Here is a 57,059-nt window from a genome sequence, read left to right as displayed (position 1 = left end):
GGGCAGCCGTCCCGCATACCGAGATCGATACGGCGCCTTCCGACGACCCTGCCTTCACCGAGGCCTGGGGCAGCACGCCGCTCGGCGGCCACCCCTTCGTGCTGATCACGTACACCGGCAGCGAACCCGCCGTCCTCTGCCGCACCGAGGACGCATTGCGGGACATCGACGTGCTGTACCTGCGCGCGCCCGGCCCGCGCTACTTTTGCGGAGCCGACTCCCAGGACGGCGAAGTCACGCTCTTCTCTGAGCACTTCGCCGAGTACGACATCTCGGGCCTCACCTTCCACACACCTCAGTAGTCCCCGGTCCTCATGGGCGCACTCCCGCCCCGGACGCCACTGAACAGGCCATACTCGTCCGAGTACGAAGCGATCCGGAACACCAAGAGGGGGAGACGACGGCATGGGTGGTAAAGGCAAGAGCGACCTCGCGCTCCCGCTCAGTGATCTGGAGGACTACGGAAGCCGGTTGCGGTCCGTCAAGGACCGGATGAACCGGACGAAGAAGACCTTCGAGTCCTACAAGGACGACATCGGCGACGGCGGCGTGTACGACGCGCTCGAAGACTTCGAGTCCAACTGGGAGGACGGCCGCGAGGACATCACCCAGCAGCTGAACGCGCTGGCCGACATGTCCGACGCCGTCGTACGGGAATTCAAGAAGCTGGACGACAAGCTCGCCAAGGATGTCTCCGAGGGCGTGAAGGACAAGGGCGGCAAGGGGAAGGGCAAGGGAGAGGGCGACTAGCAGGCCGCCGCATCCCCACGCGCCGCCGGGTCAGGTGGGGTTAGGTCAGGTCAACGGTTCAGCGGTTCACTGACTGGATCTCCTGTACGGGGATCCGCTGGGTTGCGCCGAAGGAGCCGGGCGGCAGCGTGCCGCCCTCGCCCGTGCTGCTGGACCAGCTGATCTTCCAGGTGAGCGTGCCACGCAGGGCGTACGTCGCGTTCGCTCCCGGGGAGCGCATGTACGTCACGCCGCACGGCGGCACCCGGTTCGCCTTGCCTCGCGCGTAGGGCTCGCCGATGCCGCCTCCGCGCTTGGCGAGCGAGCAGCTCCCCGAGGCTGGGTAAACCTCCGCGTCAGCCGTGCCCGGCTCGATGCGCAAGGACTCCGGCTCGGCCGTCGTCGTCGCCGAGAGGCCCGTGCCGGGCAGGCTCGCGGTGACGCTGACCTTCTTGAACCTGCCCTTGTCCAGCCAGACCCAGGTGGGCAGGTTCACCGTAGACGTGCCCCTCGGGGCCATCTTGATCTCGGTTCCGGGGACGGGGAGTTCGTCGTACGCGTACTGGGCGAGGATCTCCGGCGATGCCGCCATGGGCTCCGCCGGGGTCTGTCCCTCGTCCACCCAGAAGGGTTGCCGGTCGCAGGACGTCGCCTCGGGGTCGTCCTCGCGGTTGGGGTTGATCACCGACGCCCAGAACATTCCCTCGCCCTGCTTGGAGAGGTTGTAGTTCTTGTACGGGTGGCCGTCCTTGTAGCGGTGCTCCATCGCATCGCTGATGACGTGACCGATCCCCCCGACGAGCGGAGCACTCGCCCCGAAGGCCCGCCACGCCTTGACGGTGCTCTGGATCTCCTTGGGCGAGAACGCGGGCTCGTACCAGCAGGCGGGGGGTGTCCAGGCGACGCCCACCGGGGACGGTGAGCCGGTCTCGGAGGCGTGGCCTGCGCCGCCGCCGACAACCGAGGTCCGTACGCGGGTCTCCGCGGTGATGACGCGGCCGTTCGCCCCGCCCTTCACCTTCCCACCGGAGCCCCCGCCGGTTCGATCGGCCCAGGTAGGCGGTGCGGCCTGCAACGTGATCAGCAGTGTGGCGCCGACGGCCAGCGCGACGGCTGCGGTGCGGTGACCGTTCATGGGCGGCAGGCCTTGCTGCCGCGCTCCGACACGCTCTTGGTGACCTGCCAGACGCCCTTGGCGTTCTTCCTCAGTCGGTCGTTGTAGAAGACGTAGGAATCCTTGGTGACCGGGGTGACGTTGGTCTTCTTCGTCTTGAGGTCCTTGGTGTAGCCCTTGGACTCGTCCCCGCAGTACGTGAGCCCGGCTGAACCGTCCTCGCCGAACGTGACCCGCCGATCGACGTACCGCACCGTCCCCGTCACCGTGGTGCCTTCCTCGACGAAGCCGCCGATCCATTCCACGGAGTCCAAGTAGGCCGAGCCCTTGCTGTAGAAGGCCACCGCCTTGGATCTGGGCTCCTGGTCACCGATCGCCTCGTCGACGGCACGCAAGTACTCGGCGTTGTCACGCAGCACCGCGTCCGTCCTCGCGTCACCCGTCTCCCGTGGCTCGAAGACGAGTTGGTCGCCTGCCGGGAGAGTGATCTTGGGCCGCGCGATTCCGTCGCCTGGGGCGGCGGACGCCGTGGCCGACGGTTTCTCAGTCCCTTGGTCAACGCCGGCGATCTCGTCGGGGCCCTGGGGGTCCGCACCCCCACCACACCCCACCAGCACCAGCCCACTCGCAACCGCACACACCCACGGCAGCCCCACCCACGTACGCACCCGGCCCTACCTCCTGTACCTCCCGCAAAGGGGAACAGGCGGTAAAACCCCGCGCGCCCACCGAAGGTCACCGCGAGAGCGACGACCCGCGGAGTGAAAGTCGGACGAGTCCGGTGACCCTCCGGGTGGACGCGGGCCCTTCGGGTGGACCCGGGCCCCCGGGGGACGCGGCCGGCAGCGAGCGGTGAGCCCCCGTCTCAGCCGACCTCGTTCTCCGCGATCGCGGAGCCCCGCACCGTCACATCGCCCCCGTAGAACAAACCGGTGAACACCGGGCTGTACGTCAGCTGGACCTCGACCTCGACCTGGTCCGCGTTTGCCGTCACGCAGTGCGTCGCCGCTACGTCCGCGCCGTTCATGTCCGTCGAGCGGGCGTAGGCCTGGGCTCGTGCGCCGCAGTTCTCGTAGTTGATGGGGGCGCCCTTGGCGCCTTCGTATATGCCCTCGCGGTCGACGTCCTGCGCCGCGTAACGCGCTGCCTGTTCCGCGATGTCCGCGGCCCTCTCCCGCTTGGAGATGGACAGGCCGCCGTCGATGACGAAGGCGGTGAGCGAGAGGAACACGATCGCGAAGATGATGACGGCGCCGGCGCCCGAGCCACGGTCGTCGAGGCGTTCCCTGCGGGCGGCGACCCAGCCCCGTAGACGAGGAGCGATGCTCACACCGACCTCCGGTACGGGTCGAGCGAGGAGCTGAAGCTGGCCGTCAGTGTGGTCGGCACGTCGAGACCGATCATGTCCAAGCCCCTTACCTTGCAGCTCACTTCGACCGTGAAGAAGGGATCCACCTCGGCCTCGAAGCCCGTGCTCGTCTTCCTGACGTCGACCGGGCCCGAGCAGACGTCCGCGAGGTCCGCCTCCGCGGCCGCCTTCGCCTCGGCCATCGCCGTGCCCTCGTCCTTCTGGATCGAGCCCGCGCGCGCCGCGTCCCGCGCCGCCCCGTCGATCGCCCCCCGGCCGTCGACGAGCTGGCCGAAGGCCACCAGGACCAGGATGAAGAGGATCACCACGGGAGCGAGGATGACCACCTCGATGGTCGAGAGCCCTCGGTCGTCCGTCCTTGAGGCAGCCCGTCGGCACCGCCGACCAAAGGCACGTGCCCGTGCGCCAGCCATCAGCATCAGCCGCCCCCGTTGTCCTCGACGAACCGCTCCACCGGCCCGGCCGACTGCGCGTGCACCGTCAGGTCGAGGCCGGGGAAGACCGAGGGCACGCTCGCGGTGATCTCCACTCCGACCGTGTTCGCCTTCGGCTCCATCGTCTTCACGTCGGGGCTGATCACCAACTGCGGCCCCAGCTGCTGGATGTAGGCGTCGACCACGTCACGCGCGTCACCGCGCCAGCCGCCCGGGTTCTCGTCCGCCGTCGCTCGCGCCTTGCGCGCGCCCGCCTGGGCCGCGGCCTGGGCGACATGGTCCGCGAAGAAGTACAGCGCGAACTGCACCGTCGCGAAGATCATGAAGAAGAGGACCGGAGTGAGCAGCACGAACTCGATCGCGGTCATGCCGGATTCACCGCGGGTGGAGGCTGCCTCCACCCTGCGGCGTACCCATCGCTTCACGCACCCGCGCACTCGTCCCCGCCTTCGCTCCCCGGTAACCGATCGATCAGCAGGTCTTGCCGGCGTCCGCACCCTCGATGCAGTCACCGACCTTGTCGGCTCCGCCCTTGAGCGCGGCGTTGATGATGGCGGCCACCACGCCGACGATCGCCACGACGACCGCGGAGATGATGACCCACTCGACCGCGGACGCACCGCGGTCGAGCTCGCCGGAGCGGGCACGCTCGACGCGGCCCCGCAGGAAGGTGACCAGGAAGTCGACAGCCGGGATGCCGGTACTGAAGTTCCGTCCGTTCATGGTGAGTTGTCCTCTCAGGAGTGGGGGGAGGTTGTCGGGCCGCCCCCGTCGGCCGGCCCGTCCGTCGCCGTAAAGATCACTGGACCGCTAGACCTGGAACACGCGCATCGCCGCCGGGAAGATGAGGAAGACCAGGAAGCCCGCACACAGGAGCAGCTGGGCGACGAGCATCGACTGCGACTTCTCGCCCGCGCTGCCCTCGATCTCTGCCATTTCGCGGTGCCGCATCGTCTCCGCGCGGGAGGCGAGCGACTCGCGCACCTTCGCGCCGTCGTCCGCCACCAGGGCGAGCGAGGCCGACAGGTCCTTGAGCTCTTCGATGCCCAGTTCCTCACCGAGGCTGCCGAGCGCCTGCCACTGGCTGATGCCGGTGATCCGGGCGTCTGCCAGAGCGTTCCGGATACGTTGCGTCGCCCACCCGTCCGAGATCTCCGCCGCCGCCATCAGGGCTTCGGGGAGGCCTCGGCCGCCCGCGAGGCTCATCGACACCAGGTCCAGGTAGGCGCCGATGACGCGGCGCAGGTCGCGCCGCTTGTCCGCGGCGTCCCTGCGCACCTCGAGGTCGGGCAGGAAGAAGAAGAGCGCGCCGAACATCAAGGCCAGCCAGACCGGGATGATCGGGCTGTTGCCGACACCCAGCGTCCAGATGACGGCGAAAAGGAACGGCCCGAAGAAGACACCGCCGGCCGCGAGCAGCGTCTTCGTCGCCAGGAACTTCTCCCAGCTGCGGTCAAGGACGGCCAGGTCGGCGCGGAGCGACCGCTGCTCCCAGCCCTGCTGGAGGTAGAAGTCGGCGACTCGCGTGCCCACGCGGGCCCGCACCGTCCCCAGCCGGCCCGAGTCGTCCTTGCTGTCACCGGCCGAGCGGTGCGACTCGTACGCCGCCCCCCTCGCCCGCATGGCGTCGATCCGCGCGACCGTGGCGACCGCGCTCCGCTTGGAGGGCATCAGGGCACGTACGAGGGCGTAGATGCCCAGGCCCATGATGGCGCCGATCACTATCGGCATCGTCAGGCTCATCGACGTACCCCCTCGGGATTCGCATAGCCGGGCTGGCCGGGCTGGCCGGGCTGACCGGACTGACCGGGCTGTCCGGGCTGCACCGGCTGGCCGTACGGACCGGCCGCACCTGTCAGGGGCGCCTGCTCACCCGAAGCACCCGCACCGGGCACCGCACCCGGCCCCCGCGGCCGAACGAACTGCACGCCCGGCTCGTCCCTGACCAGGAAGCGGTCCGGCGTCTCCACCGTCGACAGCTTGCGCAGCCACCAGAAGCCGAGCGCGAACAGACCGCAGACGCAGGCGAGTACGAGCTGGCCGACCGCGGTGCCGTACGGCGCGACGAAGTCGCGGTTGAAGATCGAGAGGCCGAGGACGAACGCGATCGACACCGCGACCACGATCTGCACCGAGCGCCGCGTCGAGGCGCGCTGCGACATCACGCGCTGGCGCATGTCGACCTCTTCGCGCGCCGACTTGGCGAGGGCGCCGAGGACTTGGCGCAGACCCGGACCGCGCAGCTTCGCGTTCAGGATCAGCGCCGCCACGATGATGTCCGCCGACGCGTCGTCGATCTCGTCGGCCAGTATCTGAAGGGCCTCGGGAAGCGGCGTACGCGCACGCAGTCGGTCCACCAGGGCGTCCAGGTGGGGACGGAGCACGGGCGCCGCCGCCCGTGCCGAGGCCGGGATCGCCTGTTCGAGGCCGACCGCGCCCGCGATGGTGTCGCGCAGGGACTCAGTCCAGGCGGCGAGGGCCTCGACGCGGCGCATCTGCGACCGCTCCTCCGCCGCGCCGCCGAACAGCTTGTCCCAGAAGAAGACGAGGATGCCGGACGCGATGCCCGCGACCGTCCACCGGGTGAGGAGCAGCACCACCAGGCCCACGCCGACGGCGAGCGAGCCGCGCTGACCCGCGAACCGGATGAGTTCGCTCATCCGCTCACTGGCCTTCTGCTTCTCGTGCTCGGGTTTCACCGGAAGACCGCGCAGCGCGATCGCGAGGACCGCGAGGCCTCCGCCGACCGCGATGCCGCAGCCCAGTGCGTACAGGACGGGCAGCGAGAAGAGGCCGCCCATCGAGCCGAGTCCGCCCAGAGCCGCAAGCTCGGTTGAGTTCATGTCGTGCTCACCCCCATTGCCCGGCGGGGCGGTAGCCGAAGGCGGCCAGGTCGTCCATGCAGGCGATCGGCGCGTGCGCGACGACCTGCCCGTTCGCGGCCTCCGCGAAGACCTCGCTGGACAGGACGCGGCCGTCGACGCCGTTGACCTCGCGGACCGAGGTCACCATGCGCTGGAGCTTGCCGCCGGTCTGGTAGTTGTTGCGCCGCTGGATGAAGACGACGAAGTTGACGGCTCCGGCCACGAGCATCTGGCTCGCCTCGATGGGCAAGCGCTCGGCGGCCTGGAGGGCATACGTCGAGATGCGGTTGAAGACCTCACTCGAACTGTTGGCGTGGATCGTGGAGAGCGAGCCGTCGTTGCCTTGCGACATCGCGTTCAGCATCGTCACGATCTCGTCGCCGAGTACCTCACCGACGATGACGCGGGAGGGGTTCATACGGAGCGACCGGCGCACCAGCTCCGCCATCGAGATCATGCCCTGGCCCTCGGAGTTGGGCAGGCGCTCCTCGAAGGCGACGACGTTCGGGTGCAGGTCGGCGAACTGGTCGAGGCCGAGTTCCAGAGCGCGCTCGACGGTCACCAGACGCTCGTGCGGCGGGATCTCGTTGGCGAGCGCCCTCAGCAGAGTGGTCTTTCCTGCGTTCGTCGCGCCCGCGATCATGATGTTCTTGCGGGCCCGCACCGCGCACGCCATGAAGTGCGCGACCTCGGGGGTCACCGTGCCGTTGCCCACCAGGTCCGACATGAAGACCTTGCCCATGCGGGCACGTCGGATGGAGAGCGCCGGGCGCCGCGTGACGTCCATGACGGCCGACAGACGCGAGCCGTCGGGGAGGCGGAGGTCGAGCTGCGGGTTGGCGGAGTCGAAGGGGCGCGAGGAGAGACCGGAGTACGCGCCGAGGATCTGGATGAGCTCGATGAGCTCCTCGTCGGTCTCGGCGACCGGATCGGCCTTGGTCTCGCGTCCGTTGGCGTATCCGACGAAGACCTGGTCGCACCCGTTGATGTCTATGTTCTCGACCTCGGGGTCGTCGAGCAGCGGCTGGAGCCGTCCTACGCCGAAGAGCGCCGCGTGCACGGCGGCCGCGTACTTCTCCTCGGTGTCGGCGTCCAGCGGGGTCCGCCCGGCGTTGATCTCTATCCGGGCGTACTCCTCCAGGATCTGGGCGATGACGGCGCGGGCGTACTGCCGCTCGTCCTCGCCCGACATGGGGGTGACGCCGGAGACCTGGTCAAGGCGGCGCTGCTCGGCGATGCGGTCACCGGCGTCCTGCCGGAACCGCTTGACGAGCGAGTGATCGACGGGGACGCTCATCGGCCGGCTCCGGGCGCGCCTGCTCCGTGGGTGCCGGCGCCATGACTTCCGTGGGTGCCGTGCGGGCCGCCCGCGTTCGGGTTGGCCCAGGCGGCGCCGTACTGCTGGTAGAGGTCGACGGTGACCTTGCGGGCCGAGCGGATGAGCATCGACTTGTCGAGACGCCCGCGCTTGCGCCCCGCCAACTGCTCGGCGCCCGCCGGGTCTTCGGCGAGGGTGCCGACGACGCGGGCTCCGGTCTGCGCGGCCATCAGCATGTCGTTGACCTGGTGGACGAGCTTGGCGGACGTCGAGGGGTCGGCGATCAGGAGTACGCCGATGAGCGGGGTCGCCAGCGAGGCGGCCCCACGCGATCCGCCGTGCAGCTTGGCCGCGAGGGCGGCGGCACGGTCGCGTACGCGCGCGATGGCCTCGGGCTCGGTCCGCGAGACGAGCAGCACGAGGGCCGCCTGCGGGAACAGCTCGACGGCAGGGGTGTCCCCACTGATACGGCCGCAGTCGGCGATGACGTCGGCGGGCGCGTGCGGGGAGTCGGCGAGCTGCGAGAAGGCGCGGCCGAGGGTCGGCCAGAGGCCCGCGAGCCCGGCGGCCTGCTCGGCGACACCGAGCCCGACGAGCACCTCAAGTCCGCCGCTCAACGGCTGGGTGTGATCCCAGAGTTGATCGGGGACGAGTCCACGACGGGCGGTGGCCGCGATGCTGAGCATCCCGGTGTTGGGGTTGAGCGGTCCGCCGTGCGCGGCGGCACTGCGGTAGACCAGGTCGCCGCCGGCGGGGTCGGTCTCCGCGACCAGGACGCGCCGCGGCCAGACGGCCGCCAGCGCGACGGCCGCGGTGGTGACTCCGGGAGACCCCTTGTCGGCAGCGAGAGCAATGAGCGCCATGTCTCTTCTACTCGCCTCTAGTTGCCGTTGGGAGACACTTGGACGAGAGAGACCGCACCGGCGGACGCGGCCCTGGTGACGGCTGCGGCGTCGGCGCTGTCCACCAGGAGCGTGATGCCGAGGGCACCGGTGCTCACGGTGGCGTCGCTCTTGTCCGCGACGGAGCTGACGCGGGCGGCCGAGACGATGGGCGAGTCGCTCGCGCCCGTACCGGCGGAGCCGCCGGTCCCCTTGTCGCTGGAGCTTCCTCCGGAAGCGTCGTCGCCGACCTGGTAGACGTCCACGCTGTCGCCGGCCTTCAGGCCGTCCGCGGGGTACTGCCCCTCCTTGAGGGAGACGCCGACGGCCGACTTGCCCGCGGGCAGCCCGCTCTTGCTGGAGAACATCTCGCCGACCGCGACAGCACCCTTGGGGATGGTGTTGGTGGCCTTGAGCTTCCTCAGGTCGTCGACCTGCGACCACTTCACGTAGTTGATGCTCGTGTCGTCGGCGACCATGACGGAGGTGACGTTGTCGTCACTCACCGACTCCCCCGCAGGGATCTCGGCCGTGACCTTCACGACCTCCACCCGCTCCCCCGCGCGCAGCACGAGGACGGTGGCGCCGAGGGCGCCGATGAGGATGAGCAGAACGGCCAGGGCGGCGAGTGCCGGTTTGCGCTCGCGAGGCGGCGCGGGAAGGCGCTCACCAACCGCTGGCTGAACCGGCGCGGCGGAACGGCTGTTGCCCGCCCCCGTACGCTCTTGGATCTTCACGCAACTGCTCCCCGCACGCCCAAGAAGATTCGGTCATTTTCAGACACTCGCGACTCTCTTCGCCCGCCTCGGGCGGGCTATTCAGCCCCAGGCACAGTGTCAAGTCATCGCACCGTATCAGCAGCACATAAGCCCCTCAAGGCGCGTCAGGACCGCTGCGGCCCGCGCTCCCCATCGTTATCCACGCGCAATCCGTACTCCATGGTTCCCACGCATTCCGGGATCGCGGGAGGAGAGGGGGATGTGCGTACGCGAATAATTCCCCTTTGCGCAACGGGCGCCGCGGGGCGCGGTGATGAGGAACACCAACCTGTCGGTGACCGATGAGCGGCTGATCGTTCAGCCGCACGGATGACGCCGGGAGGGGCGGGGGTGGTTCCCGGTTGGGCGGACTTCGGCCACACCTGCCCGAAGTCCACTCGCACCCGGGCCGGATGAACCCCCGCGCGCGGTACCCCGTCTCACAGTCCGGCACGCACCCTGCTGTGCCCAACGCTCAACAGCCCAATAGCTCAAGACGGAAGAGAAATTCAACCCCCATGAGACTTTCCTTCTCCCCGCACGGACGACGTACCGCACGGGCGGCGTCACGTTCACGCAAGACCATGGCGGTAACCGGCGTAGCCACGGCGGCGATTGCCATGCTGGCCACCAGCACCCCCGCCGCGCACGCGATCATCGGCGGCACCGAAGTCTCCAACGACGCCTACCCGTTCATGGCCGCCGTGATGGACAAGGGCTCCGGCAGCCCGCTGGACCGCCAGTTCTGCGGCGGCAGCCTGGTCACGGCAGACACGATCATGACGGCGGCACACTGCCTGGTGGACGACGCGGGCAAGCCCCTGAAGCCGAAGAAGCTCCAGGTGGCGGTGGGCCGCACGGTCCTCTCGAAGGCCGGCCAGGGCCAGATACGCAATGTGGCCAAGGGCGGCGTGGTGGTACACCCTCGCTACCTCAAGGGCCAGGAGGCGTACGACGTAGCGTTCATCCAGCTCAGCAAGCCGATCCGCGGGATCTCCCCGATCGCCCTCCCCACCCAGGGCACGGACGCCCTGATCCGCCCGGGTCAGAACGCAACGGTCGCGGGCTGGGGCAACACGGACACGGAACTCCCGAACACCCCGGACCGCCTCCGCGAAGTAAAGGTCCCGATCCTCTCGCACGCGGAGTGCAGGACGAGCTACGAGGAGTACGACGCAAAGGTCAACTTCTGCGCGGGAGTTGAGACGAAGGACTCCTGCCAGGGCGACAGCGGCGGCCCCATCTTCCGCAACGTCCCCGGCCGCAGGGCCCCCATTCAGGTGGGCGTAGTGTCGTACGGGGACGGGTGCGGGGCGCAGGGGGCTCCGGGTGTCTACACGTCGGTGAGCTCGTCGAAGCTGTGGAAGACGTTGGGTGAGTCGGCGGGGGGCAAGAAGGTGAAGCGGGTCATGAACCGCCGCTGAGACCACATCGAGCTCGGCCCGGTTGCAATGCCCGGGCCGAGCTTCCGCCCTCGCAGCGGGACTCTCCTAGGTGGCGCCCAGGACAACCTGGCGATACTGCCTACTAGGCCATATCGGAATCTACGACGACAACAGCGGGTGCGCGGTCACCCAGCGCACGGAAAATCACCCAGCGCTTCAAGGTCCCCAGCGGCTCTCCGGCCAATGAATTGACTCCGTACTCGACAAGGCATCCGTCGGTGTCAGGGCCAGCGGGTACGGCGAAGTCGATCCGGGCGAACTCCGTGAAGGCTTGCAAGGCAGCGGACAGCGGATCACTGACCGCGTCGGCCTGCGCTGTCAGCAGGTCACGAAATCGAGGGACGGCCTCCTCGATGGAAAGCGGGTTCGCCATCTCATCCCTTTTTCCAGCCTTACAATCGGTTGCCACGGGACAAGACGATCGACCATACGGATCCTGGCCGCATGTCACCGGGTGAGGTCTCGCCAGTCACGTACAAGTGGCTCTGAGCCTTGGGTTCCCGGAACTGTCGGAACCCCCCGGTGGAGGGCTCCTCGACCTCTTCGAGTCTTCCCCCGCGAGTCAGCAACGCCTCATGGAACAGGTCGAACGGCACGTACTCGGAGAACTCTCCATAGGCATCCGTGAGCGACTGCGGGACGACGTCTTCCAGACCGCGTGCCAAGCGGTGGATCTGAACCGAGACTGTCACAGATTCCCAGATGCCGTTACGTTTGACGAATGCCACCTCAATTAGCCCGTAATCCCTGCGCATTCGCGACCTCTGGACATCGTCCAGAAAATCCCCGCCGAGGCTCGCCTCCCAAGCCTCCGGCGATGCGCCGAGCAGAACACCAAGGACCTCGTTCCGCAACGTTGCCTCAACATAGAAATGAATGTCGGACATCAGCCGCCCTCCGCCTTGTTCATCTTCTCGAGATTCTTGATAATGAAATGCATTTCAGCTGCGCGGTTCTGACTCATTCCGAATTCACCCTTGTTCATGCTGTCACGTGCAGAGGTGGCCTTCGCAATGATGTCATCCCGCAGGGACCGGTTCGAATGAATCTCATCCAGGACCTTCTGCACCTCCCGGTCGCTAGCGGTTCCGTGCTTAAGCCTGATGGGCCGGCCACCGATCCCTCCCTTGTCGTCGGGGAAGATCTGTACCTCATTGTTCTTGATATGGATGTGCGCACCCTTGTTACCCCAGTCTTGATACGCCACCGACGCGTGGATGTTGTACGGGGCGAGGCCGAGCGGGTCAATCCATGTAGACGGGTTACTGACGTAGGAAAAGGGGTTTGGTGCGGGTTCCAGGCCGAGCGGGTCCGGGGTCAGGTAGCGGGCAGTCTCGGGGTCGTAGTGGCGGAAGTAGTTGTAGTGGAGGCCCGTCTCCGGGTCGTAGTACTGGCCGGGAAAGCGGAGGGGCGTATACGCCACCGCGTCGATGTTCCAAGCTGTCGTACCCCAGAGGGTGCTGCGTTTGCGCCAGGCGATTTCGCCTTGCTCATCGACAAGTTCGCTCGGTGCGCCAACGAGGTCGGTGACGATCGCGAAGAAGCGGGCGTCGATTTCCTCTTGTCGAGCGCCTGACGCTGTGATCCGCTCGGTCTGTGCGACGGGCTGGAGCCCGTGATGGTCCCAGGTAAGAGTGACCGGTTCCGGCAACTCAACGGCGATCGTGGTCTGTTCGCAGAGAGTCACACCGTCCCAGGTGAAGTCGACGCGTTCCAGAACGCTTTCGCCGTCTGCGGCCATACGGAGCTTGGCAGTGCGTCGGCCCAGCGGGTCATACATGTAGCGCCAGCAAGTCCCGTCGGGTGTGATGACCGAGGTGAGTCGGTCCTCCACGTCCCAGTCATAGCGCCAGGTATCCGGCTTGCGCGACAGACGAGTCTTCTGGCGGAGGGTGATGCGTCCCAAGGCGTCGTGCTCGTAGCGGACATGACCGGCTCGAGTGATATGGGTCCCTGTGTACTCGCGGGCGCCGGTGGCTTCATGACCAGGGTGCTCGACGGGCCATGAAGCGGATTGCTGGTTGCCTGCCGAGTCGTAGGCGTAGGTTTCGGTCCACTTGGCGGCGTGAACCGCGGTGACACGTCCCTCAGCGTCGAGATCGAAACGGCGCGGGCCGGACAGTTGGTCATCTATGCCTGCCAGATGGCCATCAGCACGATAGGCGTAAGCGCGGTAGAGGGAAGGGTCCTGGTCGCCATGGGCCGTTAGCTTCTGTGTGGTCAGGCGGCCCACCTCGTCGAAGGTGCCGGCCATGGTGAAGGAATCACCGAATTGGCGGGCGAGTTCACGACTGGCCGCGTCGTATTCGAAATCGACTGTACGGCCGGATACGACCAGTTGGGATATGCGTCCGGTGGCGTCGTATTTCCAGGTACTGGTCGCGCCAGACGGCGTGACACGTGCGGTGCGGCGGCCCGCTTCGTCGTAGGTGAAACAAAGTTCACGGCCATTCACCGTCTCAGACGTCACACGACCACGTCGGTCCCGGACATACGTGACCGCGCTGTCAGCACTGGCGGCCTCCACGATCTCGCCTGTCAGATCGTACGCAAACGTGGTGCACCGACCGTTCGCGTTCTTTCGGATGGTCCGGCCGAACGCGTCGCGTTCAAATGTGATGGTCTGGCCGATGGCGTTCGTCAATGAGGTCAGGCGCCCGGCCCCGTCATGGGCGTAGGTGATCTCACAGTCGTCGAAATCTGTCTCACAGGACAGGCGCCCTGCGGGATCGTAGACATAATTCCAGGTCAGGCCCTGAGGGTTGATGACCTGGGTGAGACGCAGGGAGGCGTCGTATTCGAATTCGTGGCGGGTCCCATCAGGTCCGGTGCGTGCCGACAAGGCATCGAAGTGTGTGTACTCAAACTGGGAAATCTGTCCCAGCTGGTCGGTGTGGCTGGTGCAGTTGCCCTCGCCGTCATACGCCCATGACTCCGTCGCGCCGTCGGGTGTGGTACGCCGCAGGAGGTGACTCTCCGTTGACCAGGACAGGCGGGTGGTGTGCCCCAACGCGTCGGTAAGAGCAACCGGCCTGCCCCAGGCGTCCCGCTCCCAGGAAGTGGTGCCGCCCAGCGGGTCGGCGACCTCCAGAGGCAGACCCGCCGGGTCACAACGCACCGTGGTGATGTGACCCAGCTCGTCGGTGATCGTCCGGGGGTGACCTGCCGGGTTGTACGTGGTGCTGGACGTAACGCCGACCGGATCAGAGGTGGCGGTGCAATTGCCGCGCTCGTCGTACGTGTGCCGCCAGGAAGTGCCGTCGGGCAGGTCAATGACGGTCGCGAGGTTCAGGTCGTTGTACGTGACGCGGACAACGGCACCATCGGGACGGGCCACCTCGATCGGCTGTCCCAATGCGTTGTTCACCAGCGTCGTGGTGTACCCGAGTTGATCCGTCGTTGCGACGACATGCTGGTCGGCGTCGTAAGTCGTCGTCACCGTGCCACCCAGAGGATCGACCTCGGCGACGACCAGGCTTCGGCCATCGACGGCGAAACGGGAGGTCGCTCCCTCAGCCGTGGTGAGCTCGGTGACACGGCAGCCCGGCCACGCAGCGTCGATCACGTCGTAGATGAAGGTATTGGCCAGGTGCCCGGCCGTTCCCCATTGGCCGGTGCAGCGGTCCTGTTCGTCATAGCTGTAGTGATACCGACTGTGGTTGGTGTCCTCCCAAGACGTGATACGTCCCCGCTCATCGTAGGCAAACTGCAGCGGCAGCCCTGAAGAGTTGACGGCTGCGGTGAGATGACCGGCGGTATAGCTGTATCGCTTGATCACGACGTCGGAGTCGCCCTCGCCTGCGCCGACAATACTCAGCGCAGTTACGCGCTCGTCGGTAGTGGCCAGGGCGATGTGATAGCCACCGCAGTGCCGGATCGCCTGTGGGGCGCCTTCGTCGTCGTAGTCGAAGTCGATGGTGTTGTGATTACGGTCCGAGATACGGATCAGTATCGCCACATCGTCAGCGGGCGGGGCGAAGTGGCGGCCGTGACCGGTGACCGGGTCGGTAACGAGGTAGCCACCGTCGTCCAGGCGTTCCAGTGGCCAACGCGGACCGAAGTCGGGCAGCACCGGGGTATCCGCCCCCTGCGGATGCGGATACTCGAGAAGCATGCCGTCTTCGGTAACGAACACGACACCCTGTTCGTCGATCTCCAGGCGTTGGTCGATGGTGGACGTCCAGGCGGGTCCGAACCAGCCGCCCGTTCGGTAGCCAGATGCCACACGGCGGGTGAAGACCAGTGGCAGCTTGCCAGGCAGCGTGAGGTCGGTTGCGTCCAGGAACATCTGTCCGGTGGCCACATCCACTGGGTCGCCAAGACCCTTGATCTTGGTCTTCACCCGGTTGTACGTGCCCTTCGCCCCGTTCGCGATCGCGCTCCGAGCCGATTTCAGACCCCTCAGCCCGCCCTTGAGTCCCTTCATCCCCTTGGCGAGGCCGCGGAGGGAGGTCAGTCCCTTCATGCCGGGGATGCAGTCGAGGGCGGCGAAGGCGACGTCGAGTAGGCCTGCTTCTCCGTTGGCGTATTTATGGAGGGTGTCGGCGAGGACGACCAGGGCAGCGATCAGGACGATCGCGCCGAGGATCGGGCCGCCGATGATCATGGCGATGATGCCGAGGACGGCGACGACGACTTTGCAGACGGCGACGATGGTGTCCCAGTTGTCGGTGACCCAGTCGCCGACTTCCTCCCACCACTTGCGGTTCTGGATGCCCGCGTCGGAGGCCTCTTCGAGTTTCTTCTTCGCGGTGCCCGCGGCGTCCTCGCGCATCTTGCGGGCGTCCTCGGCCATCTTCTTCGCGGCGTCGAGGTTGCTCTTGGCGGCGGAGACGTCCGACTTGGCGGTCGTCTGCGCCTTCTCGGCGGCGGTCGCGTTGCGGGTGGCGGCCTTGACCTTGTCCGGGTCGGGCTTGGGGACGTCCTTGGACTTGGAGCCGCCGTCGTCGTCCTTGTACTTGTCGGCTTCCTTGCCCGCCTTGTCCACCCAGGAGTCGGCGGAGGTGAGCCGGGTCTGGGCGCTGCTCAAGTCCCCTTGTGCTTCACGGCCCTTGACCAGGGCCTTGTCGGCGAGGGCCTGGGCGCGCTCCAGCTCCGGCCAGTACGTCGACAGGGCGTCGCCGGCCATCTCGTAGCTCTTCTTGAGCTTCTTCAGCTTGCCCGGCGCGTCCTCGAACTCCGACGTGAAGGACTCCGCGGTCTTGCCCGCCCAGGTGAGGATCGCGTCCTCGCCCGCCATCCCCTTGATGTCACGGAGGACCTTCGACACGTCGTCGGCGAAATCGTGCAGGTTCTTGGCCAGGTTGCGGACGCGGTCCGGATCTCCGGGTGTTGGATCCTTGTCCAGGTCCAGGACATGCCAATCCGCCGGACGATTCCCCGCCATGACCCGACCCCCGCCGCTTCCGCCCCACTAGTACCCGTACGCACATGCGAAGTTACTAGCTGCGTGCGGAGTACGGGAAGGCGGCAGGGCCGCAGGGTGTCAGTGCTTGAGGCCGCCTATTCCGCAAAGCGGAACGTCGAGGTCACCGCGTCGAAGATGTCGAAGAACGACTCCGCCAGGTCCAGGACCTGGCTGCTCCCCGCCACCAGGGCGACCTTGCCCTCCTGGCCCGGCACCGGGATGAAGGTCTGCATCAGTACGACGCGCATCGTGCGGTCGTCTCCGGGGACCGAGACGTCCTCGATGCCGTACGTCCGCGCCGCCATCCCCACGCCCGGGATCTCGACCGTCTTCACCTCGCGGTACGTGTCGCCCTCGCGCTTGGCCTCCCGTACGCCGAGCTGGGCCACGATCGCGGCCGGGTCCGTCGGCATCACGTCGCCGCTCGACGTGCGGGCGCCGACCAGGGAGACCGTGACCGAGCCCGTGATCGGCACATCGCCGCCGAAGCTCTCCGCCATGCAGCCGCAGTACAGGGCGCCGGACTGCCAGGCCTCCTTGGACGCCTTGCGCAGGAAGCCCTCGAAGGTGTTGCGGTGCGGCTCGAGCTCGGGGCGTTCGCGTATGCGGTCGTTGATCATCTGCCGGATGCTGGCGTCGCGCGACTCCGGGCGGACGTCGAACTCCCACCAGGTCTCCGGCACCTTGATGCTGAATCCGCCGCGGGCGATGGTCTGCGCTTCGGTGTAGCGGGCCATGCTGTTGTCCCCGTCCCCTTTTTGTTGACTCTGGCTTGCCAGCGTACGAGGCGGGACTTCAGCCCTGTACTCGGACGTGCCCCAGCGCCGGCCCGCGGGGACGCCGCCCGTTGCAGAAAAGTCCCATCGGTGACCCTTCTTCGCGGTACGCCAGTGGGGCTTTCCTGCAGTGCGACCCACCCGAGCTCGAGGGAAGGTCTCCGTCACGGCCGCGTTGAACACCCAAGGCGGAAGCGCGTGACGCCCGCGTACTCGATACGTAGGCCTGTGGCGTGTTTCCACTTGTTTGGACTGAATGTGAGTGATGCCGCACTCGGGCCACTTGCTGTACTTGTGGGCAGGGAGATGCCCGTGAGCTCCAAGTCCTTTACGCAGCGGTCGCTCGCGGTGTTCCGTGTCCCAGGCGACCTTCACGTACTTCATCTACGGAGCTTTCCATTCCGGTATTCGTGACGGGCGAGCCATTCGTCCCCGCTGCGACCGAACTGGGGGCTTTGTGCGGTCATTCACCTCACGAGACATTCACTACTCGGCTAAGTGAACCCTGGCGAAGGCATTGACCACTTCAGTACCTTCGGATGGCTTGGAGAACTGTCGCCCCACCGGGAGTCCTACGTGAACCGCAGTCGCACCCTTCCCGTCGCCGCCGTCTCGATGGCGGCTGCCGCTGCCCTGCTGCTGAGTGGATGCGGGGGTGGGGACGACAAGGACTCGGGCAAGGACAAGATCGCCGGGGCGGATGAGGGTGGCAAGAAGAGCGCGTCGCCGAGCTCGAAGAAGAGCGATGCGCCCGCGATCGACCGGCCTGAGATGAAGCTTCCGTCCGACGTCGAGATCGAGTTCGCCAAGGCCAACCTCTCGGACCCGGACCAGGCGGCTGCCGCGACCGACGCTGAGAACTTCGTCCTGTCCATCAGGCACGGAATCGTGAAGCAGGACCCGGAAGACGCGGCGTACAAGTTCTACTCGGAATACCAGGGGCCGGCCTTCAAGTACGCGAAGGACCAAATCAAGAAGAACGTAGACGCCGGTTACACGGTGACGGGTGAACAACACTTCAGCGGCACAAAGGTTGATGTGGTGAAGAAAAAGACGTCGGCTGTCGTCTCCTTCTGCAGCGACGCCACCAAGTTCTTCAGCAAGGAAGTCAAGACGGAGAAAGTGCACCGCACCAAGCCGAGCGTCACGGATTTCGCCTCCTGGGAGATCCTCATGACCGCCTCCGACAGCAACAAGGGTCTGTGGAGGGCCAAGCAGGCTCAAGTGCGAGACGGGGCTGAGGAGTGCAGGCGATGACAGTGCGAAAGCCGTTGGTTCTAGTGACTGCCGGCATATCGCTGGTACTCGCTGCCGGAGGACCGGCAGTGGCAGGAACGGAGTTCGGCGACGGGAACGTGTCGGGCAAGAAGGACGGCGACACCGTCGCCGCCGTAGCCAAGATCTCCTACACCTCCTCCGGCAACAGCAAAGGCGGCGGCCCCATAGCCTCCGTCGACACCGACTGGACGCCGCCCGCCTGCTGGTACGCGCCGGAGTGGAAGGCCACCGAGTTCCAGGAGTACCGCGAGCGCCTCTACTTCGGCGCCCGGCACGACCCCGACGCGCCGCGTGACGTTCTGGGTGACATGTCCGACCAGAACCAGGCGTACGCCAAGGACGGCTACAACATCGACAAGGAGAAGGACGGCATGTGGTGGGGGGCCCAGCAGAACCCCAACGCCTCCATGGCCGACCAGTTCGCTTGCGACAAGGAGCCGTTCTGGGTCGAGAACGGCGAGACTCCGGACGTCCCACAGGCCATCGACCCGGAGACCCTCGCAGGTCTCGCGTACGAGCAGATCAAGGTCCCCGGCACGAAGGTCTCCCTCGCTCCCGACGGCCCCTCCAAGGTCAATCTCCCCACCTGGGCCTGGCTGGACAAGGGTGAGTTCCAGCCCGTGTCCGTGACCGCCTCGCTCGACGCTCCCGGCCTGCACATCGAGGCGACGACGACTGCCAAGCCGGTCGCGCTCAGCATCAAGCCGGGAACCGATGACGCCGTGCGTATCCCCGCGTCCGGCAAGTGCGAGATGAACGACGACGATTCGATCGGTGAGCCGTACGCGAAGGGCAAGTCGAAGCAGACGCCCCCCTGTGGCGTCACCTACCAACGCTCGTCGGGCAACGGCACCTTCAACCTCCAGGCCACCGCCACCTGGGAGATCACCTGGACAGGCACGAACAGTCCGGGCGGCGAGCTCCCCGACGGCGAGTACGGGAACGATCAGCCGATCACGGTCGAGGAGATCCAGTCCATCAACCGGTGACGTGACCGGTTGGTGTAACCGGTGGCGTCGGGCGACTCGACCGCATCACGGCCTGCGGCTATCCATGCGGCTTATCTGGCGGTTGCCCACTCATTCAGTTGGGTCCCGCCCGCAAATCAAGAAGTAAATGGAAGCAAAGAGAGAGGCAAAGGGAGGGGAAAAAGTGCTGGTGATCGCCGGATAGCCACCTGACGTGCCGGACTTCACCTTCACTGCCCCTCCACATTCTGCCTCCCGTCGCCCAACTAAGCCCTTTGGTTCGCCCTAGCAAGTCCTCCACCCCATGAATAGCGTTAAGCCCCCTGGCGATAGCCTCGTCTCACGGGACTCGAGTGTGGACAGCCGCCGGGTTCCGGTACGACGACCGCCCAGAGGGATCCGGGGGACACCACGTGAGCGACCTGCGCCTCGACGACACGATCTTCGAAGACCTGCGGAAGACCTTCTCCACGGTGAGCGACCGCATGGATGCCGCCCGCCGCACCCTCCGCGGGGCCGACGGCTCTGTCGTCGGCGCGGGCGAACTCGTCGAGGACGTGCACGAGTTCGCCGACGAGTGGGGCTACGGCGTCAAGCAGCTCGGCAAGCACACGCACGGCGCCGTCAAGATGATCAACAAGATCGGCGAGAAGTTCAGCGAGCTTGACCAGGAGCTGGCCGAGTCGCTCAAGTCGGCCAAGGCGGACTCGAAGAAGGCGGACTCGAAGAAGAAGGGCAACTGACGTGGGGCGTCGGCCTGCCTTCCCGCACATCGGCTGGGACCCCACCCCCGGGGACGTGACCGACACCCGCGAGCTCGCGAAGAAGCTGGGCGGACTCGCGACGGAACTCGGCAACGCCGTACGGGACTTGGAGCGGATCGAGTGCGGGGCCTGGAAGGGCAAGACCGCGCTCGCCTTCACCGAGTACATAGGCCAGGACGTCACTCCCCTCGTCCGCAAGAGCCACGAGTCGTTCGACAAGGCCTCCCGGGCGCTGCACAAGTGGGCCGGCGAGCTCCAGGACTTCCAGGATGAGGCTGACCGCCTTGAGAAGTCGGCCGGGGAGAAGCTCGACGCCAGGCAGGAGGCCGAGACGAAGGCCGAGGGCAAGGGGAGCAAGGAGCTCGGCAAGGCTTCCGGCGACGTCGACGAGGTCACCGGCAAGGTTCATGACCTCGAGGACCGGTACGCGCGTGCCGCCGGGCGGATCAGTAAGGAGCTCGACAAGGCGGGTGACATCGCCCCGGACGAGCCCGGCTTCTGGGACAAGCTCACCAAGGGTGTCGCTGACGCGTGGGACGCCACGGGTCAGTGGATCAAGGACCACGCCGACATGATCAAACTGATCGGCGACCTGTTGAGCGACCTGACCGCGGTGCTGGGCCTGCTGGCCATCATCACGCTGCCGTTCCCGCCGCTCGCGGCAATCTTCGGCACGGCCGCGCTCATCGCGAGCGGGCTCGCGCTGGTGGCGCACGGGGTCGCCAAGGGGGCGGGTGCGGACGTGAGTTGGATGTCCATCGGGATGGACGCGGTGGGGTTGATGCCAGGGATCGGCGCCTTCAGCAAGGGCATCAAGGTGGCCGGGAAGACCACGAAGTTGGCCAGGGCCGCCGGGCTCGCCAAGGCCGGCAATCTCGGCAAGGGGTTCCAGGCGACCAACATCGGCAGAGCGCGCATGCTGATCTCCACCGGCGAGCAGGCCGGCTTCGTCGAGGGGGGCCTCAAGCTACTGCCCGGCAAGGTGGTGCTCGGCGGCATGGCGGACAACGTGTACGAGGTCTCCCATGCCACCAGCGGCCTGGCTTCGCGCATGGGCGGCATCGCCAACCAGGGTTACCACGCAGGTCAGTGGCTCGGTTCCAAGGGCGCCAACCTCATCCCTGGGGTGAACATCAACCCCCTGGGTGCCGGTATCGCCATGGACGCGGGGCTCAAGATCTTCCCCAAGATCGAGAGCATCCATCAGCACGTGGGAGAAGCCCTCTTCCCTGGTGACCAGTTCGAGAAGTCGGCGACGGGCTGATGAGCGCGGCGGACGACGCCCCGCGTGGCCGGATGAGCGCAGGTGGATGAGCGTCCGGCACGAAATATGAGGATGCAGGACAAAGGGCCTAGGGGCACCACGTAGGAGGATGCTTTCCGGTATGGACACTTGGCAGCCCGAACCGGGCGAAACGCTCCTCACCCGTGCGTACGCCACCTTCGCCACCGGCGAGGCTACGCGCGTCCGGGGCATGCGCTGGTTCCGCGACACCGAGCGTCGTGACATCCAGAGCGAGCTTTCCGGCTGGCCCGAAGGCCCTGTCTACGCGGCCCATTCGACTGGTGGCACCGTCGCACGGAAGGTGGGGAAGGGTGGCCTGATCGCGCTGGGCGGCGCCATCATGGCCGTACTCAGCTCAGCGGGGGGAAACGTCAGCGGCGGCTCGGGTCCGGCATCAGGCTCCGACACCCCGGACGACCCCGCCGACGAGGTCGAGGACTTCCCCGTCATGTGGGCCGCTCCCGGTTCCCTCGCCCGCACCCTGCCGTGGCAGCTGGATCCAGCCCGCTCCCCCGAGAAGCACTACCGCACGCACGCGATCGTCACCGATCGCCGACTGGTCGTCGTGGGCTTCCCGTACTCCAAGAAGAACGACAGCCTCATCGACGACGAAGTGCTCTGGGAGGTCTCCCGGTCGCGGATCAGCCGGGTGGAGCCGAAGCCCTTCAAGAGCAGTACCGACGTCAAGGTCGTCTTCGACGACGACTCCTGGTGCCGGCTGCACGCGATCACGCCGGGGAAGTTCGCCCGGTACCTGCGCCATCCTCTCGCCCTGATCCCGCTCGACGACCTCACACCCGCGCAGCGGACCGCGGTCGAGAACTTCGTCGCGGAGGCCCCGGCCTCGTCGGACCACGGGAGTCCTGTGGTCAGTCGCCACCCCTGCGGCCACTTCCATGTCGGGTTCCTGAGGTCGTACGAAGTCGACTCGTTCTTCGGCCTCTCCGAGAACGACATGCTCATGGACGCCGACGGCGCAGAGGTGGATCCCAAGGACTACCACCCGGACGACTTCTAGACCCCGCCGGCCGCTGGAGCGGGTTCCGGAGCCCGACGGCTTCCTGAGCTCGCCGACTTCCAGGGCTCGACGCCGCATCTGCTTCCGACCAGGACGGTCCCCCACTATGACAACCTCCGCCGACTCCACGAGCGCGATCCCGCCCCTGCACGCCGACGAGGAGCCCCCGCCCCTCTGGTTCAACGTCCCCGACGGCTTCTTCGCCCTCCCCCTCGCCGCTACCCCCGAGGAACGTGCCGCACGCTCACAGGAGTTCGTACGGGGCCTCTACTCCCGCGGCGACGAAAGCATCTGGGAGCCGGCCGCCCCCTATTACGCGGGCGTCGCCGAGATGATGGCGGACACCGGCGTCTCGTACTCGGCGATGGGGCTCTTCTCCACGGCGGATGCGGAGGCGGATGCGGACGAGGACGAGGAGGCGACCGCGAAGGCGGTGGCGGGGGCTGCTGAGGGCGGCGGCGTGGTCGAGGCACGGTACGAAGGCGCCGGCGGTGTCGCCCAGTGTGCCTTCACCGTGGCCGCCGTTCCGACGGACCAGGCCGCTGGGGACACCGACATCGCCGCCCAGGGCATTCTGGCGGCCCTCTCCCGAGAGCCGCACAACGACGCCCGCTGGCTCGACCTGCCATGCGGGCCGGCGGTCTCCTGCATCACGCTGACCAAGTACAAGCTGAGCCCGCAAGTGACCGCGACCGGCGAGCCGATGGACCTGCTCACCGGGCAGATACAGGTCCATGTCCCTTTCCCTACGGGTCCGTTCACCGCGGTATTCACGCTCCACACCGCGTCCACGGACTACTGGACCGAGTTCTGCGACATCATGGCGGCCATCCTCCAGACGGTGAGTTTTGAGGAACCTCCCGGCGGACACCCGGCGTCGGGCTCCGCGGACGCTGCGGACTGACCGCCCATGGACTGGTACCCCTCCCCCGACGAGAACCTGCTCCTGCGTACAGCGGCCAAGTTCGCCAGCGGGCTACGGGCTACGGGCTACGCACAACAGGTGACCGCGCCGCCCGCGGTGCGGTCCATTCCCTTTTCGTCAACGCGGACGTACGCATCACCTTCGCCGCCGCACACTCGGTGTTCTCGATTTGGCCGTCGGACGGAATCAGCCCCTCCTACGTCCTCTGCGAAGGCTTGCGCGACATAGTCACCCATGGAAACGCACTCGTCGCGACAGTAAAGTGCGCCCAATGAGCGTCGGGGTGGGACGGGTGAGTATGGCGGGGTACGGAGTCGGCACGAAGGCCGTCGCCGAGGAGGCCACGGGGACGGACATACCGCACACCGGCCATCACGGCCACTATGACCATGCCAGGCGCCGCCGCCCCGCGTTGCTCGCCATCCTCTGTGCCCTCCTCCTCTTTGGCGGGGGCGCGGCACCTGCCGTCGCGAACCCCTCGCCTGTTTCGTCCGCCGAGGACGCCCCGGCCCAGGCCCCGGCCCCGCAGGGCGACGCTCCCACCCAAGCCGCCGCCCTGGCCGCCCTCCTCCACTCCAACCCCGTCCACGTCACCGACCAGCTCCCCCGCGAGATCCCCCGCTCCACCGCCCCGCAGTTCAAGAAACTGGCCCAGCGGACCAAGGTCCCCACCTACGTCCTCGTACTGCCCGAGCAGGGCAGCAGCGGCGATCGGCTGCTCGGGGCCGTGCACGATCGGCTCGGGCGGGATGGGCTCTATGTCCTCGTCGATGACATGGGCGTCGCCGACGCCGCCGCCTTCGGGGTGCGGGCGCCCGCCGACGACGCGTCGACCGTGGCTCTCTATGAACTGCCTTACGACGCCGGGCCCTTGCTCAGCTTCGAGCGGTTCACCGATGTCATCGCCCAGGGCAGCAAGAAGGCCGCCGAGCGCGCGGAAGCCGCCCGCAAGAAGTACGGCGGCGACACCGGTGAAGAAGTCGACAAGATGCACATCGATCCCGTCGACCGCGACAACCAGTCCTTCGTCACCGGGATCGCCCTCAGCGGCGTACCGCTGCTGATCCTCGCCCTCAGTCCATACCTACGCCGGTGGCGCCGAAGGCAGAGGGTTGCGATGGCGGCTGAAGGGAGTGCCCGCGAGCAATCCGGCGCTGTCCGACGGCACTTCACCCCTCTCCGCATCGAAGCCGGCGTCGCCCTCCTCGCCGCCGGAGCCATCGCCCTCTCCGCGTCACTCGTCTTCCATCAGGACACCGCCGGCGCCTCGCCGCCGCCCACCGCATCCGACCTTTCCAGCCGCGTCGAGCGCGTTGCCGCCGGGCTGAAGCAGGACGGGCCCCTCTACAGCGACCCCGAGAGCCCGAACCCGCTCGACTCCGAGCAGCGCGATCAACTCACCGAGCGCATCGGCGAGTTCAACCGCGGGCCTGTCCACATCGCTCTCGTGCCCCAGCTCACCGAGGATGAGTCCGGCGGCGAACCCGAGCTCTTCGTCGAGGCCGTGCGGCAGAGGATGCAGGAGCTGGGCGCCAAGGGCGACCACGGCGTGTACGTCGTCGCCGATCCGCTCGGCGGGTCCATCGACGTCGTCACGTACGACGTACGCATCGACGCCAACCTCGTCGCCTTCGATCTCCCCGATTCCATCCGCTACGGCGATGACGACGACCGCTCCACCGACCACCAGCTCGGCGAGCGACTCGACGACCTGATGACGTTCCTCGGCAAGGCACCACGCACCGACCGTCCCGAGACCTCCTCCCTCGGCATGGACGACGCCCCCGAGCCCGTCGAAGAGGACGCGCTCTCCCCTCTCTTCTCCGGGGACTTCTGGCCGGGCCTCCTCGTCGGAGCGTTCGCGGCCGCGCTGCTCTTCGGAGTCGTCGCCGCGCTACTCGGGCTGTTGCGGCTCGTGGTGCCAGGCCTCAGGCGGCCGCCGCGTACCGTCGTGACGTCCACGGGCGGCCTTCTGTTCACGGCTCCGCCGGATCCGTCCCTCGGCTACTTGCGGCGCGTCGCACGGGACGGAATCGACGCGTTGGGGCGGGAGTTCGACCCGAATGCCGCCCTGCGGTCCTCAATCCGCACCCGCGTCTGGGACTGCCTCGACGCAGCGACGCTCCTCGCCGACCGCGACCCTGACGGGCATGTCGATGACGACGCCACACCCGCCGATCTCGCGGCCGCAATCGTCCTCGCGCGGGCCGGGCGGGGTGCGCTCACCGGCGCCGACAAGCCCTGTTGCGCGCTCAATCCGCTGCACGGGCCGGCCACGGGGTGGCGGGACGCTCAGTACGCGGCGGAGGACCAGCGGCTGCGCACCATCCCGGTGTGCGCGGAGTGCCGCGTCCTGGTCGACGTGCAGCCGCGCCTCGCGTACACGCTCCGGCTCACGCTGCCGGGGGTGGGCCGCTCCGAGCGCGTGCCGTACGAGGACGCGCCAGGGCCGCTGCCCGCCATAGTCAACGGTGTCCCTCAACTCATCCGCCAGGTACGGGAGTACGCCGGTGTTCAGTGACCTGAAGCGTCTCGCCGTGCTGGCGGTCGTGTCCCTCGCCACCCTGTTCGTGGCTGTCGCGCCCGCTGCGGCTCAGGCACCGGGCGCCCCCAGCCCCGGCCAGAAGATCGCCGACGCCCTGCGCGAGTCACCGGTCCACGTCGACGCCGCGTACGCCGACTCCGTACCCCCTGCCCGCCGGAAGCAGCTCGCCCGGCAGATCGAGAAGACGGGTCTCCCGATCAAGGTCGCCTTGGTGCCTCTGGTCCAGGGCGACGCGTACGACGGCGAGTCCGACGTCTTCGCGGAGGTCGTACGTGACCGCCTCGACCAGCACGAGCTCATCCTCATCACCGGCGGCGACAGGTGGACCGGTGACCTGCACGGTTTCGAGTGGCCTGGCGAGAAGCAGCAGGCCCGCGACGCTGTGAGCACGGTCGGTTTCCTGGACGAGATGAAGGACGCGGGTCTCTCCGAGCAGACGGCCAAGGCGATCGAGCTGATCGCGCGGGGCGACGGCACGAAGGCGTACGAGGAGGCCACGGCCGATCTTGGTGACGGCAGCGACAGCGGGAGCCTGCCCCGCCCGGAGGCGGCGGAGAAGGAGAGTGGCTCCTCCTGGCTGCTGCCGGCCATCGTCGCGGTGTCGGTGGCCGCCGCCGGTCTCTTCCTCTTCGTAGGTGTACGTCGGCGGGGGCGCCGTCGGTCCGGCCCGCACCGGTATCCGAGCGCGACCGGCTCGCCCTTCGCCTTCCCGCAGGCGGTGTTCGCGGCGGCGCGTACGGCGGACGAGGAGGCGCTGCGGCGCCAGACCGAGGCGGAGGTCCTCGCGCTGGGCGAGGCGGTCCGCTCGGCGGGCACGTCAACCACCGGTCTGCAACGCGCACTTGACGCCTACGCCGCCGCGGGCACGGTTCTCGACTCGGCGCGCGGACTGCCGGACCTGGCGGGCGTGCTGGCCCTGGTGGCGGAGGGCCGGGACGCGCTGGAGGGCGCCGCCTCTCCCCTCCCGCTCTGCTTCTTCAACCCCCTGCACGGCCGCGCCGACCTCCGCATCCGCTGGCGTCCGCTGGGCCGGCGCGACCAGCTGCACATCGCGGCATGCGAGGAATGCGGGGCGGCGGTCCGCACCCGCCGAGCGCCGGAGGTACTCACCGATGACTTCGAGGGCCGCAGGGTGCCGTACTTCGAGGTCCCGGCGGCCCAGAGCCTGTGGGCGGCCACGGGGTATGGGTCGCTGCTCCGGGACGCGGAGGGCGAGGGCGATGGGCTCGCGGACGATGGGCTTGCGGTGCGGGTGGGGCGGGGGGAGTTTCCTCGGGGGCAGGGATAAGGGCGACGGCCTGGAGGCCGGGGTCCGGGAAGTCCGGAGCCCTGAAGCGACGGGGTGCCGACGAACCGTGCCGTGCCCACGCGGCCTGCCTCGAAGATCCGACGGTCCGGAAGCCGAGGCTGCCTGCGGACCCCGCGCATCAATGGATGCATCAACGAGGCGTAAACGAGCCGGGCGCCTGAAGCACGCGATGGACATGGCGCCGAACGAGCCCGGGTTCTGGGACAAGGTCGGCAAGGCCATCGGCGACTTCGCCGACGCGATCGACAAACTCGACGACATGATCCTCGACGGGATCAAGGACTTCCTCAAGGAGTACTCCTGGGCCTTCGCGTTCATCGGGAACGTGGCGGGCTTCCTGAGCTCGGTCATCGGTCTCCTCTCCCTCGCCTTCCCGGCACTCGCGGGACTGAGCCTGGCCCTCGCCGGGGTCGGGCTCCTTGCCCACTACCTCCAGGCGGTGGGCGAGACCGGCAGCTTCAGCAAGGCGCTGACCTCACCGACGGTCCTGGTCGACGCGGCGGGACTGGCATTCGGCGGGGGCGCGTTCGTGGCGGCGAAGGGCCTTGGGCGGCTGGCGGGAGCATCATCGGGCGGCCTCTTCCGGAGTGTCCTCACCCAGCCGGGCCGCGTGCTCGGCGGGGCCGAACTCGGTCTCAAGAGCGTGCAGTTCGTCGGCAACTGGGGTGTGAACTCGGTGGGCCTGGGGCCGGGTGGCGCGGCGCAGATCGGCATCGACGTAGGCAAGAAGATCATCCCTGGGAACCAGACGAAGGGCTCCGGCAAGGACGTCTGGCCGGACGCGCTCGACCCCTGGGCGCTCAAGAAGGCGGCGAACAAGTGACGACGACACCAGACGGTACGACGCCCCGCACACCGATGCCACACACTCCGACGCCAGACACTCCGACGCCAGGCGGCCTCACCGCTGACCTGTATGAACTCCGCACCCCCATCGGCGAGGCGAGCCTCTTCGTACCCACGGACTGGTTCGACCTGCTCACCGACGGGCGGGACGAGGAGCGGGGCGCGATCCGCATCAAGGAGCTGGTGACGCTGGCCTACGCGCACCGGCCCCCTGACGTCCAGTCCTCCATCACCGACACCTTCCACGCGGCCCGCCGCCTCTTCCTCGACGACGGCATGATCAGCTGCGGCCTGATCACACTGGAGACGACCGCCGAGGACGACGCGGTCACCTGGCAGATCTGCGCGGGCGTCATCGAGGTGAGCCCGCTGGACCCCGACATCAGCGCGGGCGAGGTGCTCGCCCGCCACTTCGGCGAGCAGCTGGAGGGCAAGCAGGTCTACGTCGAGTCCTTCCCCACGGCCATGGGCACGGGCTTCGGGCTGGTCTCGCAACCGGGCGTCCACGCGTCCGGCGGGGTCGACACGTTCCCGGAGCTGCCCGCGGACGGCGGCGCACCGGTCAGCAGCCGATACGCCGCACAGCTGGGCATGGCGGCGGCGCTCTCCTGCCCGGTGGGCGGCGGCTCGGGCCTGCTGGTCGTGGGCAACTGCTTCAACCCGGAGCAGGTGGTGTCGCTGGCGAGCCTGGTGGCACTGATCTGCGGGAAGTCGACGGTGCGGCGGTACGAGGAGGATGCGGGGAAGGTGACCACTCCATGAGGCCCATGGGCACCCAGCCCGGCCAGTTCAACTCCGGCTCAGGTGAGGGGGGTTACCGCAGAGGTCTGGACACCCGCCGGCCCCCTGCCTGGCTGGCACGCCTGCTGCGCGGTACTCCTCCGGCCCGGTTCCACACCGCCGTCGCCGTCATCTCCTTGGCCGTGGGCGCCATGATCTCCACGGTCATCAGCCGCTGGCTCGTCCTCCCGGGCCTCGCCTGCGCTCTGCTCCTGCTCTGGTTCATCGCCGCAGTCACCAACCAGCGGCTGTGGCCCATGGCGTGCTTCATCCTCTCCACCGCCGCGCTCGTACTCCTCGGCCTGTTCCTCGTCCAGGACAAGATCCTCGACGACCGGGGCAGCACGGTGGAGGGAGTGGTCGTCGACACCTCACAGCAGGGCGACAGAACCACCTGCCGGGTACGTTTCGCCGACGGGCGCGTGGCGGAGGGCCCCATAGGCGGCTGCCGGGGAGCGGGGGTCGGCGAGCACATCCGCCTGTACGTGGACCCCGAGGGCGAGACCGGCCCCAGCAACACAGCCCCCGACGTCGCCCTCTGGCTCACCCTGGCGGCAGCGGCGAACGTCGCGTTCACGGCGTCCGTGACCTGGGCGGGAGCGATCGGCATCAGCCGCGAACGCAACCACTAGCAGAGAGGGTGGCGGATGGCGCCGCCCCCCACCCCCCACCGAACAGCAGGAGACCCTGCCCCCCCCCGCGTCACGACACGATGACAGTCCGTCGAGATAGACCGTCTCGCCCCACTATCGACCCTGGCGGCACCAACAACCCCACAGATAACGTCGGCCCCTTGGAGACCCCCACCCCCCACCGGGAGCCGACCGTGAATCGTCGCACCACGCACACCACCACCGCCGCGCTCGCCGCGACCGCAGCCCTGCTCCTGACGGCCTGCGGCAGCGGGGACGGTGACAGTGACGGCGACAAGGGAAGCAAGAGCGGCGACTCCGGCAAGGCGGCAGCCGACTCGTCCACGCCTCCCGCCAAGAAGAAGCAGACGAAGTCAGCGGCCCAACTCGCCCTGACCAAGAACGAAGTGCCCGCCCACGCCGTAGTAGAGCCCTCCGACGACTTCGTCTTCGCGAAGTCGCGGGACAACATCAAGCTCAGCAAGCCCGTCTGCGCCCCGCTCGGGCATGCGATGAGCCAGTTCCCCGTCGGCGACACGCAGGACAGCTTCGTACGCGTCGCCGAGAAGAAGGAGTTCGACGGCGCCTTCACCTACATCACGCTCGCCACGTACGCGCCCGGCGAGGCGCAGAGCACGATGGCGGACATGACCAAGGCGGTCAGCGCCTGCGCGGGCGGCTTCACGGCCAAGGGGGACAACGCCTCCAACGTGTACGACTCCGTCACCTCGGAGACCACCGGCACCGCACCCACACCAGGCGCCGAGGAATCCCTGGCCTTCAGGGCCACGACCAAGTGCCAGGGCGACACCCACACCGTGCGCACCCAGGCCACCCGCCACGGCGACACCATCGCCATCTACTTCGCGATGGACGGCAGCGCGTTCACGCAGTCCCGTTCCGGCAACGGGAAGATCTTCCCGGCCGTGGTCAAGTCGCAGGAGAAAAAGCTCGGTTGAGACCGTGGACTCTTCGAGTCACGACACGATGACAGTTCATCGAAATGGGACGCCTTGCCCCGTTATCAACTCTGGTGGAACCAACAACCCCACAGATAGCGTCGGCGCTTTGGATACCCCCTCGCCCCACCGGGAGCCGACCGTGAATCGCCGCACCATGCCCGTCACCGCCGCGCTCGCCGCGACCGCAGCCCTGCTCCTGACGGCCTGCGGCAGCGGGGACGACGGCAAGTCCAAGGGCAACGACAAGATCGCGGGCGCCGGCCAGGGCGCTGACAAGCCGAAGAAGTCGGCGGAGCCGTCGGGAGCGCCGGCGGAGGACAAGCCTGACGGCGTGGACGTGACTCTGCCCAAGGACATGGACCTGGTCTTCGACTGGGACAAGCCCGGCAACAAGAACGAAGCGGCGGCGATGGACGACGCCGCCAACTTCTTCCGCGCCATCTACCGGGGCGTCGACAAGCGCACGGCCAAGGACGCCGCTGTCACCGCCTACTCCACGGGCGAGGGACTCCACTACGCGAAGACCCAGATCGACAGCTGGATCGACGGCGGCTGGACCGCCACCGGAACCCTGCGCCACTACCAGGCCGCCACCCGGTCCACCACGAACGGCAATTCGGTGGAAGTCGCTTTCTGCGCGGACGCAAGCAAGTTCTACGGCAAAGAGATCAAGACCAAGAAGATCCTGAAGACCAAGAACAGCATCGCGGACTTCGACTACTACAAGATCGTCATGGTCAAGTACCCCACGGGCAAGGGCCTGTGGCAGGCATCGAAGGTGTTCGTCGAGACGAAGGCGGAGAAGTGCCAGTGAACAGATCACGGCGTACGGTCCTCAGCACCGCAGCCCTGACGCTGGCCCTCAGCGCCCTCGTCCTCACGGAGGTCGCCCATGCGGGGAAGCCGGTCCCATCGGGCAAAGGCACTTCCAAAGAAGAGGGCGGCAGCGACAAAACCGGCATCTTCGCCGCCGCCAAGGTCCAGTACTCCGGCTCCGTCGCCAAGGGCGGCGGCAGCGGAAACGTCTCCTCCGCCGACGTCAACTGGGCCCCGCCGCCCTGCTGGTACGCCCCGTACCTCGGCGCCAAGGACTTCAAGGAGAAGATGTCCGGCGACATCAAGGACGCCAAGAGCGCACCCGGCATGGGCGGCCACGCGGGTGCGGCGATAAACGAGATGCAGCGCCACTACGAGGACGACTACGGCTGGACCGACACCCCCGGCTACAAGGACTACAACGTCGAGAAGGACGGCGAGGGCATGTTCTGGGCAGGCGTCGAGAACCCCAATGAGCCCGACTACCTCAAGCGGACCGGGTGCACCGACCTCCCCTTCTGGGTCGACAACGGCGAGCCCCCGCCGCCCCAGCACGAAGAGGCCATCACCCCGGAGATGCTGGCCGCCCTCGCCTACCAGCACATGGAACTGCCGGGCACCAAGGTCACCCTCGCGCCCGAGGCCGTCACCAAGGTGAATCTGCCCACCTGGGCCTGGCTCGACAAGGCCGTGTTCGACGAGGTCAAGGCGACGGCGGCCATCAACGTCCCCGGCTTCAACCTCGAGGCGACCACGACCGCCAAGCCGAAGTCCCTCACGCTCGACCCCGGGACCAAGGACGCGACCACCATCCCCGCCGACGGTGAATGCCCCATCGTCGACGGCAAGATCGGTGAGCCCTACGCCAAGGGCAAGTCCAAGGAAACCCCGCCCTGCGGCATCACGTACCGCCGCTCTTCCGGCGGCGAGACGTTCCCTCTCAAGGCCTCCCTCACATGGGAGATCAGCTGGACGGGCACGGGCCAGGCGAATGCGGTGGGCATGCCCAACGGCACGATCGAGGCGGTCCAGGACATCACGGTCGAGGAAATCCAGTCCATCAACCGCTGACCGGCCCGGGCGGCGAGGCGTTCGCCTACTTCGCCGCCCGGCTCTTCCCCTTACCCTTCTTCCGCAGCTTGCGCAGCCTCGCCTGCTGGGCCGTGCGGCGCTGTTCCTCCCGGCCGGTCCGGACGCGGTACGTCGCCCAGCCCGCGGCCGCCGCCGTGATGGCGTACGCCAGGAGAGCGGGGAACGCTCCCTCGACTTCCCGGCAAGTGGTGGACGAGGAGTCGCAGTTGCGCCCCGGCAGTGCCGAGAGGATGTACAGCGTCAGAAGCAACGGCACTGCCCAGCACACCGCGATGGCCATGCGACGGGCGGCGATGCGGGGTGACGTTTCCGTGCCCTGCGGGGCTTCGGACACCGCCAAGCCTCCGTACGCTCCCGCCACCGCAAGAACTCCGGCCACGATGCCGAACACCCAGGGTCCGCCGGGCCAGTCCGCGATCAGGTTCGGGGACTCCCGGATCACCGTGCGCCAGGCGCCCTTCGCCAAGAGGAAGCCGGCGGCCAGGGCCAGCAGTGCCAGGACGTAGGCCGCGATGCCGAAACCGTCCCGGAAGCGGGAGTTGCCTTGTGTGCGCGTCATCATCAGTCGTCAGTCCCAGTGCAGCGTCCCCGCCACCACGTCGAACAGCTCCACCATCTTGTCCGCCAGCGGATCCATCGGCGTGGAGAAGTTCAGGAGCAGCCAGCTCTTGGTCGCGGGGATGGGGACGTAGTACGTGAGCAGCGTGCTCGGGAGTTCGTTGCCCAACTGCGTCGTGGGGTCCGGGGCTTCCTTGCGGCGTTGGCGGACCGCCTTGCCCGCTGCCTCCAGGGTGACCACGCCCACTTCGGCGCCGGTCTCCCCGGGCCTGCCCGTGCTCGCCAGGTGCTCCGCCAGTTCCACGGGATCCGAGATGTCCGGCCACTCGTCCGGGCCCGGAATGCTGATCAGGAGGGACGAGGACAGCGGGACGGGGCCGATCGTCAGGGTGGAGATGTAGAGCTCCGTGCCGCCGATGCCGTACGCGTCCTTGGCCTTGCGCTGGAGTTCCCGCATGAACTGCTTCTTGATGTGCGGGGCATTGTCCACGCCCTGGAACTGCTGTTCCGCGAGGGCGATGATGCCCCGGTCGCGGTCCTCCGGAGCGAGCGGCAACTGGAACCAGCCGTCGGGGACGATGACGTTGTAGTCGGAGGGCGGCGAAGTGAATTCGCTGGCGTTCTTCATCGGTCTCTCGATCGGTCTCTTGATGGTCTCTCGATCGGCTCTCGATCGGTCTCTCGATCGGTTCTCGAATTCACTCGGGGCTGTCCGGGTCCTGGCCCGGACGCGGGGCGAGTTCGTTTCCGTCCTCGTCCACCAGGTCCAGCCTCAGCGTCGGGACGATCTCGTCCACCCGCTGGGTGTTCTCCTCCGTCAGCTGGATCTTCTCCCACGTCGCCGTGACGACGACCAGGCTCTGCATACCGGGCGGAAACACCGCGTACTTCACGAACTCGGTGATGCGGCGGCCCAGGCCGAACATCCGCTTGACCTTCAGCGTCGCCTGGACCCGCAGCGCGGGGCCCGCCGCCAGCTCCAGGCGGGTCACCTCCGGATCGCCCACGACCTCGCCGTTCTCCCACTCCAGGAGCAGGGGAAGGACCTCGTCCGGCGTGGGGCGGGCCACGCCCTCGTCGCCGTACGAGTCGATCATCAAGTTGATCAGACCCTCGCCGCTCTCCGCGTAGTACGCCGCCGCCAGCGCCGGAGCGTCCTCGTTGAGGTTGAGTGCCCGCTCGGCCATGTCGTCGAAGACCGCGCTCTTCTCGATCTCCAGGGAGAGCGGGTTGAGCTCGTTGACGGTCTTCGTGGCCAGGGCTTTCGCTTCGGCCTTCGAGGCCTCGCGCAGCGTCAGGTCTACCCAGCCGGGCTGCAGGTCGAGACGGACCGCGAAATCCTCGGACAGCGCCGGGACGTCGTCGTCAGGTGTGTTCACTGCGTTCCTTTTGGTGGGGGCCCGGTGGGGGCCAAGGCGCCGGTGCGGGATCAGGCCACGAGCGGGTTGAGGTTACCGTCAAGGCCGAGGCCGGCCAGCGTAATGCCCGCTCCGGTGACTCCAAGACGCGTCGCCGTCTTCGAGATCTGACTCACGGCATTCACGTCGAAATTACCGAGTCCGGACGCTCCCGATTTGATCGCCTTCAGGTCGGACGCGACCCCGGGGTCGGCCATGGAGAACGACTTTCCGACGCCCTTGAAGGCACTTCCGCCGCCTCGCTCCGCCAGTTCGTTCCTGGCGGCCGCGAAGTTTCCGCTGCCGGGCTTGAGGGTCTTGAGGTTCTTGCTCCAGGCGGCCTTCGAGAACGGCTCGGTGAACGGCTCCTTGAGGGACTTCCAGCCCTCGCCCTTCTCCAGCTTGAACTTCTTGCCCGAGAGCTTTCGCAGGTTCTTGTTCGCCCTGGTGACCTGCTTCGTGGTCCGCGCCTTTCCGGCCCGGCCCATCTTGCTGAGCGCCGTCTTGGCGAACTTGCCCGCCACCTTCGAGAAGGCCTTGCCCACTCCCATCAGGAGGAAGCCGACAGCCGCGAGGCCCACGTCCATCCAGTCCGCATTGCCCTGGAAGACCTGAATGAGGGTGCAGATGGTGGTGATCAGTGTGGCGATCATGGCGATCGCGCCGAGTACTCCCGCCAGTGCCTGTCCGATCACCGGGATCCAGCCGACCACCAAGGAAAGGATTCCGCAGACGGTGGAGATCAGCTCCGTCACGGACTTGATGTTGTCGACGAGGGTCTCCCAGAAGCCGTCCTTCAGGGAATCGTCGGCGATGACGTCCTCGATCGCGTCACGCGCGCGCTTCGCCGCGTCGTCGCGGACCTTCTTGGCCTGGTTGATCTTCTCCCGGGCTGCCTCGATCTCGTCGCCCGCGGCGTCCCGCGCCTCCTCGAGCTTCTTCTTGTCGTCCTTTCCGTCCTTCTTGTCCTTGTCTTTGTCCTTGTCCTTGTCCGAAAGGGCGTCCAGGCTCTTCTGGTTGGCGCTCTTGCGCTCTTCCGCGTCCTGCGCCTCCTTGAGCGCCAGATCCGCCATCTCCTGGGCGCGGTTCAGGTCCGAGGCGTAGTTCTTCGGCTTGGCGTGCAGCTTGTCCTCGAAGCGGCCGCCGACCTCCGTCACTTCACTGCCGAAAGCGTCCGCCGCGGTGTCGTACCGCTTGAAGGCCGCTTCCAGTTTCTTGACGTTGCCCTGCGCCTTCTCGCGGAACTCCTTGCCCGCCTTGCTGTCCCAGGCCTCGACCTCGGAGACGGCCTTGATGTTCTTGATCTGCCGTTCGAGCTCGTCGGCGGTCTTGCGGAGCTTCTTTCCCAGGTTCGCGACCCGGTCGGCGTCACCGGGGATGGGGTCATTGTCCGCGACCGGGTGCCAATCGCGTGGGCGTCCGGCCATGGGTCAGCCCTTCTTCTTCGACTTGGGGTCATCCGCGCCGCGGATCGCCTCGGCCAGCTGGTGGTCGATGTCCTCGTACGCTTCGGCGGCGGCCTTGGCGATCTGGGCGAGCGCGTCGACCTCGTCCGTCAGCCTTTTGCGGCTCAACTTCCAGTTGTCCGCGAAATCACCGAATTTGTCGGCGAGATCGCCGTTTCCGAAGTCGTCCTCATACTGACCGCCGAGATCTTCCAGGCCGTCGAAGGCCTTCTTCACGTTGTTGAGCCCGGTGCCCATGCCCTTGATCACGTCAAGGTCAAGCTTGGCCCGGCCGCCACCGCCACCCACAGTGCCCCCATGCGTCCCATTACCGACAAACGACTGGTGCGATGGGCCGCCGCTTTTCGCGGGCCGCCCATCGCACCGGTGTACTTCAACAGGTCAAGGGCGTGATCAGCCCTTGCCCTTGACACCCTTCGCGAGGTCGTCGTCCAGGTCCTCGTACGCCTTCGCGGCGCTGGTCAGGAACTTGCCCATGCCCGTGAGGCCCTCGATGGTGTCCTTCGCACCCTTCTTGAACTCCTTGAAGGAGTCCTCGAAGGCCTGCGAACCCTTGCGAGTCGTGTAGCCGTTCTTCACCAGGTTCTCGACGAAGCGCTCGAGGGCGTCGAGCTTCTCGTCGATCTTGTCCTTGGCGTCGTTCAGCTTGCCCGCCGCGGTCCGCATCTCCTCATAGGTGATATCGGCGTCTTTGGCCATGTGGCTTCACATCCAATCCAACTCGCCGCAGGGCCATCCCCCTTGGCTCCACCAGTGCGGGCCCGCTCGAGCCCGTGCGCCCCGCGTGCGAAGCCACTCGGTTGCTCGTGCGATCTTCCGCTCTTGGGACAGCAGCTTACGGGTGGGGCAGAAGTGAGCGCAGCCCGGTTGAGTCACAGCTCTGCTATGAGCTCGTGCACAGCCCGTTGCCTGTGGGAAGGGTGGAGCGGCTATCGTCACAGGCACTGTGGACAGCCTCACAGGCACTGTGGACCAGCCGCCGTGACCGCGTTCCGGAAGCGGTCAAAAGGGGCTCAAGGGGAGGACGATCGTGCGCCTGACTCTGACCGTCGTCGATCCGCTCGGCGGCGCGAACGCCGATGTCGTGCTCGACGCCGATCCTGAGTCCTCCGTCGGGGACATCGCCAAGGAGCTGGCGCAACAGGTGGGGTACGGCGGCGGTGACGCCCAGATCATCCCGATCGGCGGGCACCAACTCCAGCCCGGCGGCGGCCAGGCCGGGGCACCCGTCGTCTTCGTGGACGGCTACCCCATCGACGCCTCCGCGACCATCGGGACCTCCGCGCTGCGCGAGGGCGCCGTCGTCAGCCTGCACGATCCGGCGGGCTGCCTGCCCGGCGAACCCACCGGCCTCGTCGAGTTGCGCGTCGCTGGCGGCCCCGCGGCCGGCGCCGTGCACCGGCTCGGCATCGGGCGCTACGACATCGGCAGCGGGCCCGCCTCGTACATCCGCATCGACGATCCGGAACTGCCCGCGCGCGCCCTGACGTTGTCAGTTGCAACCGATGGCACCTGCCAAGTCGCCGTACATGGGGACATAGACGGCGTGACCCTTGAGGGGAAGCCGTTCGGCGAGGCAGAGGAAAGCGAGAAGAAGAGCGAGAAGAAGGGCGAGACGAGCGACAAGCCGGAAAAGAGAAAAAAGCGCGACAAGAACAACAGGACGGACAACAGCGGCAAAAAGCGGGACAAGGGCGAATGGCCACTCGGCGCCCAGATCGCCGTCGGTAACACCCTGCTCGAACTCGACAGGTACGCGCCGCCCAACGCCGCCCTGAAATGGTCCGAGGACGGCACGGGACTCGACTACAACCGGCCCCCGCGACTGCGTCCGCCGGAGCGGCAGACGAAATTCAGGCTGCCGAGTCCGGTACGTGATTTCGAGGCGCGTCCGCTGCCCTGGCTGATGGCACTCACGCCGCTCGTCGGTGCCGTCGTATCCGTGATGATCTTCGGGCGCTGGTACTACCTGATCATGGCGCTGCTCAGCCCGCTCATCCTTTTCGGAAACTACTTCATGGACAAGAAGCATGGGCGGAAATCCCATGCCAAACAGGTCAAGGAGTACAACGAACACAAAGAGCGGATCGAGAAGGACGCGCAGGAAGCCCTCGTCGCCGAGCGGATGGACAAGCGGCAGGCCATTCTCAGCCCGGCCGGCATCCTCTCCCTCAGCACCGGACCCCGAACGCGGCTGTGGGAGCGGCGGCGCACCGACTCCGACCATCTCCTCGTGCGCGTCGGCACCGGGCGGCTCGACTCCGAGGTCGTGCTCGACGACCCCGAACAGGACGACCACAAGCGCGAGGTCACCTGGAAGATCGAGGACGCACCCGTCGCGCTCTCGCTGCGCGATCTCGGGGTCATCGGCATCGCGGGCCCCGGCGACTCGGCGAAGGCGCTCGGCCGCTGGGCCGTCGCGCAGTCCGCGGTCCTGCACAGCCCCCTTGACGTGCAGTTCTACGTACTGACCGAGAACTCCGCACGCGAGACGTGGGACTGGACGCGCTGGCTGCCGCACTCGCGGCCCTCCGGGTCGCAGGACGCCAACGTACTGATCGGGACGGACGCCGAGACCGTCGGCTCCCGTATCGGTGAGCTGACCCAGATACTCGCCGCCCGCCAGAAGGCCGCCAAGGAGAACAACCGCGGCGGCGCCACCTCCTTCGGCGACCCCGACATCGTCGTGGTGTGGGACGGCTCGCGACGGCTGCGTTCCATGCCCGGCGTGGTGAAGCTGCTGCGCGAGGGCCCCGCCGTCTCGATGTACGCGCTCTGCCTCGACGACGAGGAGCGGTTCCTGCCCGGCGAGTGCCAGGCCATCGTGATCGCCGAGCCGAAGGCCGAGGAGATCGGCCTGCCCGCCCCGTCCACGCCTGGAGCGGCCACGCCCGCCGCCGGTGCTCCCGGCGGCTTCCCCTCCTTCCAGGCCTGGCACACGGCCGCCGGGGACGACGCCGAGCAGGGCGCCGAGAAGCCCCTCGAACTGCGGCTGCGCGTCGAGAAGACCGACGCCGCCCGCATCCGTGACGTACGCCCCGACTTCGTCTCCTCCGCCTGGTGCGGGCGGCTCGCCCGCGCGCTCTCGCCGCTGCGCGACATCAGCGGCGAGACCGAGGACTCGGCGCTGCCCGGTTCCAGCCGGCTGCTCGACGTGCTCCAGCTGGAACCGCCGACGGCCGACCAGATCACCGCGCGCTGGCAGATGGGCGGCCAGTCGACGATGGCCGTCATCGGTGAGTCGTACGACGGGCCCTTCGGCATCGACATGCGGCGCGACGGGCCGCACGGCCTGATCGCCGGTACGACCGGTTCCGGTAAGTCGGAGCTGCTGCAGACGATCGTGGCGGCGCTGGCCGTCGCCAACACCCCCGAGAACATGACCTTCGTCCTCGTCGACTACAAGGGCGGGTCCGCGTTCAAGGACTGTGTGAAGCTGCCGCACACCGTCGGCATGGTCACCGACCTCGACGCCCACCTCGTGGAACGCGCCCTGGAATCCCTCGGCGCCGAACTGAAGCGGCGCGAGCACATCCTCGCCGCCGCCGACGCCAAGGACATCGAGGACTACCAGGACCTCGTACGCCGTGATCCCTCGCACGCGCCCGTGCCCCGACTCCTCATCGTCATCGACGAGTTCGCCTCGATGGTGCGTGACCTGCCCGACTTCGTGACGGGCCTCGTGAACATCGCCCAGCGAGGCCGTTCGCTCGGCATCCACCTGCTCCTCGCCACGCAGCGGCCCTCCGGCGTCGTGTCGCCCGAGATCCGCGCCAACACCAACCTCCGTATCGCCCTGCGCGTGACGGACGGCGCCGAGTCCGCCGACGTCATCGACGACCCGGCGGCCGGCCACATCGCCAAGAGCACGCCAGGACGTGCGTACGTACGGCTGGGTCACGCCTCGCTCGTGCCCTTCCAGTCGGGGCGCGTCGGTGGCCGCAGGCCCGGCGCCACCGACCCGGCGCTGCTCGCACCCTGGGCGGGTTCGCTCGGCTGGGAGGACCTGGGCCGTGCCGCCCTGGTGAAGCCCAAGGCCGAGGCGCGCGAGGAGGAGGAGATCACCGACCTCAAGGTCCTCGTGGATGCCGTGCGCGACGCGAACGCGACGATGGGCATCCCCGCCCAGCACAGCCCGTGGCTGCCCGCGCTCTCCGAGCAGCTCCAGCTCGACGAGATCCCGCTGCCCGTCGCGAGCGACAAGCCGGGCTCCCTCGCCCCCGCGCCCTTCGGCCTGGAGGACATCCCCTCCGACCAGGCGCGCCGCCCGGTCGCGGTCAACTTCGAGACGTTCGGGCACCTGCTCATCGGCGGCGCCCCGCGCAGTGGCCGCTCGCAGATCCTCCGTACGATCGCGGGCTCGATCGCCCGTACGCACTCGTCGGCCGACGTCCACCTCTACGGCATCGACTGCGGCAACGGCGCGCTCAACGCGCTGACCCGGCTTCCGCACTGCGGCGCCGTCGTCAGCCGAAACCAGACCGAGCGCGCGGTGCGCCTCATCTCCCGGCTCAAGGGTGAAGTGACGCGCCGCCAGGACCTTCTTGCCGACAAGGGCTTCGCCGACATCGGCGAGCAGCGGGCGGCCGTGCCCGAGGAGGAGCGGCTCGCGCACATCGTCGTGCTCCTGGACCGCTGGGAGGGCTGGCTGCCGACCCTCGGCGAGTACGACCACGGTGAGCTGACCGACGAACTGCAGGCGATGATGCGCGAGGGCGCGAGCGTCGGCATCCACCTGGTCATCACCGGTGACCGCCAGGTCCTCATCGGCCGCATGGCCTCGCTCACCGAGGACAAGTACGGCCTGCGGCTCGCCGACCGCTCCGACTTCTCGATGCTCGGCATGAACGCGCGCAAGGTGCCGGAGGAGATCCCGCCGGGCCGCGGCTTCAAGAACGAGCACGGTACGGAGACGCAGTTCGCGCTCCTCGCCGAGGACTCCACGGGCCAGGGCCAGGCCGCGGCGCTCTCCGAGATCGGCGAGGCGGCGGCCGCGCGGGACGCGGACGTGCCGCGCTCGCGCAAGCCGTTCCGCGTGGACAGCCTGCCGAGCCGTATCGGCTTCGCGGACGCGTGGGAGATGCGCGACCCGGAGGCCTCGCGCTCCAAGCTGTGGGCCCTCGCTGGCATCGGCGGCGACGACATCATGGGCTTCGGTCCCGACCTCGCGCAGGGCGTGCCGACGTTCGTGGTGGCGGGCCCGGCCAAGTCGGGCCGCAGCACGACGCTGATGAACATCGCGCGGTCGTACATGACACAGGGCGTACGTCTGGTCATCGCGGCCCCGCGGCCGTCGCCGCTGCGCGAACTGGATGGCCAGGAGGGCATTCTGAAGGTCTTCGTCGACGACGACATCGAGAGCGACGACTTCAAGGAGGTCGTGGAGTCCGCGTCCCCCGAGGACCCGATCGTGTGGATCATCGACGACGGTGAGGTCCTGGAGGACTGCGACGCGGAACGCGAGTTCAAGCGGTTGGTGCAGCGGGGCTCCGAGCGAGGCCTCGGGCTCGTCATCGGCGGCGACGAGGAGGAGGTGTGCGGTGGCTTCTCCGGCTGGCAGGTCGAGGCGAAGAAGGGCCGCCGCGGGATTCTCCTGTCCCCTCAGGACTCGTCGAGCGGCGAACTGATCGGAATCCGGACCACCCGAAGCATGGTCGGAGGCCCGATCGCCCCGGGCAAGGGCCTGCTGTACACGGGCAGCGGGGAGCCGGTGACGGTCACTACGCCGATGTAGCTCGTTCGTCCAGGGTCGGATGCGGGGTGATCGGGTGGCTGGGTGGGGAAGGTCTGTTCGTCCAGGGAACGCCGCGGGGGGTTCAGTTCAGGCGGGAGAGGCTGGCCTCTGGGTTGCCTGACTTCTCGTTCTCCGAGAGGTACAGGAGTTGGTCCCCCTTCGGGCGCAGCCGCACCGTGTGCGAGTTCTTCGTGCACTGCGCGGCGCTGTCCGCCTGCCCCTTACCCCGCGCCACGATCTCCTTGCCCGAGACCGACTTCAGGGTGAGGTCCACCGCGCACTTGCCGCCCAGTTGATCCGTCTGCGTCATCACCGCGAAGCGTTCGCCCACCTTGCCCTGCTCGACCTTGAGTCTGAACGTGCCCATGGGGACAGCGCCGCCCGCCGCGACCGCCTGGCCTTCCCAGGTGCCGCGGTAGGAGGCGGGGACCTTGCCTTCGGCCTGGTCGGCGCCGCCGTCCCCCGGCGGCTCCTGGCTCGCCGCCGGTGGCTGCCCCGCGTCCTTCGACCCCTTGTCGTTCCCCGGAAGCAGCCCCAGCACGAAGACGGACCCGACCGTCACCGCGGCCAGCGCCCCCGCCACCCCCAGGACAAGCGTGCAACTGACCTTGCGGCCCCGCCCGTCGGCCCCGCTCGGCGTGGACGTCGCGTCGACCGAGACGGTCACCCGGCCGGGGGGCGGCCCCGAGGGCGCTGACGTCTGGGTGGGGACGTACGCGGGAGGAGGCGACGAAGGCGCGTACGACGGGTCCGGCGGGCCGAAGGAGCCGCTGCCCACCGGCGCTTCACCGCCGGCGGACTCACCCACCACCGAGCTGCCGAACGGCACCGGCCCCGAAGGCTGTTCCGCGGCCCCGGCCCCGAGTGTTTCCAGGTCCAGGAGCCGCACCGCACTCCTGCTGACCCGCTCGACCAGCGGCCCCGGCAGCCACCCTGCCGCCACCAGGCTGTCCGCACCCGTGGGGGCGAGACGACTCGCGATCTCCCCCGGCGTCGGGCGCCCACCGGGGTCCTTGGTCAGGCACTCACGCGCGAGGTCCCGCAAATCCCCGTCCAGCGCGCCCAGTTCCGGCTCCTCGTGTACGACCTTGTAGAGGAGGGAGGCCGACGAGTCACCCGGAAAGGGTGCCGAACCCGTCGCCGCGTACACCAGAACCGCACCCAGCGAGAAGACGTCCGCCGCCCCGGCGACCCCCTTGCCGAGGATCTGCTCCGGCGACATGTAGCCGGGCGACCCGACGGAGACACCCGTCGACGTGAGCGAGGCCGTGCCGTCCGTCGCCCGTGCGATGCCGAAGTCGATCAGCCGCGGCCCGTCCATCGTGAGCATGACGTTCGACGGCTTGATGTCGCGGTGGACGAGCCCGAGACCGTGCACGTGCGTCAGCGCCTCGGCGAGGCCCGCCACCAGTACGCGTACGGAATGCGCGGGGAGAGGGGACAGGTCCCGTACCGCATCGGCCAGGGAGGGTCCCGCCGCGTACCCCGTCGCCACCCACGGAACCGGCGCCTCCGGGTCCGCGTCGAGCACCGGCGCGGTCCAGTCGCCGCCCACCCGCCGCGCCGCGTCCACCTCGCGCCGGAAGCGGGCGCGGAACTCCTCGTCGAGCGCGAAATGCGGATGGACGACCTTCACCGCGACCGTACGGCCGCCCGAGCTGCGCCCCAGGTAGACCCGGCCCATGCCGCCGGAGCCCAGTCGGCCGAGCAGCCGGTAGGGCCCGATGACGGTCGGTTCGCCGGGATCGAGCGGGTGCATGACGAAGGCCTCCCCCGGACGCGCCGCACAGCCGCGGCCACAGGGGCCGCGCGCATTGTCTGCAGCTCAGGGTAGTCCGCCCGCGCGCCCGACGGCCCCGGCATTCCCACCGCGTACTACTGCCGCGACCCCAGCAGCTCCACCCGCACGTCCGCCGGGAAGCCCGTCGTCTCGCCCACCCGGCGCGCGAACTCCGCGACGCCCTCCAACTGCGCGCTCCCGAACCGGAAGTCGAGCGTCGTGAAGTACTTCTCCAGGACTCCCGCGTCGAAGGCCTCCCAGCGCGCAGCCTGCTCGGAGACCTTGCCGACCTCCTCCAGCGACAGGTCGCGCGAGGCGAGGAACGCCTTGTGCACCTCCCGCACCACGGCCGGTTCGCGCGCCGCGTAGTCCTTGCGCGCCGCCCAGACCGCGAAGACGAACGGCAGACCCGTCCAGTCCTTCCACATCTGGCCCAGGTCGTATACGTCGAGGCCGAGCCGCGGGCCGTCGATCAGATTGGCCCGCAGCGCCGCGTCCCCGATGAGGACGGCGGCGTCCGCCTCCCGCATCATCAGGCCGAGGTCGGGCGGACACGTGTAGTAGTCGGGGCGTACGCCGTGGCGCTCGGCGAGCAGCAGCTGCGCCAGGCGCACGGAGGTGCGCGAGGTCGAGCCGAGCGCGACCCTGGCGCCGTCCAGCTGGTCGAGCGGCACCTGCGAGACGATCACGCAGGACATCACCGGGCCGTCGCAGCCGACGGCGAGATCGGGGAAAGCGACGAGGTCCTCGGCGTTCTTGAGGAACTCGACGAGAGTCACGGGCGCGATATCGAGATCGCCCCGCACCAGCTGCTCGCTGAGCTTCTCAGGGGTGTCCTTCGTGAGCTCGAAGTCGAGCAGCGTTCCGGTCCGCGCGAGCCCCCAGTACAGAGGCATGCAGTTCAGGAACTGAATGTGACCGACGCGCGGCCGGGGGGTGCGGTGATGGCCGGGGAGCTGATGTGAGCCCGCCCCGGCGATGGTGTCAACGGGAGAATTGTCCACATCGGGGAGGCTAGCCCCCTTGCGGTACGGTGCAGAAAGCGGGGCCCCGATCCCGCCCTTGTCAAGAGCTTTCGACCTGGTCTGTCAACCCCTCTGGGGGGTCCGTCAAACATCCGGGTGACGTGATCTAGCCCCCTATTGCATTCGGCTGCCTGCGTGCTAAGCTCGCCGCAAGTTGCAGTTTGGTTTCCCTTGCAGTACAGAGCCTGCGGAGCGCATGTGACCCGCGGGCTCTCGTCGTTTTCAGACTTATGCAGTTGTTTCAACAATCGCAGGTTCTGGAGCAGGGCAACCCTTTGGCCCAAGGAGGGCTTATGGCTACCGGAACCGTGAAGTGGTTCAACGCCGAAAAGGGCTTTGGATTCATCGCCCAGGAAGGCGGAGGCCCCGACGTCTTCGTCCACTACTCCGCGATCAACGCAAACGGCTTCCGCTCCCTTGAGGAGAATCAGGCCGTGAGCTTCGACGTCACGCAGGGCCCGAAGGGTCCGCAGGCGGAGAACGTCACCCCCCAGTAGTGGGGCGCCCCATGCAGATGGGGTGTGTGATAGTTCCGGTGACTTGATCCGGACATGGATAGCAGTACCCAAGGAGCCCTGCCTCCCGCGTGAGCGGAAGGCGGGGCTCCTGCCTTTTTCTGGCCCCTGGGCCTTGGGGTCTCTTTTCTCTGCGGGTGGGTGGGGGCTGGGTGCGCAGTTCCCCGCGCCCCTTACGGGGCTGCACCGTTCCCCGTGCTTCTTACGGGGCGCTCAGTACATCCCCTGGATTCCAGCCCTCTCTTGGGACCGAGGCCAGGAGACGGATTGTGTACGGGTCCTCCGGTGACGTCAGTACCCGAGCCGTCGGGCCCTGTTCCACCACCTTGCCCCGGCTCATCACCAGGACCTCGTCGGTGATGTGCTGGACGACGGCCAGGTCGTGGCTGACGAAGACCAGGGCCACCCCGGTGTCCCGGCGGATCTCGCCGAGCAGTTGGAGGATCTGGGCCTGGATCGACACGTCCAGTGCCGCCACCGCCTCGTCCAGGACCAGCACTTGGGGGTCCACAGCCAGCGCCCTCGCTATGGCCAGGCGTTGGCGCTGGCCGCCGGAGAGTTCGCGGGGGCGGGCGCCGGCCTCCCGGGTGCCGAGGCCCACCTGGTCCAGGAGTCCTGCCGCCAGGCCCTCGTCCCTGCCGTGCAGCCGCAGGGCCGTGCGGAGGCACTGGGTGGAGGTGAGGCGGGGGTCCAGGGAGAGGTAGGGGTCCTGGAAGACCATCTGGATCTCCCTGGCCCTGGTCAGGCGTGCGGTTCGCTTCCGGGGTGTACGGGCCTCGCGGGGGCGGTCTTTCACCCTCACCGTGCCGGAGTCCTGGCGGGCCAGGCCCACCAGCATGCGGGCCACTGTCGTCTTGCCCGAGCCCGATTCGCCCACAATGCCTATGGAGCCGCCCTCCTTCACCGTGAACGTCACGTTCTCCGCCGCCTGGTGGCGGCCGCCGCCCGGCAGCGGGTAGCTCTTGCTGAGGCCGGACACCGCCAGCAGGTCCTGGGGCATCAATGGCTCACCTCTCTCGCATCGGTGTTCGGCAGCACAACGGGAGCCACGACGGGGCAGGCCGCCGTTCCTCCGTCCGGCAGCTTCAGCTGCTCCGGAACCCACGTCCCGCACCCCTCCTCCGCATCCCCGCACCGCGACACGAACGGGCAGCCCGGGAACGTGTCCGAGAGGGACGGTGGGCGGCCCGGGATCGGGTGGAGGGTGTGGGTCGTGTCGCCCAGGGTGGGCGAGCAGGAGAGCAGGCCCCGCGTGTAGGGGTGTGCCGGAGTGTCGAACAGGGCCTTCGCCGACCGCTGTTCCACCACACGGCCCGCGTACATGACGTACACGCGGTCGCAGTACGCGGCCGCCAGGTGCAGGTCGTGGGTGATGAAGAGGAGGCCCAGGTCCCGGGTCGCCCGCAGTTGGCGCAGGAGCGCCAGGATCTCCGCCTGCGTCGTGACGTCCAGCGCGCTGGTCGCCTCGTCCGCGAGGAGCAGGCTCGGCTCGGCCGCGAGCGCGCCCGCGATGACCACGCGTTGCAGCATGCCGCCGGAGAGCTGGTGCGGGCGCTGGCGTACGCGGCGTTCGGGGTTTGAGAGGCCCACCGCGTCCAGGAGCTCGACCGCCCGCTCGCGCGTCGCTCCCCTCTCGACCAGGAAGTCGCCTATGCGGCGCACCGGGTTGAGCGCGGCGCGGGGGTCCTGGTGGACCATGGCCACCGTTCGCGCGCGGTGGGTCCGCAGGGACTCGCCCGTGAGGGTGAGGACTTCGGTGCCGTTCACGTGGACGGAACCCGACGTCACCGCACCCGCCGGGAGCAGGCCGAGCGCCGCCTTCGCCGTGGTCGACTTGCCCGAGCCCGACTCGCCGACCAGGCCGACGACTTCCCCGGGGCGGACGGTGAGGGACACCGAGTCCAGGAGCGGCCTGGCCGTGCCCGGCAGCCGCAAGGTCAGGTCTTCGATCTCAAGGAGCATGGGTCACTGCCTCCCTAGCCGGTCGGCGGCCCAGACCCCGACCACGTTGAAGGACACGACGACCAGGGCGATGGCCGTGCCGGGGACGAGAGCCGGGAGCAGGGCGCCCTGGACTACCGCCGCCTGCCCCTCCTGCACCATCAAACCCCAGTCGGACGACGGGGGTTGGGCGCCGAAGCCCAGGTACGAGAGGGTCGCTAGCGACATCAGCGCCTCTCCGAACAGCACGACCAAGTAGCCGAGGATCGCGCGGCCCAGGTTCGGCACGAGATGCGCGACGCAGATCCGCGCGCCGCCCATCCCCTGCACCCGGTAGGCGTCGACGTACGGCTTGCGGGCCTCCGAAAGTGCCAGTGAGCGCACGTACTTGGCGATGGTCGGTGTGAAGGCGAGGCCGAGCGCCAGTACGGATGTCGTCATTCCGGCGCCGAAGACGGCGATGATCAGGACGGTGAACAGCAGGCCCGGGAACGCGTACATCACGTCCGTGATCCGGGAGACCAGCGCGTCCACCCATCCCCCGCGCCACGCGGCGAGCACGCCCAGCGTGACGCCGAGCACGGCCGCGACGGCGAGGAGCAGGATCGGGGCGATCAGGCTCGTGCGGGTTCCGTACAGGGCGCGCGACAGCAGGTCCTGGCCGGACGAGTCCGTACCCAGGAGGTGGTCGCCGGACGTTCCGACCAGCGAGGCCGAGAGGTCGATCGCGTCCGGTGCGTAGGGCGCGAGCAGCGGTGCGAGCACCGCTGCGAGGACGACCAGGCCGAGCAGTCCCGCGGCCACGATCACCCCGACGGGGCGCCGGCGACGTACGCCCAAAGGCGCGAGCGCGACAGCAGGAACAGGAGCAGGAGCGGTAGAAGCCATCAGGAACGTGCCTCCTTCACGCGCGGGTCGAGCAGCGGGTGCACCACGTCCACCAGCGTCGTCACCACGATGTAGCCGGTGACCATGAGCAGCAGGACCGCCTGCGCCACCGGGAAGTCATGCGTATTGATCGCGCCCACGAGGAGCGAACCGATTCCGCTGATGCCGAACGCCGTCTCCACGACCACCGTGCCCGCGAGCATTCCCGCCATGACGAGTCCGCACATCGTGATGATCGGCCCGAGTGCGTTGCGCAGGACGTGCCGCCGGATGATGTCCCGCTCCGGGACCCCTGAAGCGCGCGCCGCCTCTACGTGGTCCGATGCCGCCGCGTCCGCCATCGCCTGCCGGGTGACCCGGCTGATGATGGCGAGCGCGCCGAGCGCCAACGACAGGGCGGGCAGCGTCAGATGGTGCAGCGTGCCCCCGAAGCCCTCTCCCGAGCCCGAGACCGGGAACCACCCCAGCTGCACGCCGAACAGCGACACCAGGGCGATGGCCGCGACGAACGAAGGGACCGAGGCGGCGAGCGTCGTGCCGCCCACGACGGCGGAGTCCACCCACGTGGAGCGCTTGACCGCGGCCAGGATTCCGGCGCCGACGCCCAGGACGGCGAACAACACCGTGGCGTAGGCGACGAGTTGGAGCGTCGTCGGGAAGCGGGCCGTCACCAGGTCGGCCACCTGGTCGCTGTACTTGAAGGACCGTCCCAGGTCGAAGTGGACGCAGTCCCACAGCCACCGGCCGTACTGGACGACCAGCGGCTCGTCCAGGTGGTACTGCGAGCGCACCTGGGCCAGGCGCTCCGGCGTCAGCTTGTCCCGGCCGCCCGCGAGGAACACCGCGGGGTCGCCCGGCGCCGCGTACACGGCGGCGAAGATGACGAACGAGGCGGCGAAGAGGGTGGCGAGGAGGCCCGCGAGCCGACGTGAGATCCGAGCGAGCACGACTCTCACCTAGCCTTTCTTCAGGCCGAGTTCGGCGGCCCACGGGTAGTAGAGGTAGGCCTGCGAGGCGGGCGGTCCCGTCAGCTTGTCGGAGACGACGAGCGCCGTCGGCACCTGCGCGACCGAGATCCAGACCCCCGCGTCCACGAACCGCTTCTGTACGTCGATCGCGAGCTGGGCCCGCTTCGCGTCGTCCAGGGTGCTCAGCGCCTGCCGGACCTTCTTGTCGTACGTGGCGTCCTTGAAGCCGACCCAGTTGTTGGAGGAGTCGGAGAGGCCGTTGTCGTAGAAGCCCATGGGGTCGGCCTTGGAGATGTACCAGTCGCCGACGAGGACGTCGATGTCGGCGCGTGCGGCCGGGTCGCTGTAGAACTCCTCGAACTGGGCCGTGGGGACCGTCTTGATCTGGCCCTTGAGGCCGATCCGCTGGAGCGCGGAACGCACGGCGTTCGCGACGACTGTCCGTCCCTGGCTGCTGTCCGTGCCGATCACGATGGGATCGGTCGGCGCGCCCGCCTCCTTCACGAGCTCCTTGGCCTCGGCCAGGTCGTCGGCGGTGGGAGTGGCGGGAGCGGCGGCTGCCAACTTCTTCTGGGCGACCTCGAATTCGGGCTTCTCGTATCCCCAGGCGCCGGAGCCGACGGGTGTGGCCCACGGCTGGACGAGCCCTCCGTACCCCGACTTCGCGATCCCCGTCCGGTCGATCGCGAGGGACAGCGCGCGCCGGATCCGCGGGTCCTTCAGGCCGCCCCGGGCCGTCGGGATGAGGACGAGCGAGGCGGTGGACGGGCCGTAGTGCTGGTCGAGGCCCTTGCTGGTGCGCAGGGCGGATGCGGTGTTCGGGGATTCCGCGTACGTCCCGTCGGCGGCGCCCGTCTTCAGGGCGTTGACAAGGGCGCTGTCGGACGCCCAGCGGAAGACGACCTGACGGGTCAGGGGCTTCTCGCCCCAGTACTTGCCGTACGCCTCGATGGTGATCGAGTCGCCGGACTTCCAGCCCTTGAGTTCGTACGGGCCGCTGCACGCGTCGCCCTGCCCCGGTGTGCCGAAGTCCTTGCCGGCGGCGGCTACTTGTTCCTTGTTCCAGACGATTCCCGCGTCGCCCGCGAGTGCCTTGGTGAAGAGGGCGTCGGGGGTCTTGAAGCGGATGGTGATCTCGCGGTCGCCGGTCTTCTTCATGGACTTGACGTTGCCGAACTCGTCGGCCTGCTCCATGTCCGGGTCGGCGTGCCGCTTCAGTGACCACAGCACGTCGTCGGCGGTCAGCTTCGACCCGTCGTGGAAGGTTACGCCGTCCCGGACGGTCAGAACGAGGGTCTTGTCGTCGGGCGTATCGGCCTTCTCGGCGAGGAAGGGCTTCGTCGTCATGTCGGGCTGGAGCTGGTAGAGCCGCTCGCAGACGTTCGTGAGGACTACGCGGCCCGCGCTCGATCCCTGGGTGTCGAGGTCGAGCGAGTCCGGCTCGTCCTCAAGGAGCCAGTTCGCCTTGTCCAGCGTGCCGTTGGCGGCAGCGGTCGTCGCGCTCAGCTTCAGCTTGGCGGCGTCGGCGGGCTTGCCTCCGGTCGCGGCCGTGTCGGCGCCGCTGCATCCGGCGGCGGTGAGGAGCGTGGCGGTGGCGAGGCTCGCGACCAGCGGCCGCCTCAGGGTGCTCCTGGTCGTCGTCATCTGTTGTCTCCGTACGGGCCGTCGTAGAGGTTCCAGGGCATGTGCTGGTAGTCGCGGTCGCAGGGGGTGCCGGCGGTGACGTGGTAGTCGCCGCTGGTCAGGTCCACGCAGGAGGAGACGAGCGTGGACCAGTGCTTGACCTCGGGCTTGCGCGGGTCGGGGTGGGTGCAGAGCGACTCGGGGTGGCCGAGGTGGTCGGACATGGCCTGCTTGATCAGCTTGCGCGACTCGTCGGCGCCGGTGGACGAGCGCAGGGACTTGAGCCCCTGTTCGGCGCGGGGGACGCGGACGAGCGAATCCGACGACATGGGGCGGTAGTCGGCGGCGATCGCTGCCGGGATGCCCGCCTGGTAGTGGTTGCCGTGCACGAGGAGTCCGTCGGTGGGGTACATCCAGCCGTGCCCGGCCGGGGTCGTCTCCAGGTCGACGGCGAAGCCCTCGCGGCAGGTCAGCAGGGCGTTGGACGCGATGTGCGCGCGGGTGCGGCAGAGGACGTCCAGGGCGTCGGTGATGGTGTGCTGGTCCAGGACACTGCGGCGTACGACGGTCTGGGGGAGGCCGATCGCGTCGCTGAAGCGCCCGCCGAGGCCGTTCGCGTTGAGGGCGATGCCCGCCGAGTTGGCGCCCTGGCGGCCGATCTGGCCCGCCTCGACCTGCATGATCAGGGTCGGGTGCGGGGGCTGGACGATGCGCAGCATGACGACGGTGTCGGCGACGCCGGCCCGCCAGTCCCAGTTCTGCCCGGCCCATACGTGGCCGTCGCCGCTGGCCTCTCCGTATGCGGCGAAGGAGGTGCAGCCCTCGGCGGGTTCCTCATCCGCTTTCATTTGCGCGAAGGAGCGGTCGTAGATGACCTCGCCGCGGGCGTTGAGGGCGAGGATGTCGGGGAGCTCGACGCCTGCGCCCTCGGCGATGCCGCGCATCTCCTCGACGAGGTGGGGTGCGTAGTCGCGGACCGGCTCCAGCCAGCGGGCGGCTCGGGCGGCGACCTGGTCCCAGGTCAGGCCCGAGGACTGGCCGAAGGCTTCCTCGTAATAGGCGAGGGCGGTGTGCAGCTGCGGGCGGACGGCTTCGCCGTACTGGCGGCCGCGTTCGATCGGGGTGCCGGATATCTCGATGATGGGGAGGGTGCGGGGTGCCATTGTTCTCCTCGCGGCGGAGAGCTGTTGTAACGTGCATTACGAGTAGCTCTCCTTTTGGAATGCGTTGCCCAGGAGAGTAACGGCCATCACACGAGAGTCAATAGCTGTAATGGAAATTTCAGAGGATCAGACGGGGTCGGGCGCTACTGGCGGCGCGGGGCTCGCGAAGCTGCGGGCCGCCGTGCGCGACCAGTGGGAGACGCTCTCGACGTCCGAGCGGGCCGTCGCCCAGTACGTGGTCAGCGCCCCCGCCGAGTCGCTGCTCTTCGCCAGCGCGCAGGAGCTGGGCACGGCGAGCGGCACCAGCAACGCGACGGTCGTCCGCGCCCTGCAGCGCCTGGGCTATGCGGGCCTGCCCGCGCTCAAGCGGGAGCTGGCTTCGGACTTCACGTCGGCAGTGCCTCCCGAGGTGCGCCTGCGGCAGCGCATCGCGCACGTGGGCCGGAATCTGGACGACATCTGGAGCGACGTCTTCGACGAGGCCCAGGAACGCATCGAGCACGCGCGGCGCCTGACGCCGGGCGAGGCGCTGCGGGACGCGGTGGGCTTCCTCGCCGAGGCCCCGGAGATCCACTGCTACGGCATCGCGGCATCCGAACTCGCCGCGCGGCACCTGGCGTTGGCGCTGGGCAGGATCGGCCGCCGGGCGCGGTACTTCGGGGATACGGGGTTCGCGCTCGCCGACCATCTGCTCGCCGTGCGGCAGGGCGACGCGGTGGTGATCTTCCAGCCGGGGCGGGCGCTGACCGAGCTGACGGTCCTGATAGAGCGGGCGCGGGCGGTGGGGGCGCGGGTCGTTCTGGTCACGGATGAGCTGGCGGAGCTTTACGGGCCACGGGTGGACGCGGTCCTGACGGCGCCGCATACGCCTACCGGCATCACTACGGAGGCGTTGACGGCGCTGGTGGTGGCGGATGCGTTGCTGCTTGCGCTGGCTACGCTGGATGAGGGGCTTGCCGTGGAGACCTCGCATCAACTGACGGCCCTGCGTGAGCAGTTGCTGGCCCCTGGGCCTCGGAAGCGGTCTTAGGTCGGCTTTTGACTGCTGCGCCGTCGTGGCTTGTCGCGCAGTTCCCCGCGCCCCTTTGGGGCGCGGTCTAGTTGTGTTGCATGATCAGTACGAACGTTGTGTTCGGGGTCAGGGCCTCGTACACGTGGGGGACGTCTCCCCTGTACGACATGTAGTCCCCTGCGGCCAGTTCCACCGTCTCGCCTTGCGGGCCCGCCAGTAGTCGGCCCGTGCTGACGATCAGATGCTCCACCGAGCCGGGAATGTGCGGGTCGGACTCCCGGGCGGAGCCCGGCTCCATCGCCCCGTGGTAGATGTCGCGCCGCACGCCTGCGGGCCCCGCCGACAGCAGCGTCCCCGCGTACGAGGCGCGCTCGGCATGCATCGTCGGGCCCTGCCCCGCCCGGATCACCGTCACCTCGGGCGCGGGCGACTCCACCAGCACGCTGAACGGCACGCCGAGCCCCACCGCCAGGGCCCACAGCGTCTCGATGCCGGGGTTGCCCGTGGCCGCCTCCAGCTGGGACAGCGTCGACTTCGCGACGCCCGCGCGCTTGGCCAGCTCGGAGAGGGAGAGCCCCGCCTTGGCCCGCTCCCGGCGCAACGCGGCCGCGACCCATTCGCGGGGCAGCCGGGATCGGACGGTGCCGTCGCCCTTGCCGTCAGTCATGCCGTCAGTCACTCCCTCATCGCCGTTCGCTATAGCGGGCTGATCGTTCGCCTTGACGAACGACACTCGCACGATCCATCCTACGACGTATGCGTTCGCCACACCGAACATACAGCCCACCCCAGCGAACGAACGACGGTTTCGTACGCCTCTCCCACCTCCCCCGCGGCGTCCTGCGCGACATCGCCCTCGTCTGGCTCGCCGACGCCGTCGTCGGCGTCTCCTTCGGCGCGATCGCCGTCGCGGGCGGCCTGCCCGTCTGGGTGCCGGTCCTGATGTCGCTGCTCGTGTACGCGGGCTCCGCCCAGTTCAGCGCGGTCGGCATCCTCGCGGCGGGCGGCGGTCCTGTCGCCGCCGCAGCCACCGGCCTGCTGCTCAACTCCCGCACGGCCGCGTTCAGCCTGGCCGTCGCCGACAGCCTGGGCCGGTCCTGGGCCGCGCGGTTCCTCGGCGCGCACCTCATCACCGACGAGACGGCGGCCTTCGTGCTCGCGCAGCCCGACCAGAAGCGGCGCAAGGCCGCGTTCTGGATATCCGGGCTCGGCCTGTTCGCCGTATGGAACGTCAGCGTCCTCGGAGGCGCGCTCGCCGGATCAGCGATCGGCGACACCGCCCGCTTCGGTCTGGACGCCGCGTTCCCCGCGGTGCTCCTCGCCCTGGTCCTTCCCGCGCTGCGCGGCGACAGCATGACGCGGCGGGCCGCGGCCGCCGGTGCGGTGATCGCGGTCGCCGCGGCTCCGTGGCTGCCCGCCGGGGTGCCGGTACTGCTCGCCCTGCTGGGCCTGCTCGCGGCGCGACGCGGACCGGTCCGCCCCTCGCGCCCGTCCCCCCTCCCCGAGAGGAGTGCCTCGTGAACGCCTACCTCGCCTGCATCCTCGTCCTCGCCGCTGGAACGTACGCCTTCCGCCTCGCGGGCCCCCTGCTGCACGGGCGGGTCGAACTGCCCGCCCGCATGCAGGAGTTGCTGACTGTCGGTGCGACCGTCCTGCTCGTCGCACTCCTCGCCACCGGCGCACTCACCGAGGGGCACGGTTTCGCCGGGTGGGCGCGGCCCATCGGCGTACTGGCGGGCGGGGTGCTCGCCTGGTGGAAGGCGCCCTTCGCCGTGGTGGTGGTCGGCGCGGCGGCGACTACGGCGCTGTTGCGCCTGGCGGGGGTGTCGTAGCCGAGGCACCGCCGCCCCGGTACAGCTCCTCGACCACTCCCGCGTACCGCTCCGTCACCGCACGCCTGCGCACCTTCAGGCTCGGTGTGAGCAGCCCGCCCTCCACCGTGAAGTCCTCATCCAGCAGGGCGAATTCGCGGATGCGGGCCGGGTGCGAGACCGCCTCGTTCGCCTCGTCCACCACCTCCTGGACCAGGGCGCGGACGCGGGGGTCTTGCGCGAGGGGCTCCGTCAGCGTCACGCCCTCCCGTTCCGCCCAGGCTGTGACCTCCTCCGTGTCCAGCGTGATCAGGGCCACCGGGTAGGGGCGCTTGTCGCCGACCATGACCGCTCGCGACACGAAACGCGAGCGCTGGACGGCCAGTTCACTGAGGGACGGGGTGAGGTTCTTGCCGCCGGAAGTGATGATCAGGTCCTTCTTGCGGCCGGTGATGCTGAGGTAGCCGTCGGCGTCGACCGCACCCAGGTCGCCTGTGTGCAGCCAGCCCTCCTCGTCCAGGGCGTCCCCCGTCGCGGCCGGGTCCGCGTGGTAGCCGGGGAAGACCATCTCGCCCCGGGCCAGGACCTCTCCGTCCTCCGCGATGCGGACCTCGCAGCCCGCTACGGGGCGGCCGACCGTGCCGTAACGGACCGCCCCCGGGTGGTTGAGGCTGATCACGCCGGCCGACTCGGTCATCCCGTACCCCTCGTAGACCGCGATCCCGCACGCCCGAAGGAAGTCGACGACGTGCGGCGCGATGGGCGCGCCGCCGGTCAGCGCCCAGCGGACGCGCCCTCCGAGCGCCTGCCGGACCAGTCCGTAGAGGGCCTTGTCCGCCGCCTCGTACGCGTCCTGGAGCGAGGGCGGCAGGGCGCCGTCCGCCGCGAGGACCCCGATGCGTACCGCTTCCTCGAACCGCTCGCGGCCCCCCTCCTGGGACTCCGCGAGGGAGAGGACCACGGAGTACACCTTCTCGAACAGGCGCGGCACGGACGGCAGATGGGTGGGCTTCGCCTCCGCCAGCTCGGTGACGACATTCTCGATCTTCCCGCCGAAGTAGCACAGCTCGCCGCCCTGGATGAGCGTCGTGAACTCGATGAGCTGGGCCAGGAGATGGGCGAGCGGGAGGTAGAGGTACGTGGAGTCGCCGGGGCCGCCCTGGATCAGCGGGAGGGTGGCCGACTGGACTGCGCCCAGGTTGCCGTGGGTCAGGAGGCAGCCCTTGGGCAGGCCGGTGGTGCCTGAGGTGTAGATGATGGTGGCGAGGTCCGCGGGGACGCGGGTCCTTGCCCGGTCCGACAGGGCGTCCAACAGGGCGTCCGACGGGTCCAGTTCCGGCTGCCGCTCGCGCTCCGTCATGAGCAGCACGTGCCGTACGCCCGGCAGCCGCGGCCGGAGGCGTTCGATCTTCGCCGCCTGTGCGGCGTTCTCGCAGATCACCACCGCCGCGCCGGAGTCCCCGATGACCCACTCGACCTCCTCGTCACCCGCCGTCGGGTAGACGGGGACGACCACCGCGCCCGCCGCGAACGTGGCGAAGTGGGCGTAGGTCCACTCGGGGCGCGTCTCGGCGAGGATCGCCACGCGGTCGTCCGGGCGGACATCGAGAGCCAGCAGCTCCCGTCCGCAATCCCGTACACGCTCCCGCAGTTGCTCGTACGAGACCTCCTCCCACGCCCCGCCTGCGGACTTGAACCGGAGGGCGGGCAGCTTGCCGTGCCGGTCGGCCGCCCACTCGGTGAGGACGGCCAGGGTCTCGGGACGCTCCGTCGGCTGCATGCGTACGACGCTAGGGACAGTGCGGGCGGTGGAGGGATGACGGGAAGCGTCAGCGGGGTTGGCCGCGGAGCTCAAGCCGCGGCGGCCCGAAGATCCTCAGAGGACCCTCAGAAGATCCTCAAAACCCTTGTTGCCCCTGGGGCTCCGGCACCAGTATCCCTCCCAAGCCCGCCGCCCAACCGCCCCTGACCAGGGCGGTGTCGACCGGCGTCGGCCATCGCCTCGCGATGAACACAAAGGGGAACACACATGTCCACATCCACTTCCATATCCAGAACTGCCCTTCGCACCGCCGCCCTCTCCGTCACCGCGGCCCTCGCTCTCGCCGCCACCGGACCGATCGCCTCCGCCACCGAGGCCGCCCACACCCGCGCCGCCGGACAGCAAGCCGCCGAAGCCGTCCCGGAGATCGTCGAAGAGGGTCTGGAGGAGCGACTGGGGGCGCTTCCCCAGAACCCGACGAACCAGCAGCTCGTCGAGGCGATGTACCCGGGCGACGAGGCGGCCCAGCAGGCGGCGATCGCCCAGCTCGCCCCGCAGAGCGGGCAGGCCGCCCCGCAGGGCGTGCAGCTGCGGAGCTGGAACACCGCCTGGAAGGTGACCAAGTGCGTGGGCGCGATCGGCGCCTTCATCGCGGGCAACGCCCTTCTCGTCACCAAGGCCACCAAGTTCGGCGGCGTGCTCAAGGGTGCCAAGCTCATCGTCCAGGCCGGCAACAAGGAGGAGCGCCTCAAGCTGCTCGTCGCCATCTTCGGCGAGGTCACCGGCATCTCCACCGTCGCCACCGCCTGCGGCTGAGGGGAATCGAGGAGACCATGGAGATCATGGAAACCACCTTCAAGGCTTCGTTCATGCTGGCCGTCGCCGCCGAGGTCGTCCTGGTCGCCGTCCTGGTCTTCCAGGTCTGGCGCAAGGAGCGGCACGGCGGTGAGTCGCCGCTGGTGTTCACCGGCGGCGACGCGCTGGCCGGTGCCGCGCTGTTCGGCGGCACGATGACGCTGACGGCGCTGTTCTCCGACGGCTGGAGCGGGCTGTCGACCAGCGACACCCTGCTGTACGCGGCGACGTTCGGCATCGTCACCG

55 protein-coding genes (2 of these 55 cut by a window edge) are annotated in these 57,059 nt (G+C 68.6%); 24 read left to right on the top strand and 31 right to left on the bottom strand.

Annotated elements, in window-relative coordinates; all coding sequences use genetic code 11:
* Positions 1-302: the 3' portion of a hypothetical protein gene (locus E5671_RS27355; RefSeq protein ID WP_160506571.1), read on the top strand. It extends 133 nt beyond the left edge of the window; only the last 302 of its 435 coding nucleotides appear in the window; its start codon lies beyond the left edge, outside the window; it ends in the stop codon at positions 300-302.
* A gap of 103 nt (positions 303-405) precedes the next feature.
* Positions 406-750, top strand: a complete 345-nt coding sequence (locus E5671_RS27350; RefSeq protein WP_160506570.1) for a hypothetical protein — start codon at positions 406-408, stop codon at positions 748-750.
* A gap of 58 nt (positions 751-808) precedes the next feature.
* On the opposite strand, the gene E5671_RS27345 is transcribed toward E5671_RS27350, so the two are convergent.
* From E5671_RS27345 to E5671_RS27295, 11 genes are all read right to left on the bottom strand, one after another.
* Positions 809-1,864 (bottom strand): hypothetical protein, encoded by a 1,056-nt coding sequence (locus tag E5671_RS27345; protein WP_237330249.1) that lies wholly within the window; start codon positions 1,862-1,864, stop codon positions 809-811.
* The gene (locus tag E5671_RS27340) at positions 1,861-2,262 is read right to left on the bottom strand and encodes a hypothetical protein (RefSeq protein ID WP_160506569.1); all 402 of its coding nucleotides are present in this window, start codon (positions 2,260-2,262) and stop codon (positions 1,861-1,863) included. Before E5671_RS27340 ends, E5671_RS27345 begins: the two co-directional genes overlap by 4 nt.
* A 446-nt stretch (positions 2,263-2,708) precedes the next feature.
* Positions 2,709-3,173, bottom strand: a complete 465-nt coding sequence (locus tag E5671_RS27335) for a TadE/TadG family type IV pilus assembly protein (protein ID WP_443032704.1) — start codon at positions 3,171-3,173, stop codon at positions 2,709-2,711.
* Entirely contained in the window at positions 3,170-3,625 is a 456-nt protein-coding gene (locus E5671_RS27330) for a TadE/TadG family type IV pilus assembly protein (protein WP_160506568.1), read from the bottom strand. Before E5671_RS27330 ends, E5671_RS27335 begins: the two co-directional genes overlap by 4 nt.
* Positions 3,626-3,630: 5 nt before the next feature.
* Complete coding sequence (locus E5671_RS27325) at positions 3,631-4,014, bottom strand: TadE family protein (protein WP_202121280.1); 384 nt, start codon at positions 4,012-4,014, stop codon at positions 3,631-3,633.
* A gap of 103 nt (positions 4,015-4,117) precedes the next feature.
* Positions 4,118-4,369, bottom strand: coding sequence for a hypothetical protein (locus E5671_RS27320; RefSeq protein ID WP_160506566.1), 252 nt, complete (start codon positions 4,367-4,369; stop codon positions 4,118-4,120).
* Positions 4,370-4,456: 87 nt separating this feature from the next.
* Entirely contained in the window at positions 4,457-5,389 is a 933-nt protein-coding gene (locus E5671_RS27315) for a type II secretion system F family protein (protein ID WP_160506565.1), read from the bottom strand.
* A complete protein-coding gene (locus E5671_RS27310; RefSeq protein WP_160506564.1) occupies positions 5,386-6,489 on the bottom strand; it encodes a type II secretion system F family protein in 1,104 nt (367 codons plus the stop codon). Before E5671_RS27310 ends, E5671_RS27315 begins: the two co-directional genes overlap by 4 nt.
* A 7-nt stretch (positions 6,490-6,496) precedes the next feature.
* Positions 6,497-7,807, bottom strand: coding sequence for a CpaF family protein (locus E5671_RS27305; protein ID WP_160506563.1), 1,311 nt, complete (start codon positions 7,805-7,807; stop codon positions 6,497-6,499).
* A complete protein-coding gene (locus E5671_RS27300; RefSeq protein ID WP_160506562.1) occupies positions 7,804-8,691 on the bottom strand; it encodes a hypothetical protein in 888 nt (295 codons plus the stop codon). The genes E5671_RS27305 and E5671_RS27300 overlap by 4 nt, the downstream gene beginning before the upstream one ends.
* A gap of 17 nt (positions 8,692-8,708) precedes the next feature.
* Positions 8,709-9,446, bottom strand: a complete 738-nt coding sequence (locus tag E5671_RS27295; protein ID WP_160506561.1) for an RcpC/CpaB family pilus assembly protein — start codon at positions 9,444-9,446, stop codon at positions 8,709-8,711.
* A gap of 605 nt (positions 9,447-10,051) precedes the next feature.
* Between E5671_RS27295 and E5671_RS27290 the strand changes: the two genes are divergently transcribed.
* Positions 10,052-10,891, top strand: a complete 840-nt coding sequence (locus tag E5671_RS27290; protein ID WP_237330248.1) for a S1 family peptidase — start codon at positions 10,052-10,054, stop codon at positions 10,889-10,891.
* A 103-nt stretch (positions 10,892-10,994) separates the two neighbouring features.
* Here E5671_RS27290 and E5671_RS27285 read toward each other — a convergent pair whose 3' ends face one another.
* The 4 genes from E5671_RS27285 to E5671_RS27270 form a co-directional block, all read right to left on the bottom strand.
* Positions 10,995-11,285 (bottom strand): hypothetical protein, encoded by a 291-nt coding sequence (locus E5671_RS27285; protein ID WP_160506559.1) that lies wholly within the window; start codon positions 11,283-11,285, stop codon positions 10,995-10,997.
* Positions 11,286-11,304: 19 nt separating this feature from the next.
* Positions 11,305-11,799: a hypothetical protein gene (locus tag E5671_RS27280; protein WP_160506558.1), complete on the bottom strand. Its 495-nt coding sequence runs from the start codon at positions 11,797-11,799 to the stop codon at positions 11,305-11,307.
* On the bottom strand, positions 11,799-16,298 hold the full coding sequence (locus E5671_RS27275) for a DUF6531 domain-containing protein (protein WP_160506557.1): 4,500 nt from the start codon (positions 16,296-16,298) through the stop codon (positions 11,799-11,801). The genes E5671_RS27280 and E5671_RS27275 overlap by 1 nt, the downstream gene beginning before the upstream one ends.
* Before the next feature lie 116 nt (positions 16,299-16,414).
* Positions 16,415-17,056, bottom strand: coding sequence for a hypothetical protein (locus E5671_RS27270; protein WP_160506556.1), 642 nt, complete (start codon positions 17,054-17,056; stop codon positions 16,415-16,417).
* A 615-nt stretch (positions 17,057-17,671) separates the two neighbouring features.
* Between E5671_RS27270 and E5671_RS27265 the strand changes: the two genes are divergently transcribed.
* The 14 genes from E5671_RS27265 to E5671_RS27200 all read left to right on the top strand — a co-directional run bounded on the left by E5671_RS27265 (position 17,672) and on the right by E5671_RS27200 (position 32,294).
* Positions 17,672-18,352, top strand: a complete 681-nt coding sequence (locus E5671_RS27265; protein ID WP_160506555.1) for a hypothetical protein — start codon at positions 17,672-17,674, stop codon at positions 18,350-18,352.
* Positions 18,353-18,420: 68 nt separating this feature from the next.
* Positions 18,421-19,362 carry a hypothetical protein gene (locus E5671_RS27260; RefSeq protein WP_336605859.1) on the top strand — a complete coding sequence of 314 codons (942 nt, stop codon included), beginning with the start codon at positions 18,421-18,423 and terminating at the stop codon, positions 19,360-19,362.
* 392 nt (positions 19,363-19,754) lie between these two features.
* On the top strand, positions 19,755-20,084 hold the full coding sequence (locus tag E5671_RS27255; protein ID WP_160506553.1) for a hypothetical protein: 330 nt from the start codon (positions 19,755-19,757) through the stop codon (positions 20,082-20,084).
* Position 20,085: 1 nt separating this feature from the next.
* Positions 20,086-21,369, top strand: a complete 1,284-nt coding sequence (locus E5671_RS27250; protein ID WP_160506552.1) for an enoyl-CoA hydratase/isomerase family protein — start codon at positions 20,086-20,088, stop codon at positions 21,367-21,369.
* Positions 21,370-21,490: 121 nt separating this feature from the next.
* A complete protein-coding gene (locus E5671_RS27245) occupies positions 21,491-22,408 on the top strand; it encodes a hypothetical protein (protein ID WP_160506551.1) in 918 nt (305 codons plus the stop codon).
* A gap of 106 nt (positions 22,409-22,514) precedes the next feature.
* Complete coding sequence (locus E5671_RS27240) at positions 22,515-23,312, top strand: hypothetical protein (protein ID WP_160506550.1); 798 nt, start codon at positions 22,515-22,517, stop codon at positions 23,310-23,312.
* A gap of 292 nt (positions 23,313-23,604) precedes the next feature.
* Complete coding sequence (locus E5671_RS27235; RefSeq protein ID WP_160506549.1) at positions 23,605-25,854, top strand: hypothetical protein; 2,250 nt, start codon at positions 23,605-23,607, stop codon at positions 25,852-25,854.
* Positions 25,844-27,166: a hypothetical protein gene (locus tag E5671_RS27230; protein WP_160506548.1), complete on the top strand. Its 1,323-nt coding sequence runs from the start codon at positions 25,844-25,846 to the stop codon at positions 27,164-27,166. Before E5671_RS27235 ends, E5671_RS27230 begins: the two co-directional genes overlap by 11 nt.
* 196 nt (positions 27,167-27,362) lie before the next feature.
* Positions 27,363-28,010, top strand: coding sequence for a hypothetical protein (locus tag E5671_RS27225; protein ID WP_160506547.1), 648 nt, complete (start codon positions 27,363-27,365; stop codon positions 28,008-28,010).
* Complete coding sequence (locus E5671_RS27220; protein WP_336605858.1) at positions 28,007-28,795, top strand: hypothetical protein; 789 nt, start codon at positions 28,007-28,009, stop codon at positions 28,793-28,795. The genes E5671_RS27225 and E5671_RS27220 overlap by 4 nt, the downstream gene beginning before the upstream one ends.
* A complete protein-coding gene (locus E5671_RS27215; protein ID WP_160506546.1) occupies positions 28,792-29,445 on the top strand; it encodes a hypothetical protein in 654 nt (217 codons plus the stop codon). The genes E5671_RS27220 and E5671_RS27215 overlap by 4 nt, the downstream gene beginning before the upstream one ends.
* 194 nt (positions 29,446-29,639) lie before the next feature.
* A complete protein-coding gene (locus E5671_RS27210; protein WP_160506545.1) occupies positions 29,640-30,404 on the top strand; it encodes a hypothetical protein in 765 nt (254 codons plus the stop codon).
* A gap of 142 nt (positions 30,405-30,546) precedes the next feature.
* Entirely contained in the window at positions 30,547-31,221 is a 675-nt protein-coding gene (locus E5671_RS27205; RefSeq protein WP_160506544.1) for a hypothetical protein, read from the top strand.
* Entirely contained in the window at positions 31,218-32,294 is a 1,077-nt protein-coding gene (locus E5671_RS27200; protein ID WP_336605857.1) for a hypothetical protein, read from the top strand. Before E5671_RS27205 ends, E5671_RS27200 begins: the two co-directional genes overlap by 4 nt.
* Before the next feature lie 25 nt (positions 32,295-32,319).
* Here E5671_RS27200 and E5671_RS27195 read toward each other — a convergent pair whose 3' ends face one another.
* From E5671_RS27195 to E5671_RS27170, 6 genes are all read right to left on the bottom strand, one after another.
* Positions 32,320-32,874, bottom strand: coding sequence for a hypothetical protein (locus E5671_RS27195; protein ID WP_237330247.1), 555 nt, complete (start codon positions 32,872-32,874; stop codon positions 32,320-32,322).
* Between the two features lie 9 nt (positions 32,875-32,883).
* Complete coding sequence (locus tag E5671_RS27190; RefSeq protein WP_160506541.1) at positions 32,884-33,501, bottom strand: hypothetical protein; 618 nt, start codon at positions 33,499-33,501, stop codon at positions 32,884-32,886.
* A gap of 70 nt (positions 33,502-33,571) precedes the next feature.
* Positions 33,572-34,252 carry a hypothetical protein gene (locus E5671_RS27185; protein ID WP_160506540.1) on the bottom strand — a complete coding sequence of 227 codons (681 nt, stop codon included), beginning with the start codon at positions 34,250-34,252 and terminating at the stop codon, positions 33,572-33,574.
* Between the two features lie 50 nt (positions 34,253-34,302).
* Entirely contained in the window at positions 34,303-35,697 is a 1,395-nt protein-coding gene (locus E5671_RS27180; RefSeq protein ID WP_160506539.1) for a hypothetical protein, read from the bottom strand.
* A 3-nt stretch (positions 35,698-35,700) separates the two neighbouring features.
* Positions 35,701-35,985, bottom strand: coding sequence for a hypothetical protein (locus tag E5671_RS27175; RefSeq protein WP_160506538.1), 285 nt, complete (start codon positions 35,983-35,985; stop codon positions 35,701-35,703).
* Positions 35,986-36,129: 144 nt separating this feature from the next.
* Positions 36,130-36,435 carry a WXG100 family type VII secretion target gene (locus E5671_RS27170; RefSeq protein WP_160506537.1) on the bottom strand — a complete coding sequence of 102 codons (306 nt, stop codon included), beginning with the start codon at positions 36,433-36,435 and terminating at the stop codon, positions 36,130-36,132.
* 331 nt (positions 36,436-36,766) lie between these two features.
* On the opposite strand from E5671_RS27170, the gene E5671_RS27165 reads away from it, so the two are divergent.
* Positions 36,767-41,470, top strand: coding sequence for an FtsK/SpoIIIE domain-containing protein (locus E5671_RS27165; RefSeq protein WP_160506536.1), 4,704 nt, complete (start codon positions 36,767-36,769; stop codon positions 41,468-41,470).
* Positions 41,471-41,552: 82 nt separating this feature from the next.
* On the opposite strand, the gene E5671_RS27160 is transcribed toward E5671_RS27165, so the two are convergent.
* Together E5671_RS27160 and E5671_RS27155 are read right to left on the bottom strand one after the other, a co-directional pair.
* Positions 41,553-43,229, bottom strand: coding sequence for a serine/threonine-protein kinase (locus E5671_RS27160; protein WP_160506535.1), 1,677 nt, complete (start codon positions 43,227-43,229; stop codon positions 41,553-41,555).
* 116 nt (positions 43,230-43,345) lie between these two features.
* The gene (locus E5671_RS27155; RefSeq protein WP_160506534.1) at positions 43,346-44,254 is read right to left on the bottom strand and encodes a menaquinone biosynthesis protein; all 909 of its coding nucleotides are present in this window, start codon (positions 44,252-44,254) and stop codon (positions 43,346-43,348) included.
* A 314-nt stretch (positions 44,255-44,568) separates the two neighbouring features.
* On the opposite strand from E5671_RS27155, the gene E5671_RS27150 reads away from it, so the two are divergent.
* Positions 44,569-44,772, top strand: coding sequence for a cold-shock protein (locus tag E5671_RS27150; protein ID WP_018528239.1), 204 nt, complete (start codon positions 44,569-44,571; stop codon positions 44,770-44,772).
* Positions 44,773-44,992: 220 nt separating this feature from the next.
* Here the strand turns inward: E5671_RS27150 and E5671_RS27145 are convergent, their stop codons facing one another.
* Genes E5671_RS27145 through E5671_RS27120 form a run of 6 tightly spaced genes read right to left on the bottom strand, consistent with a single transcriptional unit; the run spans position 44,993 to position 51,373 of the window.
* On the bottom strand, positions 44,993-45,790 hold the full coding sequence (locus E5671_RS27145; RefSeq protein ID WP_160506533.1) for an ABC transporter ATP-binding protein: 798 nt from the start codon (positions 45,788-45,790) through the stop codon (positions 44,993-44,995).
* On the bottom strand, positions 45,790-46,752 hold the full coding sequence (locus tag E5671_RS27140; protein ID WP_160506532.1) for an ABC transporter ATP-binding protein: 963 nt from the start codon (positions 46,750-46,752) through the stop codon (positions 45,790-45,792). Before E5671_RS27140 ends, E5671_RS27145 begins: the two co-directional genes overlap by 1 nt.
* Before the next feature lie 3 nt (positions 46,753-46,755).
* Complete coding sequence (locus E5671_RS27135; RefSeq protein WP_160506531.1) at positions 46,756-47,619, bottom strand: ABC transporter permease; 864 nt, start codon at positions 47,617-47,619, stop codon at positions 46,756-46,758.
* Positions 47,619-48,566: an ABC transporter permease subunit gene (locus E5671_RS27130; RefSeq protein ID WP_160506530.1), complete on the bottom strand. Its 948-nt coding sequence runs from the start codon at positions 48,564-48,566 to the stop codon at positions 47,619-47,621. The genes E5671_RS27135 and E5671_RS27130 overlap by 1 nt, the downstream gene beginning before the upstream one ends.
* A 9-nt stretch (positions 48,567-48,575) precedes the next feature.
* Positions 48,576-50,231: an ABC transporter substrate-binding protein gene (locus E5671_RS27125; RefSeq protein ID WP_160506529.1), complete on the bottom strand. Its 1,656-nt coding sequence runs from the start codon at positions 50,229-50,231 to the stop codon at positions 48,576-48,578.
* Positions 50,228-51,373 carry a C45 family autoproteolytic acyltransferase/hydolase gene (locus E5671_RS27120; protein WP_160506528.1) on the bottom strand — a complete coding sequence of 382 codons (1,146 nt, stop codon included), beginning with the start codon at positions 51,371-51,373 and terminating at the stop codon, positions 50,228-50,230. The genes E5671_RS27125 and E5671_RS27120 overlap by 4 nt, the downstream gene beginning before the upstream one ends.
* A 109-nt stretch (positions 51,374-51,482) precedes the next feature.
* Between E5671_RS27120 and E5671_RS27115 the strand changes: the two genes are divergently transcribed.
* The gene (locus E5671_RS27115) at positions 51,483-52,403 is read left to right on the top strand and encodes a MurR/RpiR family transcriptional regulator (RefSeq protein WP_160506527.1); all 921 of its coding nucleotides are present in this window, start codon (positions 51,483-51,485) and stop codon (positions 52,401-52,403) included.
* Positions 52,404-52,470: 67 nt separating this feature from the next.
* Here E5671_RS27115 and E5671_RS27110 read toward each other — a convergent pair whose 3' ends face one another.
* On the bottom strand, positions 52,471-53,052 hold the full coding sequence (locus E5671_RS27110) for a helix-turn-helix domain-containing protein (protein ID WP_160506526.1): 582 nt from the start codon (positions 53,050-53,052) through the stop codon (positions 52,471-52,473).
* Positions 53,053-53,141: 89 nt separating this feature from the next.
* Here E5671_RS27110 and E5671_RS27105 point away from each other — a divergent pair, with 89 nt between their 5' ends.
* Together E5671_RS27105 and E5671_RS27100 are read left to right on the top strand one after the other, a co-directional pair.
* Positions 53,142-53,906, top strand: a complete 765-nt coding sequence (locus tag E5671_RS27105) for an AzlC family ABC transporter permease (RefSeq protein ID WP_160506525.1) — start codon at positions 53,142-53,144, stop codon at positions 53,904-53,906.
* Positions 53,903-54,217 carry an AzlD domain-containing protein gene (locus E5671_RS27100; RefSeq protein WP_160506524.1) on the top strand — a complete coding sequence of 105 codons (315 nt, stop codon included), beginning with the start codon at positions 53,903-53,905 and terminating at the stop codon, positions 54,215-54,217. The genes E5671_RS27105 and E5671_RS27100 overlap by 4 nt, the downstream gene beginning before the upstream one ends.
* Here the strand turns inward: E5671_RS27100 and E5671_RS27095 are convergent.
* The gene (locus tag E5671_RS27095; RefSeq protein WP_160506523.1) at positions 54,183-55,976 is read right to left on the bottom strand and encodes an AMP-dependent synthetase/ligase; all 1,794 of its coding nucleotides are present in this window, start codon (positions 55,974-55,976) and stop codon (positions 54,183-54,185) included. The genes E5671_RS27100 and E5671_RS27095 overlap by 35 nt on opposite strands.
* A gap of 249 nt (positions 55,977-56,225) precedes the next feature.
* Here E5671_RS27095 and E5671_RS27090 point away from each other — a divergent pair, with 249 nt between their 5' ends.
* Together E5671_RS27090 and E5671_RS27085 are read left to right on the top strand one after the other, a co-directional pair.
* Entirely contained in the window at positions 56,226-56,774 is a 549-nt protein-coding gene (locus E5671_RS27090; protein WP_160506522.1) for a hypothetical protein, read from the top strand.
* A gap of 17 nt (positions 56,775-56,791) precedes the next feature.
* Positions 56,792-57,059: the 5' portion of a hypothetical protein gene (locus E5671_RS27085; RefSeq protein WP_160506521.1), read on the top strand. It continues 113 nt past the right edge of the window; the window shows 268 of its 381 coding nt (coding positions 1-268); its start codon is at positions 56,792-56,794; its stop codon lies off the right edge, out of view.

Source organism: Streptomyces sp. BA2, assembly GCF_009769735.1.
GTDB lineage: Bacteria > Actinomycetota > Actinomycetes > Streptomycetales > Streptomycetaceae > Streptomyces.
The sequence above is the reverse complement of the archived record's forward strand: the minus strand, read 5'-3'. Positions and strand labels throughout refer to the sequence as shown.

Coding starts and splice junctions, on each gene's coding strand:
- E5671_RS27350 (WP_160506570.1), top strand. CDS start 406: ATGGGTGGTAAAGGCAAGAGCGACCTCGCGCTCCCGCTCAGTGATCTG.
- E5671_RS27345 (WP_237330249.1), bottom strand. CDS start 1,864: ATGAACGGTCACCGCACCGCAGCCGTCGCGCTGGCCGTCGGCGCCACA.
- E5671_RS27330 (WP_160506568.1), bottom strand. CDS start 3,625: ATGGCTGGCGCACGGGCACGTGCCTTTGGTCGGCGGTGCCGACGGGCT.
- E5671_RS27325 (WP_202121280.1), bottom strand. CDS start 4,014: ATGACCGCGATCGAGTTCGTGCTGCTCACTCCGGTCCTCTTCTTCATG.
- E5671_RS27320 (WP_160506566.1), bottom strand. CDS start 4,369: ATGAACGGACGGAACTTCAGTACCGGCATCCCGGCTGTCGACTTCCTG.
- E5671_RS27315 (WP_160506565.1), bottom strand. CDS start 5,389: ATGAGCCTGACGATGCCGATAGTGATCGGCGCCATCATGGGCCTGGGC.
- E5671_RS27310 (WP_160506564.1), bottom strand. CDS start 6,489: ATGAACTCAACCGAGCTTGCGGCTCTGGGCGGACTCGGCTCGATGGGC.
- E5671_RS27305 (WP_160506563.1), bottom strand. CDS start 7,807: ATGAGCGTCCCCGTCGATCACTCGCTCGTCAAGCGGTTCCGGCAGGAC.
- E5671_RS27300 (WP_160506562.1), bottom strand. CDS start 8,691: ATGGCGCTCATTGCTCTCGCTGCCGACAAGGGGTCTCCCGGAGTCACC.
- E5671_RS27290 (WP_237330248.1), top strand. CDS start 10,052: ATGGCGGTAACCGGCGTAGCCACGGCGGCGATTGCCATGCTGGCCACC.
- E5671_RS27285 (WP_160506559.1), bottom strand. CDS start 11,285: ATGGCGAACCCGCTTTCCATCGAGGAGGCCGTCCCTCGATTTCGTGAC.
- E5671_RS27280 (WP_160506558.1), bottom strand. CDS start 11,799: ATGTCCGACATTCATTTCTATGTTGAGGCAACGTTGCGGAACGAGGTC.
- E5671_RS27275 (WP_160506557.1), bottom strand. CDS start 16,298: ATGGCGGGGAATCGTCCGGCGGATTGGCATGTCCTGGACCTGGACAAG.
- E5671_RS27270 (WP_160506556.1), bottom strand. CDS start 17,056: ATGGCCCGCTACACCGAAGCGCAGACCATCGCCCGCGGCGGATTCAGC.
- E5671_RS27245 (WP_160506551.1), top strand. CDS start 21,491: ATGGACACTTGGCAGCCCGAACCGGGCGAAACGCTCCTCACCCGTGCG.
- E5671_RS27240 (WP_160506550.1), top strand. CDS start 22,515: ATGACAACCTCCGCCGACTCCACGAGCGCGATCCCGCCCCTGCACGCC.
- E5671_RS27235 (WP_160506549.1), top strand. CDS start 23,605: ATGAGCGTCGGGGTGGGACGGGTGAGTATGGCGGGGTACGGAGTCGGC.
- E5671_RS27225 (WP_160506547.1), top strand. CDS start 27,363: ATGGCGCCGAACGAGCCCGGGTTCTGGGACAAGGTCGGCAAGGCCATC.
- E5671_RS27215 (WP_160506546.1), top strand. CDS start 28,792: ATGAGGCCCATGGGCACCCAGCCCGGCCAGTTCAACTCCGGCTCAGGT.
- E5671_RS27195 (WP_237330247.1), bottom strand. CDS start 32,874: ATGACGCGCACACAAGGCAACTCCCGCTTCCGGGACGGTTTCGGCATC.
- E5671_RS27190 (WP_160506541.1), bottom strand. CDS start 33,501: ATGAAGAACGCCAGCGAATTCACTTCGCCGCCCTCCGACTACAACGTC.
- E5671_RS27180 (WP_160506539.1), bottom strand. CDS start 35,697: ATGGCCGGACGCCCACGCGATTGGCACCCGGTCGCGGACAATGACCCC.
- E5671_RS27170 (WP_160506537.1), bottom strand. CDS start 36,435: ATGGCCAAAGACGCCGATATCACCTATGAGGAGATGCGGACCGCGGCG.
- E5671_RS27160 (WP_160506535.1), bottom strand. CDS start 43,229: ATGCACCCGCTCGATCCCGGCGAACCGACCGTCATCGGGCCCTACCGG.
- E5671_RS27150 (WP_018528239.1), top strand. CDS start 44,569: ATGGCTACCGGAACCGTGAAGTGGTTCAACGCCGAAAAGGGCTTTGGA.
- E5671_RS27145 (WP_160506533.1), bottom strand. CDS start 45,790: ATGCCCCAGGACCTGCTGGCGGTGTCCGGCCTCAGCAAGAGCTACCCG.
- E5671_RS27140 (WP_160506532.1), bottom strand. CDS start 46,752: ATGCTCCTTGAGATCGAAGACCTGACCTTGCGGCTGCCGGGCACGGCC.
- E5671_RS27135 (WP_160506531.1), bottom strand. CDS start 47,619: ATGGCTTCTACCGCTCCTGCTCCTGTTCCTGCTGTCGCGCTCGCGCCT.
- E5671_RS27125 (WP_160506529.1), bottom strand. CDS start 50,231: ATGACGACGACCAGGAGCACCCTGAGGCGGCCGCTGGTCGCGAGCCTC.
- E5671_RS27120 (WP_160506528.1), bottom strand. CDS start 51,373: ATGGCACCCCGCACCCTCCCCATCATCGAGATATCCGGCACCCCGATC.
- E5671_RS27115 (WP_160506527.1), top strand. CDS start 51,483: ATGGAAATTTCAGAGGATCAGACGGGGTCGGGCGCTACTGGCGGCGCG.
- E5671_RS27110 (WP_160506526.1), bottom strand. CDS start 53,052: ATGACTGACGGCAAGGGCGACGGCACCGTCCGATCCCGGCTGCCCCGC.
- E5671_RS27105 (WP_160506525.1), top strand. CDS start 53,142: ATGCGTTCGCCACACCGAACATACAGCCCACCCCAGCGAACGAACGAC.
- E5671_RS27095 (WP_160506523.1), bottom strand. CDS start 55,976: ATGCAGCCGACGGAGCGTCCCGAGACCCTGGCCGTCCTCACCGAGTGG.
- E5671_RS27090 (WP_160506522.1), top strand. CDS start 56,226: ATGTCCACATCCACTTCCATATCCAGAACTGCCCTTCGCACCGCCGCC.